This is a genomic window from Paenibacillus taichungensis, from assembly GCF_047302525.1.
Classification (GTDB): Bacteria; Bacillota; Bacilli; order Paenibacillales; family Paenibacillaceae; genus Paenibacillus; species Paenibacillus taichungensis_B.
Map to the genome: position 1 here is coordinate 4,089,591 of NZ_CP168020.1, position 57,671 is coordinate 4,147,261.

Annotated in this window: 45 protein-coding genes (2 of these 45 cut by a window edge); 9 read left to right on the forward strand and 36 right to left on the reverse strand. The window is 46.9% G+C overall.

Features of this window, described 5'->3' with window-relative positions:
• The 22 genes from ACDJ58_RS18210 to ACDJ58_RS18315 form a co-directional block, all read right to left on the reverse strand.
• On the reverse strand, nucleotides 1-271 hold the 5' portion of the coding sequence (locus ACDJ58_RS18210) for a MarR family winged helix-turn-helix transcriptional regulator (RefSeq protein ID WP_413372270.1). It extends 167 nt beyond the left edge of the window; the window shows 271 of its 438 coding nt (coding positions 1-271); its start codon is at nucleotides 269-271; its stop codon lies off the left edge, out of view.
• A gap of 229 nt (nucleotides 272-500) precedes the next feature.
• Entirely contained in the window at nucleotides 501-2,963 is a 2,463-nt protein-coding gene (gene gyrA / locus ACDJ58_RS18215) for a DNA gyrase subunit A (RefSeq protein WP_413372271.1), read from the reverse strand.
• 12 nt (nucleotides 2,964-2,975) lie between these two features.
• Nucleotides 2,976-4,955 carry a DNA topoisomerase IV subunit B gene (parE, locus tag ACDJ58_RS18220; protein WP_413372272.1) on the reverse strand — a complete coding sequence of 660 codons (1,980 nt, stop codon included), beginning with the start codon at nucleotides 4,953-4,955 and terminating at the stop codon, nucleotides 2,976-2,978.
• Between the two features lie 76 nt (nucleotides 4,956-5,031).
• Nucleotides 5,032-6,021: an ABC transporter permease gene (locus tag ACDJ58_RS18225; RefSeq protein WP_413372273.1), complete on the reverse strand. Its 990-nt coding sequence runs from the start codon at nucleotides 6,019-6,021 to the stop codon at nucleotides 5,032-5,034.
• Complete coding sequence (locus ACDJ58_RS18230) at nucleotides 6,014-6,979, reverse strand: ABC transporter ATP-binding protein (protein ID WP_413372274.1); 966 nt, start codon at nucleotides 6,977-6,979, stop codon at nucleotides 6,014-6,016. The genes ACDJ58_RS18225 and ACDJ58_RS18230 overlap by 8 nt, the downstream gene beginning before the upstream one ends.
• Nucleotides 6,980-7,846, reverse strand: coding sequence for a GDSL-type esterase/lipase family protein (locus tag ACDJ58_RS18235; RefSeq protein ID WP_413372275.1), 867 nt, complete (start codon nucleotides 7,844-7,846; stop codon nucleotides 6,980-6,982).
• A gap of 247 nt (nucleotides 7,847-8,093) precedes the next feature.
• The gene (locus ACDJ58_RS18240) at nucleotides 8,094-8,894 is read right to left on the reverse strand and encodes a CAP domain-containing protein (RefSeq protein ID WP_413372276.1); all 801 of its coding nucleotides are present in this window, start codon (nucleotides 8,892-8,894) and stop codon (nucleotides 8,094-8,096) included.
• Between the two features lie 347 nt (nucleotides 8,895-9,241).
• Entirely contained in the window at nucleotides 9,242-9,700 is a 459-nt protein-coding gene (locus ACDJ58_RS18245) for a GNAT family N-acetyltransferase (protein ID WP_413372277.1), read from the reverse strand.
• Nucleotides 9,690-10,877, reverse strand: coding sequence for a formate-dependent phosphoribosylglycinamide formyltransferase (gene purT / locus ACDJ58_RS18250; protein WP_413372278.1), 1,188 nt, complete (start codon nucleotides 10,875-10,877; stop codon nucleotides 9,690-9,692). The genes ACDJ58_RS18245 and purT overlap by 11 nt, the downstream gene beginning before the upstream one ends.
• Nucleotides 10,878-11,013: 136 nt before the next feature.
• A complete protein-coding gene (locus tag ACDJ58_RS18255) occupies nucleotides 11,014-12,864 on the reverse strand; it encodes an ABC transporter ATP-binding protein (protein ID WP_413372280.1) in 1,851 nt (616 codons plus the stop codon).
• Nucleotides 12,861-14,633, reverse strand: a complete 1,773-nt coding sequence (locus tag ACDJ58_RS18260) for an ABC transporter ATP-binding protein (RefSeq protein ID WP_413372281.1) — start codon at nucleotides 14,631-14,633, stop codon at nucleotides 12,861-12,863. Before ACDJ58_RS18260 ends, ACDJ58_RS18255 begins: the two co-directional genes overlap by 4 nt.
• 321 nt (nucleotides 14,634-14,954) lie before the next feature.
• Nucleotides 14,955-18,626 (reverse strand): dynamin family protein, encoded by a 3,672-nt coding sequence (locus ACDJ58_RS18265; RefSeq protein WP_413372282.1) that lies wholly within the window; start codon nucleotides 18,624-18,626, stop codon nucleotides 14,955-14,957.
• A 295-nt stretch (nucleotides 18,627-18,921) separates the two neighbouring features.
• Nucleotides 18,922-19,194: a hypothetical protein gene (locus ACDJ58_RS18270; protein ID WP_024630585.1), complete on the reverse strand. Its 273-nt coding sequence runs from the start codon at nucleotides 19,192-19,194 to the stop codon at nucleotides 18,922-18,924.
• A 23-nt stretch (nucleotides 19,195-19,217) separates the two neighbouring features.
• The gene (gene nth / locus ACDJ58_RS18275; protein WP_413372283.1) at nucleotides 19,218-19,913 is read right to left on the reverse strand and encodes an endonuclease III; all 696 of its coding nucleotides are present in this window, start codon (nucleotides 19,911-19,913) and stop codon (nucleotides 19,218-19,220) included.
• 163 nt (nucleotides 19,914-20,076) lie between these two features.
• Nucleotides 20,077-22,815 carry an S-layer homology domain-containing protein gene (locus tag ACDJ58_RS18280; protein ID WP_413372284.1) on the reverse strand — a complete coding sequence of 913 codons (2,739 nt, stop codon included), beginning with the start codon at nucleotides 22,813-22,815 and terminating at the stop codon, nucleotides 20,077-20,079.
• A gap of 72 nt (nucleotides 22,816-22,887) precedes the next feature.
• Nucleotides 22,888-23,571, reverse strand: coding sequence for a GerMN domain-containing protein (locus ACDJ58_RS18285; protein ID WP_413372285.1), 684 nt, complete (start codon nucleotides 23,569-23,571; stop codon nucleotides 22,888-22,890).
• A gap of 34 nt (nucleotides 23,572-23,605) precedes the next feature.
• Nucleotides 23,606-25,018, reverse strand: a complete 1,413-nt coding sequence (locus ACDJ58_RS18290; protein WP_053780743.1) for an N-acetylmuramoyl-L-alanine amidase family protein — start codon at nucleotides 25,016-25,018, stop codon at nucleotides 23,606-23,608.
• Between the two features lie 258 nt (nucleotides 25,019-25,276).
• Nucleotides 25,277-26,683: an N-acetylmuramoyl-L-alanine amidase gene (locus ACDJ58_RS18295; protein ID WP_413372286.1), complete on the reverse strand. Its 1,407-nt coding sequence runs from the start codon at nucleotides 26,681-26,683 to the stop codon at nucleotides 25,277-25,279.
• Between the two features lie 274 nt (nucleotides 26,684-26,957).
• Entirely contained in the window at nucleotides 26,958-27,575 is a 618-nt protein-coding gene (leuD, locus tag ACDJ58_RS18300) for a 3-isopropylmalate dehydratase small subunit (RefSeq protein WP_413372287.1), read from the reverse strand.
• A 31-nt stretch (nucleotides 27,576-27,606) separates the two neighbouring features.
• Entirely contained in the window at nucleotides 27,607-29,028 is a 1,422-nt protein-coding gene (gene leuC / locus ACDJ58_RS18305; protein WP_413379731.1) for a 3-isopropylmalate dehydratase large subunit, read from the reverse strand.
• A 485-nt stretch (nucleotides 29,029-29,513) separates the two neighbouring features.
• On the reverse strand, nucleotides 29,514-32,102 hold the full coding sequence (locus tag ACDJ58_RS18310) for a metallophosphoesterase (RefSeq protein ID WP_413372288.1): 2,589 nt from the start codon (nucleotides 32,100-32,102) through the stop codon (nucleotides 29,514-29,516).
• A gap of 19 nt (nucleotides 32,103-32,121) precedes the next feature.
• Nucleotides 32,122-32,994, reverse strand: coding sequence for a chitosanase (locus ACDJ58_RS18315; protein ID WP_413379733.1), 873 nt, complete (start codon nucleotides 32,992-32,994; stop codon nucleotides 32,122-32,124).
• A 275-nt stretch (nucleotides 32,995-33,269) separates the two neighbouring features.
• Here ACDJ58_RS18315 and ACDJ58_RS18320 point away from each other — a divergent pair, with 275 nt between their 5' ends.
• Both ACDJ58_RS18320 and ACDJ58_RS18325 read left to right on the forward strand, forming a co-directional pair.
• The gene (locus ACDJ58_RS18320; protein WP_413372289.1) at nucleotides 33,270-34,109 is read left to right on the forward strand and encodes an AraC family transcriptional regulator; all 840 of its coding nucleotides are present in this window, start codon (nucleotides 33,270-33,272) and stop codon (nucleotides 34,107-34,109) included.
• A 219-nt stretch (nucleotides 34,110-34,328) separates the two neighbouring features.
• Nucleotides 34,329-35,249 carry a LysR family transcriptional regulator gene (locus ACDJ58_RS18325; protein WP_064636917.1) on the forward strand — a complete coding sequence of 307 codons (921 nt, stop codon included), beginning with the start codon at nucleotides 34,329-34,331 and terminating at the stop codon, nucleotides 35,247-35,249.
• A gap of 490 nt (nucleotides 35,250-35,739) precedes the next feature.
• Here the strand turns inward: ACDJ58_RS18325 and ACDJ58_RS18330 are convergent, their stop codons facing one another.
• The 3 genes from ACDJ58_RS18330 to ACDJ58_RS18340 form a co-directional block, all read right to left on the reverse strand.
• Complete coding sequence (locus tag ACDJ58_RS18330) at nucleotides 35,740-36,561, reverse strand: carbon-nitrogen family hydrolase (RefSeq protein ID WP_413372290.1); 822 nt, start codon at nucleotides 36,559-36,561, stop codon at nucleotides 35,740-35,742.
• A 48-nt stretch (nucleotides 36,562-36,609) separates the two neighbouring features.
• Nucleotides 36,610-38,256, reverse strand: a complete 1,647-nt coding sequence (locus tag ACDJ58_RS18335; RefSeq protein WP_413372291.1) for an ABC transporter substrate-binding protein — start codon at nucleotides 38,254-38,256, stop codon at nucleotides 36,610-36,612.
• A gap of 200 nt (nucleotides 38,257-38,456) precedes the next feature.
• Nucleotides 38,457-39,473, reverse strand: coding sequence for an ABC transporter substrate-binding protein (locus tag ACDJ58_RS18340; RefSeq protein WP_413372292.1), 1,017 nt, complete (start codon nucleotides 39,471-39,473; stop codon nucleotides 38,457-38,459).
• 260 nt (nucleotides 39,474-39,733) lie between these two features.
• On the opposite strand from ACDJ58_RS18340, the gene ACDJ58_RS18345 reads away from it, so the two are divergent.
• From ACDJ58_RS18345 to ACDJ58_RS18375, 7 genes are all read left to right on the forward strand, one after another.
• Nucleotides 39,734-40,942: a pyridoxal phosphate-dependent aminotransferase gene (locus ACDJ58_RS18345; RefSeq protein ID WP_413372293.1), complete on the forward strand. Its 1,209-nt coding sequence runs from the start codon at nucleotides 39,734-39,736 to the stop codon at nucleotides 40,940-40,942.
• 361 nt (nucleotides 40,943-41,303) lie between these two features.
• Entirely contained in the window at nucleotides 41,304-42,407 is a 1,104-nt protein-coding gene (gene proB / locus ACDJ58_RS18350) for a glutamate 5-kinase (RefSeq protein WP_076288974.1), read from the forward strand.
• 96 nt (nucleotides 42,408-42,503) lie between these two features.
• Complete coding sequence (locus ACDJ58_RS18355; RefSeq protein WP_413379735.1) at nucleotides 42,504-43,751, forward strand: glutamate-5-semialdehyde dehydrogenase; 1,248 nt, start codon at nucleotides 42,504-42,506, stop codon at nucleotides 43,749-43,751.
• A 36-nt stretch (nucleotides 43,752-43,787) separates the two neighbouring features.
• Nucleotides 43,788-44,648, forward strand: coding sequence for a pyrroline-5-carboxylate reductase (proC, locus tag ACDJ58_RS18360; RefSeq protein WP_413372294.1), 861 nt, complete (start codon nucleotides 43,788-43,790; stop codon nucleotides 44,646-44,648).
• Nucleotides 44,645-45,868, forward strand: coding sequence for a 2,3-diketo-5-methylthiopentyl-1-phosphate enolase (locus ACDJ58_RS18365; RefSeq protein ID WP_413372295.1), 1,224 nt, complete (start codon nucleotides 44,645-44,647; stop codon nucleotides 45,866-45,868). The genes proC and ACDJ58_RS18365 overlap by 4 nt, the downstream gene beginning before the upstream one ends.
• Nucleotides 45,865-46,542: a 2-hydroxy-3-keto-5-methylthiopentenyl-1-phosphate phosphatase gene (locus ACDJ58_RS18370; protein ID WP_413372296.1), complete on the forward strand. Its 678-nt coding sequence runs from the start codon at nucleotides 45,865-45,867 to the stop codon at nucleotides 46,540-46,542. The genes ACDJ58_RS18365 and ACDJ58_RS18370 overlap by 4 nt, the downstream gene beginning before the upstream one ends.
• Before the next feature lie 2 nt (nucleotides 46,543-46,544).
• Entirely contained in the window at nucleotides 46,545-47,198 is a 654-nt protein-coding gene (locus tag ACDJ58_RS18375; RefSeq protein WP_413372297.1) for a methylthioribulose 1-phosphate dehydratase, read from the forward strand.
• A gap of 213 nt (nucleotides 47,199-47,411) precedes the next feature.
• Here the strand turns inward: ACDJ58_RS18375 and ACDJ58_RS18380 are convergent, their stop codons facing one another.
• The 11 genes from ACDJ58_RS18380 to ACDJ58_RS18430 all read right to left on the reverse strand — a co-directional run.
• The gene (locus ACDJ58_RS18380) at nucleotides 47,412-48,692 is read right to left on the reverse strand and encodes a multi-tm2 domain protein (RefSeq protein ID WP_413372298.1); all 1,281 of its coding nucleotides are present in this window, start codon (nucleotides 48,690-48,692) and stop codon (nucleotides 47,412-47,414) included.
• A gap of 37 nt (nucleotides 48,693-48,729) precedes the next feature.
• Nucleotides 48,730-49,182 carry a hypothetical protein gene (locus tag ACDJ58_RS18385; RefSeq protein ID WP_413372299.1) on the reverse strand — a complete coding sequence of 151 codons (453 nt, stop codon included), beginning with the start codon at nucleotides 49,180-49,182 and terminating at the stop codon, nucleotides 48,730-48,732.
• Nucleotides 49,172-49,675, reverse strand: a complete 504-nt coding sequence (locus tag ACDJ58_RS18390; RefSeq protein ID WP_413372300.1) for an RNA polymerase sigma factor — start codon at nucleotides 49,673-49,675, stop codon at nucleotides 49,172-49,174. The genes ACDJ58_RS18385 and ACDJ58_RS18390 overlap by 11 nt, the downstream gene beginning before the upstream one ends.
• Nucleotides 49,676-49,955: 280 nt before the next feature.
• Nucleotides 49,956-50,660, reverse strand: a complete 705-nt coding sequence (locus ACDJ58_RS18395) for a DnaD domain-containing protein (protein WP_064636889.1) — start codon at nucleotides 50,658-50,660, stop codon at nucleotides 49,956-49,958.
• Between the two features lie 17 nt (nucleotides 50,661-50,677).
• Nucleotides 50,678-51,973, reverse strand: a complete 1,296-nt coding sequence (gene asnS / locus ACDJ58_RS18400) for an asparagine--tRNA ligase (protein ID WP_413372301.1) — start codon at nucleotides 51,971-51,973, stop codon at nucleotides 50,678-50,680.
• Between the two features lie 102 nt (nucleotides 51,974-52,075).
• Complete coding sequence (locus ACDJ58_RS18405) at nucleotides 52,076-53,281, reverse strand: acetate/propionate family kinase (RefSeq protein ID WP_413372302.1); 1,206 nt, start codon at nucleotides 53,279-53,281, stop codon at nucleotides 52,076-52,078.
• Nucleotides 53,278-54,150 carry a 3-hydroxyacyl-CoA dehydrogenase family protein gene (locus ACDJ58_RS18410; RefSeq protein WP_413372303.1) on the reverse strand — a complete coding sequence of 291 codons (873 nt, stop codon included), beginning with the start codon at nucleotides 54,148-54,150 and terminating at the stop codon, nucleotides 53,278-53,280. The genes ACDJ58_RS18405 and ACDJ58_RS18410 overlap by 4 nt, the downstream gene beginning before the upstream one ends.
• Nucleotides 54,151-54,282: 132 nt before the next feature.
• Nucleotides 54,283-55,785, reverse strand: a complete 1,503-nt coding sequence (locus ACDJ58_RS18415; protein ID WP_413372304.1) for an AAA family ATPase — start codon at nucleotides 55,783-55,785, stop codon at nucleotides 54,283-54,285.
• Nucleotides 55,778-56,305: a hypothetical protein gene (locus tag ACDJ58_RS18420; protein ID WP_063566800.1), complete on the reverse strand. Its 528-nt coding sequence runs from the start codon at nucleotides 56,303-56,305 to the stop codon at nucleotides 55,778-55,780. Before ACDJ58_RS18420 ends, ACDJ58_RS18415 begins: the two co-directional genes overlap by 8 nt.
• Nucleotides 56,306-56,597: 292 nt before the next feature.
• Nucleotides 56,598-57,128 (reverse strand): DUF5590 domain-containing protein, encoded by a 531-nt coding sequence (locus ACDJ58_RS18425; protein WP_413372306.1) that lies wholly within the window; start codon nucleotides 57,126-57,128, stop codon nucleotides 56,598-56,600.
• 41 nt (nucleotides 57,129-57,169) lie between these two features.
• A protein-coding gene (locus tag ACDJ58_RS18430; protein WP_413372307.1) for an amidohydrolase crosses the window boundary here: on the reverse strand, nucleotides 57,170-57,671 show its end. Its footprint extends 803 nt past the window's final position; the window shows 502 of its 1,305 coding nt (coding positions 804-1,305); the start codon falls outside the window, past its right edge; its stop codon occupies nucleotides 57,170-57,172.

Below are 57,671 nucleotides of genomic sequence, written 5' to 3' on the forward strand. Positions count from 1 at the left end.
GGGATACCCATACAATTCGTCGATCCTGATCATCCCGATCCCGGCGAATCAGACCGTTTTTCTCCATACGATCCAACAACATCGTTACTGCTGCGGGTGTTGTGGCCAGAAAAGGAATCAGATCGGATGGTTTCATCTTCTCGTGATCCTCAAGAACCTCCAGTACGGCCAGCTGCGCCTCTGTTAACGAGGGTGCCAGCTCATGATCCATATGCAGCTTGTAGTCCTTGGTCAGCCTCGACCAGCACTTGGCAAAATCGGAATTATACATCTTGAATCGCTCCTCTCTGCAACCGGTTATCACTTCACCTGCTTAAGTTTTCGCCCTTCAAAGCCGCATTCCTGCTGCCTTTTTTCAATTTCCTAGCGATCGACCGTAATCGACGAAGGTTGTTAAACTTCGCATGGAGGTCCTCTTTTAATCCGCGTTTGAACAACAAAATAAGACTCCTCACATGACAGGTTTCCCTGCTCTGCAAAGAGTCTTTATTGAATCCTTATTAGGAGGAAGAAGCTGCCTGATTCTCTGCGAGATCCATAATAAGCTCCACAATTTCATCCTGTTTATCCACATGCACAAGCAATTTACCAATATGTTTCCGTTCAGTAATAGGTACAGCTTCGGAAGAAATGTGATGTGATTGACCTTCCTTGGTCATCACCGTTACCTTTCGTTGTTCCCGACAATAGAACGCTCCGGCAATTCGGCTACCGTTCGGTTTCACCCGTTTGCCTTCCTTGAATTCAAATGTTGCCAGTCCCTTGCCGCCACGGCTCTGCAGAGCATAATCCAGCAGTAACGAGCGTTTGCCATAACCCAAGTCAGACAATATAGCAACCTCGCCTTCATCGCCTTCCACCCACAGAACAGATACGACTTCATCCGTTTCTTTTAACTGAATACCACGTACGCCTCCAGACACACGACCCATCGGATTTACTTCATCCTCACGGAAACGGATGGCCATGGCTTCTTTGGTGATCAGCATGATGTCCTTGCCACCTGTACTTAGATGAACGGATAACACCTCATCATCCTTGCCGACTTTGCAAGCGGCTACTGCGCCGGAACGCTTGGTGACGTATTCCTTCAGTTCGGTACGTTTAACCTGTCCTTTGCGAGTGACAAAGACCAGACTGTGATCCGGCTCTTCGAAGGATTTAACGGCAAGCACACTTGAGATCCGATCGTCTTTTGCCAGAGGAATGACGTTGACGATCGCCGTCCCCGGATCTTTCCACTTGAATTCTGGTACCTGATGCACAGGCAACAGGAAATACTGGCCTTTCTTCGTAAATACCAGCAGATTCTCAAGCGTGTTCACTTCAAGGACCTGAGCGATATAATCGCCTTCCTTCACACCACTTGCGTTACGTTCCCCGCCGGATCGTGTGAATGATTGCATGCCTGTACGCTTGATGTATCCCTCTTTGGACAATGTGACAAATACATCTTCGGCGTTCACCAGCACTTCCAGATTAACCTTCAGTTCTTCCACTTCGCCCTGGATGGCAGAGCGACGGTCAATTCCGTATTTCTCACGAATCTCCATCAATTCTTTGCGAATGACACCGATCAGCTTGCGATCACTATCAAGAATAGAGCGTAACTGCGCAATCTTTTTCATCAGTTCGCCGAGTTCCTTTTCCAGAGAAGAAATCTCCAGATTAGTCAAACGGTACAATTGTAAAGTCAGAATGGAATCCGCTTGCCGTTCCGAGAAACCAAACATCCACATCAGGTTATTTTGAGCATCCTGACGGTTCTTCGAGGCTTTAATAGCCGCAATGACCTCATCTAGGATGTTAAGAGCTTTTACCAGACCTTCCAAGACATGTGCACGGTCTTCCGCCTTCTCCAGCTCAAAGCGGGTACGGAACGTCACAACTTCACGCTGATGGGCAATATAAGCCTCGAGGATTGATTTCAATCCCAATTGTTGAGGGGCTTTGTTTACAATCGCAACCATGTTGAAGTTATAAGTGACCTGCAAGTCGGTTTTCTTCAGCAAATAAGCCAAAATACCTTGTGCATCCGCTTCTTTTTTCAGCTCAACCACGATTCGCAGGCCTTCACGCCCACTCTCATCCCGTACTTCGGCGATTCCTTCAACCTTTTTCTCCAGCCGAATGTTCTCCATCGCAGTAACCAGACGGGATTTTACGACCTGATAAGGAATCTCAGTAATGACGATTTGCTGTTTGCCACCGCGCATATTCTCGATATCCGTTTTGGACCGGATATAAATCCGCCCTTTACCAGTTCGGTAAGCATCCAGAATACCGTCCCCGCCCATAATCAATCCGCCAGTCGGAAAATCGGGACCCTTCATGAACATCATGATCTCGTCCAGTTCAATCGATGGCTTCTCCATAATGGCAATGCAGGCATCAATAGTTTCACGCAAGTTGTGCGGAGGAATCTCCGTTGCAAACCCGGAGGAAATACCACTTACACCGTTGACCAGCAAATTCGGATAACGAGACGGCAATACAACCGGTTCTTTGGCCGTATTGTCAAAATTATCCTTAAACAGAACAGTCCGTTTCTCGATGTCGCGAAGCATCTCCATAGCGATGGACGACAAACGGGCCTCTGTATAACGCATCGCTGCAGCCGGATCATCATCCTGTGATCCCCAGTTACCATGACCGTCCACGAGCATATGGCCCATTTTCCATGGCTGTGCCATCCGCACCATACCTTCATAGATGGAGGAGTCCCCGTGAGGATGGTAGTTACCCATGACGTCCCCAACGGTTTTGGCTGACTTCCGATATGGTTTCTCCGGCGTATTTCCTGAATCGTACATGGCGTACAGAATACGCCGCTGCACAGGCTTCAAACCATCCCGTACATCGGGAATGGCCCGATCCTGAATAATGTATTTGGAGTAGCGACCGAAACGGTCACCTACGACCTCTTCGAGAAAGGCCGGCATAAATTGTTCTGATAGGCTCATTCCAAGCACCTTCTATTCTTCGTACTCTGTAAAGTCGACGTTCTCTACAATCCAGCGTTTACGCGGATCAACTTTATCACCCATAAGCGTAGATACTCGTCGCTCCGCTTTCGCTGCATCAACGATCTGTACCTTGAGCAATGCACGTGTTTCCGGGTTCATTGTAGTCTCCCACAGTTGATCCGGATTCATCTCGCCAAGTCCTTTATAACGTTGGAGCTCCACATTGGTTCCAAATTCTTTCATGTAATTCGCCAGCTCTTCATCGGTCCAGGCATAACGTACACTTGCCATTTTGCCGGATTTGCGCGTGAGTTTGTAAAGCGGCGGCTGAGCGATATATATTTTCCCTGCATCAATTAACGGTTTCATGTAGCGGTAAAAGAAAGTCAGCAATAGTACCTGAATATGTGCACCATCCGTATCAGCATCCGTCATAATTATGATTTTGGAATAATTGCTGTCTTCAACTGCGAATTCGGTTCCAATACCCGCCCCGATCGCCGATGTAATGGCGCGGTATTCTTCGTTTTTGAGGATATCAGCCAACTTTGCTTTTTCCGGATTGAGCGGTTTCCCCTTAAGCGGGAGTATCGCCTGGATCTTGGAGTCACGCCCCTGTTTGGCTGAACCGCCTGCGGAATCCCCTTCGACGATAAACAGTTCATTCCGGGTAAAATCCTTTGATTGTGCCGGAGTCAACTTGCCATTGAGGTTGGAGCTTTCGCTGCGTTTTTTGCCCGTCCGCATCTCATCACGTGCTTTGCGTGCAGCTTCTCTGGCTCTGGAGGCCTGAACCGCTTTGCGAATCAACGTTTGCGCAACCTGCGGGTTTTCTTCCAAAAACCGCTGGATATTCTCGGACACGACAGAATCCACTGCGCTTCGCGCGGAAGCGCTACCGAGTTGATCCTTCGTTTGTCCTACGAATTCAACCTCCGACATTTTGACACTGATAACAGCCATCATGCCTTCACGCAAATCATTACCTTCAAGGTTTTTATCTTTTTCCTTAATCATGCTGGTACGCCGTGCGTAATCATTCATCACACGTGTATAAGCTGCTCTGAATCCGGTCTCATGTGTACCGCCGCCCCTAGTAGAAATCGAGTTGACGAACGACGCCAGAGTTTCCGTATAACCCGCGTTATACTGGATCGCCACTTCGACCTCAATGTCATCCTTCTCCGCATAGAAGTGAATGACATCATGCAGCACATCTTTATTTTCGTTAAGAAAAGCAACAAACTGGCTTGCTCCGCCTTCGTACATGTACTCATCCTGATTGCCTGAACGTTCGTCCTTGAGCATAATTCTCAGACCCGAGTTCAGGAAAGCAATCTCCTGAAGACGTTCTGCCAGTGTATCATAATTAAATTGAATGCCGCTCTGGAACACGCGAATATCCGGTTTAAACGTAACTTTTGTTCCCGTTCGATTGGTATTGCCCAACACTTCGAGACCAGACACCGGTTCTCCGACATGCTCAACGCCTTTTTTGTCCTGCCAATACTCGAATCGTTGACGATGAATCTTGCCATCACGGAAAATCTCGACTTCAAGCCATTCGGACAATGCGTTCGTAACTGACGCACCTACACCGTGCAAACCGCCTGATTTTTTGTATCCTGATCCACCGAACTTTCCGCCTGCGTGCAAAATCGTAAACACGACCTGGGGAGTAGGAATCCCTGTTTTATGTATACCTGTCGGAATTCCCCTTCCGTTATCCTGAACCGTAATAGAACCGTCCTTATGCAGCGTGATATCGATTTTGGAGCAGAATTTGGCGAGATGTTCGTCGACAGCGTTATCCACGATTTCCCATACCAAATGATGTAGACCCGAAGTACTGGTGCTGCCGATGTACATCCCCGGCCGTTTCCGTACCGCTACCAGTCCTTCAAGTACTTGAATGTCGTCCGCGTCGTAGCCTGAAGACCCTTGTCCTCCGCCTGTCGAACCTGCCGACATATCGATTTGCTCGACCATTCATGCTCCCCCTTCTTAACTTGCAACTAAAAAAATGCCTAAAATGCAAACAGATGTTTTCTTATCCTTGTCCATTTTAATTCAAGATATCCCGTTTCGTAAAGACAATGAATGACACAAAGAGTGAAGCAATGCCCCAAACACTAAGCACAATAAGGGAAAAACCTAAATTCATCCCTTCGATTGGTGGCAATCCGCCAGACAAATAATTCGGAAGTTCGAGGTTAACCATGAACAAATATTTGGCTGACTGCCAGGATGCGGCCATACTGGTGAGAATAGTTCCTGCTATGAGTGCTGCCATCATGATGACAATACTTGCTGCTGTACTTCGCACTAGCACAGAGACCATGAAGGCAAGCATCGCCACAATTATACTGACGAACCAGATGAGCCCTGCCTGCATTAGCATATACAGCCACTGGTCCACAGCATGGACTGCAGACATATCGACATCTGTACCCACAACCTTGAATCCGGTAAAGATCGGCATACCGAAACCTTTATATCCGAATACCGCTCCCGAAATGACATAACAGATAACGTACGCCGACACCACAATAATCGACACGAACATAATCAACGTGATGAGCTTACTCAGCAACACTTTCCAACGTTTGACCGGACGGGTCAGCAGCATTTTAATCGTACCTGTGGTGCGCTCACCGGATACCAGATCCGAAGCAATCGCCATAATGAGCAGTGGTATAAACAATCCAACGGCGTTATTCATGAATTCCCGCGTAAAAGTTACACCGCCAGGTTCCTTTGGATTGATGTCATTCTCCAGATAGTATTGCATTTGCTGAATGTACACAGTCCTGTACTTTTTGTATTCTTCAGGTACCCGGTCACTGCCAAGCGAGTTCTGATTATCCGTAATGGCTTGTTGCAGTTCAAGCCGCCAGTCGCCGCCAAACTTGTCACGATTATTTTCAGCAGATTTCATCTGGGCATACGTAAACATCGGAACCAGGACCACGAGTACGATAAAAATAATATAAAGACGTTTTTTCTTTACCATCTTAATCGTTTCGTTTCGGATCAGCGGCATGATGTTACTCAATGGATTCACCTTCTGTCATTTTTAAGAATAGCTGTTCCAGCGTAGGCTGAATCCGCTGCACACCTTCAACCTGAATTCCGGCTTGCACCATTTGCTGCACGAGGGCTGGAATCCGATCTTCATGCATTTCAGCAACGACAGCATTTGGACCAAGCCCTGCAACAATGGTATCATCCATAACATCAGCAGGCCGATCCACCAGGGAAACACCTGCATCCAGCAGCATTTTTTTACCTTCTTCCAGCGGAGTAACATGCCATATCGCCAATTTGGAATGGTCTTCAATCAGTTCACTGACGCTGCCAACTGCCAACACGCGCCCAGCACTGATAATCGCCACCCTGTCACAGAGAAGCTGGATCTCGCTGAGCAAATGACTGCTAACGAATACAGCCATGCCTTCACTTGCAAGCTGTTTGATAAAGACGCGAAGTTCCTTAATCCCTTTGGGATCAAGTCCGTTCGTTGGCTCATCCAGAATCAGCAGCCGCGGGCGTCCAAGCAATGCCTGTGCAATACCAAGCCGTTGACGCATCCCCAGAGAGTAGGTTCTTACTTTATCATGAATCCGCTGATCGAGGCGTACAATATCCACAACTTCCTGAATACGGTCATTATCCACGCCAGGCTGCATACGGGCAAAATGCTCAAGATTTTCCCATCCGGTCAAATACGTGTACACTTCCGGGTTTTCAACAATGGAACCGACGTATTTCAGGGCCCGTTCAGGATCACGATTGACATCATACCCACAGACTTGAATTTTACCTTCCGTCGGTTTAATCAGATCTACTAACATCCGGATGGTTGTTGTCTTCCCGGCACCATTGGGACCCAGAAAACCGAAAATTTCGCCTGGTTTAACGTCAAAAGTAACATCCTTAATGATCCACTTGCGTCCAATCTTTTTCTTCAGATGCTGTACGGACAATACGGAATCAGTCTGTTCTTGTGCCATTTATTTCCCGCTCCCTTCTGCTGGGGTCTCTGCCTGATATTCCTGTACAATCCGAACCGCAATTTGCTCGTAGCCTTCTCCATTTGGATGAAAATGATCTGACGACAGATACTGTCCCAGATGATTTTCAAACAGATCAAATGTAGGCACGAGTGTCATCTTGTCCTCGTTGTTCAGAACCTTCATTGCAGCATCGTTCCATGCAGCTACAACCGCATTTCCTGGCTCTTTGAGTTCTTTCACATCCCCAAACGGATTGTATAGCCCTATGTAGGCAATCTGTGCATCAGGGTTAATTTCTTTCACTTTCTTCAAGATCTCCTGCAAACGATTCGACGTCTCCGGTAATGCCGCAGCAAGTGTCTCTGCCGTTGGCGCGTCTTCTCCCTGTAGAACCTGTCCACCCTGGAATAGATCATTGGCTCCGATCGACAACAGAATAAAGTTGGATTGTTGTAAAACATAACGTACACCCTGTTCATCTAGTTTGTTCAACAATGCATCTGTTCTCAAACCGTTCACACCCATATTGTTCAGCACTTGCACATCATATCCTTGATCCTTGAGCAAATTACCTGCCCGTCTTACAAAACCAAGCCCTTCGTCATCCCCCGTACCTCTTGCCAGGGAATCACCAACCACAGCCATTCGAATTTTGCCATCATTCACCGCAGGTGTTGATTGCCCGCTATCCTTGGCAGGTGTCGTTGTCTGCTGTCCTGTACCTAATTGGACATCTCCCTCAGGAAAAATAACGTCTTTAATGGCGTATCCAAATCCAAATAACAGCAGCAATGTTGTCAATATGGATACTGTGCTAATGGTTCTCCAGATCCATGGCGCTGAATCAAGATTTCTTTTTTTCATCCATCACATCTCCGCTCATGTACACCTGGCCGGGTGCTTAAAATTTAAAATGATTTTACATTAAGATGACGCTTTTTCTAAATAACATAAATGTTCTGTCGTTAATTTGCAAATTTTGCCGCTGTATTAAACAGAATTCAGTTTCAAATATGCTTTTACAAAAAAAAGCTATGTCGCGCACAGCTTCGAGCTGTGATGACATAACCTTTTTTTGAACTAAAATCAGAATATTCTTCAATAAAATTAATTAATTGCCGATAAATTCTTGAGCCCAGTATCCGTTGTAGTATCCAACACCGATTTTCGTAAAGTTTTTGCTCAGGATATTCGCACGGTGGCCTTCGCTATTCATCCAGGCTGTAACAACCTCTTGAGGTGTTTTTTGCCCTTTCGCGATATTCTCGCCAGCATAGCTGTAAGTTACTCCGAATTGTTTCATCATGTCAAACGGAGAACCATAGGTCGGTGATTGGTGATCAAAATAATTGTTGTTGCTCATATCTTTAACTTTGGCTACAGCCACTTTGTCCAAAAGAGCATCAGAAGCCAATGCGCTCAGGCCAGCTTTGGCACGTTCAGCGTTCACAAGTTTTACTACTTGAGCTGCAAAATCCGATTGTGTGCTCTCGCTGCCACTGTTGCTTGTATTTCCTGTATTGCCTGTAGACGTTCCAGTTCCAGTTCCACTATTTGAAGGATCTTTGGCTGGTGTAGTTGCTGGTTTCTCTTCTTGAGTTGGTTTTGCAGGTGTTACCGGTTTTGCAGGTGTTGTCGGTTGAGCTGGCTTAGTAGTTTGATCAGGCTGTGTTGCAGGCTTCTCTACTGTTGCTTGCCCCTCGCCAGTGGATACAGTGTAACCATTATCTTTCAACCATTGTTCAATGTACGCTTTTAAGCTTTCCGTACTCGTAATTTTATACGTTGTAGTTTTAGTAGTCGTTTTATATGATGCATCTGCAGCAGAAGCGGAAGCAGGGAGCATAACCCCTACGGCGAGTACGGCTGTCAGACTGCTGGTTACCACGGTTTTCATCCATTTCTTCTTCAAATTCATTCATCTCCTTAGAAATATTAGTTATGACAACTTTGTAATTAATACTCTAGGAGTATATCAATTGAATAGTAGAATGTGAACCCATAAAATATGGAAAAGTAACTTTTTTGTCATTTTTGCAACCTGTTTCAAATGGGTGTGAACAGTTTATAGTACATTGCACCATATCGTGCAACCTGTTCTTAAAACACTGACATATCAACTAAAATCCAATAGATAAACTTAAAATACGGCATAAAAAAATGGCATCCGGACAAAAATGCTCGCCGAATGCCACTTATCTTCTATTTATCATTCACCACACCAAAAACGTGAAGATCGCGATATAATAAACTCTTTTTCTATAGAAGGACTTTACTGAAACGATAGCCTCTCTTCTGGAAACCAATATGCTCGTAGAAAGAATAGGTTGTTGAAGTCACTTCACGGTTCGCTCCGGTGACAAACAATTGTTTCCCACCTTGCTGTCTGCCCCAATCCTCGGCACGAGCCATCAGACGACGGCCAATTCCGCCCCCACGATGGTCTTGCCCTACAATCAAGGACGTAATTTGTGCGGCAGGTTCAGGATAGGCATGACTTTGCACACATTGCAAGCCAATCACACCAATAATTTGTTCATCCACTTCGGCAACAAGCATGCATGCGTTTGGATTACTTTCCAAACATTCAATGCGCTCTTTCATGACATTGGCTGTTGTGGGATAGCTGACCTCTCGCATCAGTCCCGTTACCGCTTCAGCATCTCGCAGTTCACACTCTCGGATCATCAGTACAGGGGCCTCAACATTATTGGACATGATTTACCTCCACTTTCAGCATATTAGCGGCTTGTACCGCTGTTTTACGAGCTTCTTCCACATCTTGGCCGGCACTTAATGCTACGGCCATTCGGCGTCCCACTTTGGTCTCAGGTTTGCCAAATACACGAACCTGAGTACGAGGAAGCGCCAGTGCTTCTTCAATCCCGCCTACAGTAAAGTCAGATGATTCATCATTAGCCTTCAGCGTTGCTGAAGCTCCCGGTGTCAGTAAATGTACACCTGTGACCGGAAAACCAAGAATTGCACGCACATGCAGCGCAAACTCGGAACTATCTTGCGTTACCATAGTAACCATGCCTGTATCATGCGGACGAGGCGATACCTCGCTGAACACAACTCCATCTGATGTCAGGAATAATTCGACCCCGAACAGTCCATAACCACCGAGTTCATCCGTAACAGACTTGGCAATATGACAAGCTTGTTCCCATTGCTCCGGTGTCATCGCATGAGGCTGCCACGATTCGACATAATCCCCATCTTTCTGAATATGACCGATCGGAGGACAAAATACAGTCCCTGAGACAGATCTAACAGTGAGCAGCGTAATTTCGCTGTCAAACTTCACAAAGCTTTCCACAATGACACGTACGGATTTGCCACGTGCTCCCGAAAGAGCAATGTTCCAGCAATCCTCTACGTCATCCGATGTACGGCATACACTCTGCCCTTTACCGGAAGAACTCATTAGTGGTTTGATGACGCATGGTGTACCCAATTCACGAACAGCTTCCTGAAGTTGTTCCAGATTGTCCGCAAAAAGATAGGCCGCTGTCGGAAGGTTCAATTGTTCGGCTGCCAGACGGCGGATGCCTTCGCGATCCATCGTTAAACGGGCAGCACGGGCCGTAGGAACGACACAAAATCCTTCTTCCTCAAGCTCGAGTAAAGCTTCTGTTGCGATTGCTTCAATCTCAGGTACGATGTAATGAGGTTGTTCCTTTCGGATCAATTGTTTCAGAGCTTCGGCATTTAACATGTCGATGCAGTAAGACCGATGCGCAACCTGCATGGCAGGTGCGTTTTCGTAACGATCAACAGCGATCGTCTCTACTCCCAGTCGTTGGGCCTCAATAACGACCTCTTTTCCCAATTCTCCGCTGCCCAATAGCAGCATTTTTTTGGCTTGAGCCGAAAATGGAGCACCCCACATGTTCTTTCCAATCCTCCCAAAGAGAAATCTTCTATATCTATCTCTCTATTTTCGGGGTTTTGGTTAAAGAATGCAAGAGTGCTCCCTATTTTTCTTGTGAATTTTACAAGATTTTTTGTGTTTTTTCGATCAATTTTTACAAAAATCTGTATTGAGCTTCTATTAATCCATTATAAACTCCTTGTTTCTGGATAAGTTGCTCATGGTTTCCTTCTTCCTTGATTTCACCATGATCCAGCACGATAATGTTATCCGCATTACGGATCGTCGAGAGACGGTGGGCCACCATAAAGGAAGTTCTTCCTTGCAGCAGCACTTTCAAAGCCTCCTGAATTTTGAGCTCCGTTTCGGTGTCGATGCTGGCAGTCGCTTCATCCAAAATCAAGATTCGAGGGTCAGCCAGCAAGGCACGTGCAAAGGATAACAATTGCCGTTGTCCCATGGATAATACGTTCCCGCGTTCTTCGACTTCCGTATCGTATCCACCCGGCAGCTTCATAATAAATTCATGGGCATTAACTGCCTTCGCAGCTTCTTCCACTTCTTCATTGGTTGCATCAAGCCGTCCAAAACGAATATTATCGCGAATGGTGCCAGAGAAGATAAACGTATCCTGCAACACAATACTGATCTGGCTGCGTAGACTTTCAACCGTTACATCCCTTACATCCTGACCATCAATGGTGAGACGTCCGCCTGATATGTCATAGAATCGGCTGATGAGATTGATAATGGTACTTTTACCTGAACCCGTATGACCTACAAGGGCAATCGATTGTCCGGCATCTGCAGAGAAACTGATTCCCTTCAGCGCCTGTCTGCCCTTCTCATATTCAAACACCACATTGTCGAATACAATATCTCCTTTAATAGAAGCAAGCGGCTTGGCTCCAGGTTTATCTGCAATACTCGGCTCCTCATCCATAAACTCGAAGATCCGTTCGGAGGAAGCCATGGCAACGAGCAACTGATTGTACATCTGTCCCAGACGGTTAATCGGATCCCAGAAGTTGCCGACATAGTTGGCAAAAGCTACGAGTAATCCGATTGTCAGCTGCCCCTCTTGAATCAAATAAGCACCAAACCAGAACAGGATTAACGTTCCGAAGCCGCCTGTAATTTCAATCAGAGGACCAAATCCTTGGTTCATGGCCGATGCTCTATCCCATGATTTTTTGCTCGACAGATTCATGTTGTCAAAATACTTCATGTTTTCTTTTTCCTGCGTATAGGCCTGAGTCACACGAATCCCCTGAATGGATTCATTCAAATGGGAGTTGATACGTGAGTTCTTCATACGTACATCCTGCCAGGCACGGCGGATCAACACGCGCAGTTTGGTCGAAATGATAAACATGAGTGGAACCGTAATAATGACCGCAAGACCGAGTTTCCAATTGATCAGCAGCAATATGACGATAATTCCCAACAGCTGCACACAGTCAATCATGACGTTGACCGCACCGTTAGTGAACAGATCCTGCAGGGAGTTGATATCATTGGTGACACGCACCAGTACCGAACCCGCAGGTCTTTTGTCAAAAAAGTTAAAGGACAGCTTCTGGATATGTTTGAACAGATCCGCGCGAAGATCATAAATGACCCGTTGTCCGATAATGTTCGTCAATTTGATTCGGTACGTATTAGCCGCCCATTGAATCAGATACAACACAAGCACAGAACCAGCAATAATATAAAGCATCGTCAAGCTTGGCAAACCCGTTGCAGGTGCAATTGCTTTATCAATCGCCAAACTGATCAAAAATGGAACGGACAATTTCGTAATGGTACCCAAAATCATCATTAGAATAATGAGTGGCAAGAGTTGTCTTGCATAAGGTTTCATGTAAGAGAACAAACGTCCGAACTCACGCCAGTTAAACGGTTTTTCAATTATTTCGTCGTCCTGATATACAAAACGTTCATTCATTTTCTTGTCAGAGGTCTCTTTGACCTCGCGCCTATCGGCTACCGTTTCGGCACTCATGAATTCACCTGCTCCCCAGCCTCCCGCTTACCGCGGGCAATATAATCTGCGTATTGAATCTCATATACGTCCCGGTAAGGCCCAGGCTCTTCAATGAGACGTTTGTGTGTGCCACGTTGAACGACACGTCCTTCATCCAGTACCAAAATCTCATCTGCGTGACGCAAGGAAGAGATCCGATGCGCAATGATAAACGTCGTTCTTCCACGCATGACTTCCTGGAATCCGGATTGAATTTCATGTTCGGTCTCCATGTCGACTGCACTGGTTGCATCATCCAAAACGAGAATTTTCGGGTTTTTCAGCAGAGCTCTAGCAATTGCAATCCGCTGTTTTTGTCCTCCCGACAACCCCATTCCCCGCTCCCCTACGACCGTATCGTATCCTTCAGGGAATTCCATGATGAACTCATGGGCTTTGGCCAGTTTGGCTGCGCGGATAATTTCATCCATCGTGACATTCTTAAGTCCATAAGAAATGTTGTTGCGAATGCTGGAAGAGAACAGGAACGTTTCCTGGAACACAGAAGCTATCTGGCTCCGAAGGCTGCGAATCCCAATATCCTTAATATTTTTTCCATCCAGCTTAATGGTACCCGAGTTCACATTGTACGCCCGCATCAGAAGCTGAATAATGGTTGATTTACCCGAACCTGTTCCTCCCAGGAAGCCAATCACGGAACCAGGTGGCGCATCAAAATTAATATCGGTTACTGCCGGCATTTTATTGCCGTAGGCAAAGGTAACCGATTCAAAGGTCACATGCCCATTAACTTGATCAGCCTCCACAATGACTGGATCTTCTGTCTCTTGCACATCTACCGGCGTATTCAACAGTTCTAACACCCGTTCACCCGATGCTTTGGATTGCGTATAGTTGTTGATATGGAAACCAAGGTTCCACATTGGACCAATTATGTACCAGATCAAACTGAAAAAGGCAACGAGTTGACCGAGTGTTAACGATTTTTGAATAACCATGTTTCCACCAACCAGGAGCAGCAGGACTACGCTGACAGAAGCGAGAATCTCCATGATCGGAAAATAGTGGCTCCACAATGTTGCTGCATGAATCTGATTTGTTTTGTAACGCTCGTTGCGAACGGAAAACTTCTCCACTTCGTGAGGCTCACGTGCAAATGACTTTACAGTACGCACACCTGTAATATTCTCCTGTACTGCTGTAGTCAAAGAGCTGAGTGCCAGCCGCATTTCTTGGAACGCAGGGTGAATTCGGGATTCGAATCTCAGCGCCACGAAGGCAAGCAGAGGAATACATATGAGCGTTAGCAAGGTAAGCTTCCAACTCATGGTCATCATCATGATTGCGCCGAATATGACCATCAGAACCATGTTGAGAATTTGAGCGAAGCCAAATCCGATAAAGTTGCGGATCGCTTCGAGATCTCCCGTGAGGCGGGACATCAAGTCTCCCGTTTTGGCCGTATCGTAATACCGGAAGGATAAAAATTGAAGCTTTTCGTAACAAGCGTTACGAAGTCGGTACGCCAAGAAGTTTCCGAGACGCCCTCCAAAAAGACCGTGTAAAAATTGCATTCCCGCTTTCAAAATAACGACACCTAATACCGTTAAAGCAAGTTTGGGAACGTCTTCAAAATTGCGCGGAGTGATGACGTCATCAATCAGTATCCTTAGCAGGTTCGGATACACCAGTCCAAGCGCGGTCGCTATGGCGAGGCATAAGATCGATAAAAATAAATACGTGCGCTTCTCCCAGAAAAAGATCTGCAATTGCCTGAGAACATCCATGTCTCTCCTCCTCTTATATCGTTCAAAAACAGTATGAACATTTATGAAGTTTATCACCGTCCCCCCTTCGCGGCAAAGCGAATAAGCGACCATATTCAGGCTACTTTCACCTTAATGCGGCATTAAGGGAGGTAGATACCCTCCTATCAATCAAATGTTTGAATATTCTCTTCCTTTCAGGTTGTTCGTACCAAAAAAGGCTCCCTGTATACCTTTAGAGGCAGGGGCCTTTTTTGGTACAACGACAACATTTCAACATATCGCTGTATAACTCATTTTGTTTTAAAACCGTTTCCATACAGACATGGATTTGAATACCTTTTATTCACGTTCAATCTGCCCCAGTTGTACAGACAGACTCTCCCATTCTTCGGCAGGAATTCCACTGGTCAGTGTCTCATGAAGGGCACCAACGGCCTCCTCAAGTCTCTCTTCCAATTGACGGGATTGATGCTGCAAAGACTGCTCAAGCTGGTTGTCATAGAATTGAACCAGCTTATTCTCCGCAGCAGGCAGAACATCAATCACCATTTGTTTAATAACAGGATCAAGTGCCTCCTGCAGCCGTTGTCGTCCATCTCCTTCGAAGAACTGTTTCGGATTACGGAAATAACTCAGATATGCTTTCCAACCCGAAGGTTCTTCCAAACGCACCTCTTCCAGAACAGGCGTGCTCCAGCGTTCGTTCAGTGGCAACGACAGATCCATGCCCCCGGACAATCGTTTCAGTTCATCTACACATTCGGTCACTTGCTTGTGCAGCCAAGTCTGACCCGCCTGTTCGAGTCTGAGTGTGGTTGCGAGCAGTTCCTGTTCCAGTTCGATGGCAATCATGCGCAGCAGTTCGCGACCGCAGGCTGCGAAGGCTGCTTTCAGATTCCCGCGATCCTCGCGAAGGACTGAAGGATGGAACGCTTCTGCCATGAACAGACCAAAACGGTAACCCAGGCGCTGCCGCACATGGAACAGAAGTTCAGCCGTTTCCTGAGCCAGTTCTGCCTTCATGGACCGTTCCGCGAGCAAATGTACACTCTGAAGTGACTGTTCCTGGATTGAGCCAAGCTCATCCCGACGTCGCTGTAGAACCTCTTCCCCCTGGGTCGCATCCTCGGCACGTGTCTTCAGTCGTTTTATAACCCGTGCGATCTCTTCAGAAGCCCCACCGACCGCAAGATCCGCAAGTTCTCTTCCTGCAAACCGGTTAAATTCTTCCTCGAACTGAATGAAGCCGGATTGCTCCAGTAACTTCGCATCGTTGGCTGTCTTGCCTTCCATTGCTAACATGCTGGATACAGGAAAGAGACGTGGTGCCCGAATGCCATTACTGCGCAGCTGTGTGCTCACATGGTCAAGAACCTGCTCCAACTCCTCTTCTGAGGAAGACAAATCACTCGCATTAACCACAAAGAACATTTGATCCATCGCCGAGCTGTCTTTGACTCGTCCCAATTGATTCAGGAACTGTCGGTCTCCTTGAGAGAAGGCATGATTGTAGTACGTTACGAAAATGAGTGCATCCGCATTCTTCATATAATTGAATGTGACGCCCGTATGACGGGCATTCACGGAGTCAGCCCCTGGCGTATCTACAAGGACAATCCCTTGTTCTGTCACATCACAACTGTAGTACAAGTCAATACTGTCGACAAAGCAAGACTTCTTCTCATTAGCGACAAAGTTACGATATCCGTTCAGATCCACCAGCACATCCTGGCCGAGTTGATCTGCGGTATCCTCCCAGCCTGCTGCGGCTGCCTGCAGAAAGCTGTAATGCGGACGTCCCGCCGGATGCACATCCTGTGGCGAAAGGGCTTTGACCCGTTTTTGCCAGTCTGCCCCAGGCTCGCCCAGTCCAAGCAAACGGAAGGAATACGCGAGATCCTCCTGGAAGGCGTCCGGGGTCTTCATCCGGACCCGGGCTGTTCCATGCTCCGCGCCACCGGACGGAGCCATGATCCGGTTAATTGCCGCTGTCGTTGGATGCGGCGAGACCGGTAACACGGCTTCGCCCAGCAACGCGTTGGCGAAGGAGGACTTGCCGGCGCTGAACGCTCCGAACAGCGCCAGCGTAAACGTGCCCCCCGCAAGCGAAGCCGCGCGTGCACGCAGATCCCGTACCGCCGACCCCATGGCGGGGTACGGCTCTACCAGCGCAGCGGCGGCTTCTAGCCGTGCCGCCGCTGCATCCAGGCGCCGGCGGCGCTGTGCGCCAGCCGCCGGTTGCCCATGCACCGCCGCTTTGCGCGGCGGCGGTGTCCCTGGAGTCTGTGGCTGCGCAGCCACAGACTCTGCCGTGCCCGTGTGCGGGCCGGGTGCTTCACCCGGCTCGTGCGCGGCCACGGGCGGGCACTGCACCTCCGGCAACAGCCCGGAGGTGAGGGGGCCCGCAGGAGGCAGCAGGCTGCGCAGCCCTGCTGCCTCGGCGTCGGCGGCGCGCTGTAGCGCCGTGTAGCGCGCCGCCGACGCGGATTGCGCCAGCAGCGCTGTGCGGCTGGCGTCCAACGCCTGGAGCGCGGTTTCGCCCTGCGCGCCCAGCGCTTCAAGCAAGCGGTCGGCCAGCATCATGGCCGACCTGCGGTAACGTGCCTCAATCTCGCCCCGTATATCTTTGCTGAATTGAAGCACATACTCGGGAGATACCTCTGCACTGGCGCTCCGTTTCATCTCCAGCAGTGCTTCATCTACCGCAGGCAGCTCCGCGTTCAGCGCCTGCTCCCACTCAGCGCCCCACAGCTGATGAACTTCACCCAACTGTCTAAGCATGGTACGGATATGCACCTCTACTTGCCCCGAGGCCTGATCTTGCAAAAGTCTTACAAGCTCAGCGGCACGACGCAGTTTCTCCTGCTCGGTCTTACCACCAGAGAACAATAAGCCTACCCGGAAACCGGGTTTACGGCTCTCCAAATAGGCCGCGGCAGAGGTACGAATATCGGCAGGGGTCAGGTTCGCATTTGCCAGAAGGGGTTCCAACTCCGCCCGAAACTTCTCCCGTTCACGTGATGGTTTGGAACGAAGTTCTGCTTCCTTTTGATCCAGGAGACCCAGTTCACGTTCCAGACGTTCAATACCTTCCTTGCCCCCAACTTCCTCCAAGAGCGCTGTCTCTTCCTCTTCGCGTTCTTCGGCACGTCTAGTCAGGTGCTGTTCAGTCACATGGCTCGCTGAGCTTGCAAGGCTGTGCTTGATTAACCCTTCCTTTACATTCATCATATGTTCAATCAGTTGAGGAAGCTGCTTCCACTGGCTGTAACGATGCTCCTTGTCCCGAAGCGAAGTAAACAGCAGACCATCATACCGGACTTCCCAAGCTGCAAAAATAGCTTCTACACCTTCAACATATTGGTCAAACGAAAGCTCCTGTTCCCGATGTTTATCAATCTGGTTTACGATGAGAAACAACGGTTTGCCCCAATCGGATAGACTTTTGGCAAAAGAAAGATTGCTTTCCGATTGCACATGGTTATAATCCATCACATAAAACACCACATCGGCAAGATGAAGTGCTGAATGTGTTGCTAGGCTGTGCCCCTGATCGGTCGAATCCACGCCTGGCGTATCAAGTAATACGGCATCATCTTTCAGTAGGGGAATGTCATCCCATACTTCAATGGAGGTGTATGCCCCACCATTCTTGCAATACTCTTCCAATTGTTCTGGAGAAACCTCAAGAACTCCCGCTGAATTGTCAGCGCTTACGTTCGACGACGTATAAATAAGTGCTCTCGGCTCACCGTTACGGATGGATACAACATTCGCACTTGTAGGTACAGGACTCGAAGGCAAAACCCGCTTGCCACATAAACTATTGATTAGACTCGATTTGCCTGCCGAGAAGTGTCCACAAAACGCAATCGTTAACTGTTTCATTTCCGCCTTACTGATCAAATCCGTTAAAGCCTGTACAGCTGTATGGTCCCCTGTCTGCTCCATCGCTTCTCGCAGTGGAAGCAGAGGTTTGGCCATCTCTACTGGGTAATCTGTTCTGGACATGACTGGCCTTCCCCCTGGCTCCTCTAATTTGACATCTGGTCCGATGTCTTTATCTTATAATTCATTTATTTTACCATTATCAAGTTTGAAATTGAACGGTTTGAATGCAAGATGGCTGACAAAGAAAATTTCACATAGCAATTCTCCACATAAAAAAATAAAACCGATCCTGTCGGTTTTATCTGTGAAACGATTGTATTCCATAAAAAGCATGCTGCGTCCATGCCCAATTGGATCACCTTTCAAAGGATAACCCTGCGACATAGAAGCAGCATATCTTATTATTCCAAATCTCTTAAGAAACAGCGTTCTCCATCGAAGGCAGCAAAATTTCAAATACTTGTCCATGCTGCAAAATCGTAATGTCACGACCTTTGTCTCTCATGACAACCACTTCTGGTTTCGTGGACATACGCTCCAGATAATGTTCAGGCACATCGCCAGAATGGCTTACAGTGATGCCTTCTACTTCTTTTTCTTCGTTTTCAGCCATTTCCTGTTCAACGATTTGTTCGAAAATATCGGAGAAGGCCTCAAAATTGTCAGTGTACACGGAAATGCATTTCATGATTACTCATCCTCTTCTGCTCATTAATTTATTTTTCGTTTTGGGGTTGTGACACGTTCCTTATCTTTCCTGATTTGGGACGTTTTCATACGCTTTTTACCTTCTCTGCATATGTCCAGCAATGGACAGACATGACATTGAGGGTTTTGTGCCTTGCAATGGTAGCGTCCAAAAAATATGAACCGATGATGAGTTAAAGTCCACTCATCCCGGGGTACGCGCTTCATCAGTTTTTTCTCGACTTCAAGTACCGAGTCATCCCAACCTGCCAGTGCCAACCTTTTGGATACACGTTCAACATGCGTATCCACCGCAATTGCCGGGACTCCAAATGCATTAGATACAACGACATTTGCAGTTTTCCGCCCGACACCAGGGAGCGTCACAAGCTGATCATGTTCCTGCGGTACATCACCGCCATACTGCTCTATTAAAATTCGGCACATGTTCTGAATATGCTTGGCCTTGTTTCGGTACAAACCGATACGCCGGATATCCTGTTCCAACTCTTCGAGCGGAACTGCCAGATAATCGGCAGGGCTGGTGTACTTTTTGAACAAGTCTGCGGTTACCTTGTTTACCGTTTCGTCGGTGCACTGGGCAGACAACAGGACGGCTACAGTCAATTCAAACGCATTGCTGTGATTTAATTCGCAATGTGCGTCAGGAAACATCGCTTCCATTGTATCGAGTATATGCCTAACAGTGGCTGCATTCATGAAGAGCTACCTCCCACAAAATGACTCCACGCCGTGGAGCCTTACTTCGAAGCTTCTTTCGAGTACTTTGCGGGGACCCCAAAAATCTTGCAAAAAAAACGTCCTGATACGGGAAAGATCCCGCATCAAGACGGTCATTCTTTTGATCCTCGAAAAGAAACGATTACTGTTTTTGGATCTCCAGTACAACGTTGTTCAGGAGATACAATACAATATTATCATTATCTTTGAGAGATTGCACGCTTAAAGTGTTGTCACCCTGGTGAACAAATGCGCCTGTACCCAGTGCAAAACGATAATTCGTGTCAGATGTGGACTCACGTTTAACCAAAATTTGGTTACCTACTCCATCATAAGACCAGAACTGTTTGCTCATGACCGTCAACACTCTGAAACGGGTGGAATTATCCGTATCCTTCGTCATTTCAACACGATCACCTACAGTAAGACTGCCAAGAGTGGTTAACGTAGATCCCGATTTGACCACTTTTACAGAACCACTAACAGGAACCGTCTCACTTTGACCATTGAACAGTTTCAGTGTAACTGACGAAGCGTCAACAGATGTAACCTCCGCAAGCGTACGTTTAACGACTTGAACCGCTTTAGGCGTAGTTCCCTCAAATGTAACATTAATCAGGTTGCCCGCTGTCAATTGTGACGCCGTAATAGTCTGACCACTTTCTCCTGTCAAAACCGCTTGATCGACATAAAACTGACTTGTCAGCGAATCCGATTTCACACGAACACGTCCATTGGTCTCTACAGAGACTACTTCAAATTGAGCCACGGTGTTCAAAGCCACTTTCTGCACGTTGTCCTGATTCGAACCCAGCGTAACTGTGACACTATCACCGATCTTCAGATCACTCAGGCTTGCCCCAGATTTGTTGTAGATCTCGATTGTTGGAACCGTAGAGTACGGCACCGTAATCGTTTGGTTTCCAGACAACAAACTGATTTTTCTGCCCGAAGTATCAATGCTGCTGATTGTGCCTTCGTATTTGTAGATCACTTTAACGGATAACGCACGAGTTCCCACATACGTCAGATCCAATTTGCGACCATCATTTAACAAAGACTCCAATCCAGCAAGTGTAGGCTTCGTTGTGTTGTAGTCCAGCTTCGTTTTGTCATCCAGCGTGAACACAAACGGTTTTTTATTGCTGTCCAGAACCGTCAATACTTTTGTTTTACTGTTGTAAGATACAACAGATACGCCGTTCATCGGCTCCATTTGACGTCCTACCACTTGAATGCGTGTCACGCGATCTTCAGAGTTTAGCGTAAGCTCAACCTGATCTCCATTGGTTGCGTCTGTAATCAGATCATTCAGCGTTGCATCCTGGATTCCGTTAATGACTACTTCCGGCTTTTCTACCAGCAGCTTCGCTTCCAGCGATCCACCTTCACGTTTAAACGTCAGTGTGGATTGGTTACCACCGATCTCCACCAGTGTACCGCGTAAAGACTGCTCTACACCTTGCGACAATTCGATCGTTTGCAGGATGCTCTCTTTCACCGTATACTTCACTGCACTTCCCGCTTTGAGCTCAGCCAGGGAAAGGATTCGGTCCTGGTAACGAATGATCAGATTATCGTTGTAGGTGTATTGCTCTGTAGTTCCGGCTGCATTGGTAAGCTTAATCGTTTTGGCAGAAGTCGTTACTTCAGCAACGACACCACTATCACTTTTGTTGACAATACCGGACTTCACACGAATAACGACTGTCTTTTTGTCAGCCGAGAACGTCTCACGCTGTACTTCAATGGTGCTGTCTGTTGTAATATCAGACAGTTTGATTGCATTTCCGTTTTGATCGATAAATGCTGTTGCCTCATCATAGCCGTACGTTTCATAATTCTCGCCTACAAACAAGCCAATTTTATTACCTGATAATGAACGAGCAAAAGTACCTTCAACGCTTTCTACCTGCGGTGTAGCATCAACCACTTCCACATAGGAAGCCGTACCGGTAGTACCTACAACCTGAACTTTTGTATACAGCTTCACATCCGCAGACGATGCACGGGATTCACTGTCTTTTGTAAAGTAAGGCGTACTGCTGTTCACTGCGAAGTTGACAGCTTTTCCGTCCACAACAAGCGTGATCTGCCCATCTTTTAATCCTGTTACATAACCTGTGGAAGTGTTCGCATACTTCGTATCCGTTAACGTTTCGCCACGGCTGAAGAATGTAGCGAGTTGAGCACGAGTTACAGAGCCAGTTGGATTAAATTTGTTGCCTTCTACACCTTTGGCCAGATCCAGGCTTACAGCCAGATTGATGTAACCTTTGCCACTTTCGGAAATGCTATCATTATCAGCAAATCCGGTAGATTGATTGTTTTGCGCCTTCGCTTCAGCATCTTTGTTCAACGAACGGATCAGCAATTTCGTAATCCATTCACGTGATGCCTGTTTCTGCCCCCAGGATGTTTTGGACACATCCACTGTAGATTCTTCGGTTTTATCAATCAGTCCCAGTTGAAGCGCCAAAGCGACATATGGCTTGAAATAGTTTCCCACTTCCATATTTGTCGGTAATGCCGTAGCCGTGCTGTCGTTCAACTGGTTCTCCTTGTTCATAAAACGGATCGCCATCGTCACAGCTTCCTGCTGCGTTACCGCGTCTCCTGGACGGAACAGGCCGTTGTTACCGAGAAGAATGCCTTGATAGGCCAGTTTGTACACATGTTTCTCGGCCCAGTATCCGACCTTGATATCACTGAACAAACCGGTTGGTGCAGCTGTATTGCTTACAGTTGCAGTCTGGCCTTGCCCCGTATCTGTTGATTCTGCTGCCATGGCAGCTCCGCCGGCGCTAAGGGCCATCATGCCTGCAAGCACGGCTGAAACTACTTTTTTAGAGTGTGATGGATTGTTATATTTAAAAGTCACCTGTGATTCCCCTCTCTCATGTAAAACGGCCGATATTCCGCAGATTCACGGTAAAACAACATGCTGTACAACCTATTCGGATCGTGTCATTGGATGCTCCAGATCCACATGGCCCATCAAACTCTCGGATTGCTGGCCATCTACCAGCAGATCAAGTGATTTGACTTCATCAAACTGGAAGAATGTTTGCTTCAAAGCATCAATGGCAAACACTTCGCCACCTGCACCAAGACGTGCTGTATCCGGCATGTGGATATCCAGGGTAAGCGCACCGTCTTTGAACTGAACAGATTTTAATTCAATTTCTTTCGCCCAAAGCGGAACGAGTTTGTCGTCCTTGCTTTGTTGCAGCGCTGCAAATGCTGCCTTGTATTTGGCATCATCTGTAGCGTAAGAAATATCTGCCGATGCTTTGTGCAATTCCAACTCTTCCAGATCTGTGTAGTACACATCAATGGTCTTCTTCTCATTGCTTTCGGAAGTTCCAGGCTTCTCCGAAGTAGTTCCACCCGATGGAGTCGTTGTACCCTCCGTACTGCCTTCTGTGGTACCCGGTGTCGTTGTCGTTGTATCCTCCGGATCCACGGTTACAGGTTCAGTAATATCCGTCTCATTCTGATCCTCAGACGCATTATTCTCCGTTCCCGCACCTTGAGTCTGATTTGGAGCTGGAGCAGCTGTTGGCTTGCTTCCACATCCAGCAGCAACTGTCATAACCGTTACCAGCAGCGCTGCAATCCATAATTTTTTGTTCATTCTAACTCCGCCTCCTGATCATAAGGGTTAACCCTTATTTAATTCCCAGATACTCTTTGATCCCCGCAACAATCCCTTTGGCTACACTGTTCTGGAAACTTTCAGTGAACAATGCGGCTTCATCGCTCTTGTTGCTCAGGAAACCGGCTTCCAGCAAAACAGCCGGCATCGTTGTTTCACGGGTTACGTGGAGACTTGCCGTTTTTACTCCGCGGTCCTTCAGGCCAGATGATTGCAAGAGATACTTGTGCATCACCGTAGCCAATGCCTTGCTATTCGAACGGGTGTAATACGTCTCCACACCGTTTGCCGCTGCAGACCCGCTGTTCGCATGAATGGAAATAAAGATATCCGCCTTCAATTTTTCTGCGATCTTTACTCGTTCACTCAAAGCCAAAAATGTATCATCGCTGCGCGTCAGCACAACGTCAATGTTAGATTCTTTTTTCAGCAATGCTTCCACTTTCAGAGCCATTGCTAGATTGAAGTCTTTTTCCTTCTTGCCGGTTACACCGATGGCTCCCGGGTCCTGATTACCATGTCCAGCGTCTACAACAACAACTTTTTTGCCGTTGTTTCCAACAGGAGGCTGCGGTGTTGTAGTGCCTTCTTTGTTCAGATCAATCATAACCAGACCGGAGTCACTTTGCACGTCATAACCTTTGGCATTGCTCAGATCAATGACAAAACGAAGAGTCGAAGGACTATTGCTGTACAAGGAATAACGAATCTTCGACACATCCGGATATCCACTCACTACAAGCTGTCCATTCTGGTTGCTGTCCAGAGCCTGTCCTTCACTAAAAGAGTCAGCGAATGCAGTATTTGGCAAGTCTATAACGATTCGATCCGGTCCTGTCATCGTGAAGACGTTCGGCTTCGTATTTCCGCTTGTTGCAATCAAAAAGCGGTTGTCACTGAAGCTGATGCCGTTCACCAGTACAAGACCATCCTGATCCGATCCTCCACCATCATTACCAGAGTTCGGAGGAGTGGTTGTCCCGTTTCCGGAACCTGAATTCTGGGTAACTAATGTTACCGTCTTCGTTGTATTGTTCCAACCCACCTTAAGACCCATTTGCTCACCAATGAACCTTAAAGGCACAAGTGTGGTTCCATTTTTCACGAGTGGCGGTGCATCCAGGTTCACGTTACTGCCGTTCACCGTTGCCGTCTTCTGTCCAACAATCATCTGCATGGCAGTGTTGTCTTTGCTAATAGTCACGGTGCTTGTTGCCTGTTTCCAGTCCACACCATATCCCAGGCTCTCCGAAATAACCCGAATCGGAACCATCACTTTGCTATTGATGATTTCCGCTTTGGCATCCGAAGGCTGCACAATTTCTTTCCCATCTAGGATAATGTGCGTATCTGCTGCTGCATGACTATAGCCCGGGAAAACGAGCCCAAAGACAAATAACAGTACCAAAAAACCGAACTTCTTCATCCTTCACCCCTACCATTCTCATATTTTTTTGCCGCATGTTGTGAACCTTCAGCTTCGACTGACCACTGAGGCATTACCAGACACCTATTAGACGCCTCGTACTCTCAAAAGTTGCGAATATATTCCAACATAACAGAAAAAAAACGTTGTCAAATCAAGCTTTTTCTACATTTTATTGTCTGTATTTTTCCTTAATTATCAATTATGCATCTCGAAACAACGCACTACCCTGACCTTCATATTTGCGCACAACCCACATTAAAGACCCAAATATTCTACAATTCCGTCTACGATGGCCTGTGCACATTTGTTCTGATAATCTTCAGTCAGCATCATTGCTTCATCAGCTGGATTACTTAGAAATCCGAGTTCAAGCAGAACTGCGGGCATCGTTGTTTCACGGGTTACATGCAGACTTGCCGTTTTGACTCCTCGATCCTTAAATCCCGTAATCTGCAACACATGCTTGTGCAAAATGTCGGCTAAATCCTTGCTATCTTTACGACTGTACAACGTTTCAATTCCATTAGGAACAGGAGTTGTAAACTTGTTTCCATGGATCGACACAAAAATATCCGCCTGATTCAGTTGTGCAATATCTACACGTTGCTGCAGGGATAATTCCGTATCATCCTGCCTTGTAATCACCGTCTGAATCTCCGTATGTTGTTGCAGAAGTGCCTGAACTTTGAGCCCCACAGCCAAATTAAAGTCCTTCTCATAGGCGCCTGTCACACTGACGGCCCCCGACTGTCGTCCACCATGTCCTGGATCAATAATGACAACCTTTTTGCCATCATTGGTTGGCACAGCAGGCTGACTTGTTGGTTCTCCATTACTCGCCGCAAGGTCAACAAGCAACACGTTGTTCTCGCCCAGTGACCATTTGGCAGTCGCCACCTGACTCAGATCAAGGACCACACGCACTGTTGAAGGCGTTTGGCTGAACATTGCATATCGCACCTTGGAAACCAGCGATGAATCCGTAACCAGAATAGTTCCGCTGCCATCCGGATTGGAGGCCTGTCCCTGGATGAACTCCTTGGCAAATGTGGTGCCGGGCAAATCTACGATGATACGATCAGGTCCGCTGAGACTGGAAACCTTCGGTGTGATTTTCCCGTTCGTCGCCAAGATCAGACGATCCCCACCGAAGCTGATACTTTGAAGCTCTGACAGACCTTCCGGTTCAGTAGCTTCCACCGGGTCATTTTCATTTTCGGTACCTGCTACAGGAGGAATGCTAAATAGGCTTACTGTCTTGGTCCCATTGTCCCATCCCACACGAAGACCCATGCCTTCACCGACAAAACGTAACGGAACCAGTGTAGTCCCCTGTTTAATTAGAGGCGGAGAATCGAGACTCACCCGATTTCCATTCACGGTCGCAGCATCTTCGCCTGCCGTCATCTGGATACTGCTGTTGCCTTTGAGAATACGAACGGTCTGGGTGACTTTCTCCCATTTCACCTGATAACCGAGGTTTTCAGAGACGATCCGAATGGGCACCATCACGGTTTTGCCAGTATTTTCGGCCGGAGCTCCCGACTGCTGATTAATGGTCACACCGTCCAACACAATCGAGGGAGACGAATCGGCATTTGCCATGACAGGAAATAAACACAGGAACAGAAAAACAAAGACTGCTGCCGACCATTTCTTCATACATTAACCACCATTCTGTTTGTCTTTTGAACCTTCGACCTGATTCGCTGTGATGCAACACTCGACTCTATCTACTCTTCCATAATCTACTAATCAGTTTATCAGATATTGTCACTTCATCCGGTTACAACGTTGTCATATTTAGTCGGAATACCCTGCAATTCGAAGACATAATTGCATCATTGCCAAATGCAAAAAAACCTCCAATTCGAACAAGGAACGGTGAAGTTCCCTGCACGATTGGAGGTTTGATATACGAACTACAGATGAAAGATTAGACTGAGGCCGTTTGTCCAAACAATTTAGCCGAGTGGCGCTCTTCATAAGCTGTAATTTCATCATCATGCTGGAGTGTCAGGCCGATATCATCCAGTCCCTGCAACAAGAACTGACGACGGTGTTCATCCAGATCAAAATCGATATGCAGTCCGTATGCATCTGTAATCGTTTTGTTTTCCAGATTCACATTCATCTCATAACCTTCATGTGTCGCTGTACGCTGAAACAGATCTTCAACCTGCTCTTCCGACAGTTTGATCGGCAAGATCCCGTTCTTGAAACAGTTATTATAGAAGATGTCTGCATACGATGGTGCAATTACACAACGGAATCCGTAGTCCATTATCGCCCATGGTGCGTGCTCACGAGAAGATCCACAACCAAAGTTTGCGCGTGAGATCAGAATGGATGCCCCTTCGTAGCGAGGTTTATTCATTTCAAAAGAAGGATTGTTGTTACCCTCTTCGTCAAAACGCCACTCGTAGAACAAAAATTGTCCAAATCCGGTCCGTTCAATCCGTTTCAAAAATTGTTTTGGAATGATTGCATCTGTATCTACATTGACCCGGTCTACCGGTGCAACGATGCCTTGCAGTGTTTTGAATTCTTCCATATCATTCGTTCTCCCTTCAATCCGTTCGTTGTTAGATAGTTGCTTCCGTTTTGAAATTCCAGTCACGTACGTCAACGAAGTGTCCCTTAACCGCTGCTGCAGCCGCCATTGCAGGAGATACGAGGTGAGTACGTCCTCCGCGTCCCTGACGTCCTTCGAAGTTACGGTTGGATGTCGAAGCACAACGTTGTCCTGGCTTCAATACATCCGGGTTCATTGCCAGACACATACTGCATCCTGCATCACGCCATTCAAATCCAGCCTCAGTAAAGACTTTATCCAGACCTTCTTTTTCCGCCTGAATTTTAACACGTCCCGAGCCTGGAACAACGATCGCTGTAACATTACTGGATACGGTGTGACCTTTGGCTACCTGTGCAGCAGCACGCAAATCTTCAATCCGACCATTGGTGCATGAACCGATAAATACATAATCAACCGGAATTTCGGAGATCGGTGTTCCAGGTTCCAAGCCCATATATTCAAGCGCTTTTTCAGCTGCTTTACGTTCGTTTTCAGTTGGCAGTTCAGCCGGAACAGGAACTTTCGAAGAAATGTCGGTTCCCATACCTGGGCTAGTACCCCAAGTCACTTGCGGAATCAATGTTTCCACATCGATTTCAACCATATGGTCGAATTCAGCACCTTCGTCGGTTACAAGCTCTTTCCAGGCAGCAACCGCTTCATCGAATTTGCCATCGGCAGGTACGTATTCACGTCCACGCAGATATTCAAATGTCGTTTCATCCGGAGCAATCATGCCCGCTCTTGCTCCACCCTCGATGGACATGTTGCATACGGTCATACGCTCTTCCATGCTCAGTTCACGGATCGATTCACCTGTATATTCAATAACATATCCAGTAGCAAAGTCTGTACCGTATTTGGCGATAACTGCGAGAATCATATCCTTCGCCGTTACACCCGGGTTACGTTTGCCGACAAAACGAACTTCCATTGTTTTGGCTTTGGCTTGCTGCAAACATTGGGTTGCCATAACATGCTCTACTTCACTCGTTCCGATCCCGAATGCCAGTGCGCCAAATGCACCGTGTGTGGACGTGTGGCTGTCGCCACATACAATCGTTTTACCTGGATGAGTCAAACCGAGCTCAGGGCCCATAACGTGTACGACACCTTGATCGATTGTATCCAGGTCATACAGTTTTACGCCGAATTCACGGCAGTTTTGTGAAAGTGTGTCGATTTGTTGTTTGGAGATTGGATCCGTAATGTTGAAACGATCCTTCGTTGGAACGTTGTGATCCATTGTTGCGAACGTCAGCTCAGGGCGACGGACTTTACGGCCGCTCAGACGCAGACCTTCAAACGCCTGTGGGGATGTTACTTCATGCACCAGATGCAGATCGATATACAAAATGCTTGGTTTGCCTTCTTCCTGATGAATCACGTGGTTTTCCCAAATTTTCTCAAACATCGTTTTTTTACTCATCATTTTCACCTCATCATAAGTTCGGTCCTTGGAAGAGCCTCATACGTTCCTCTAAAAGTGAAGCTCTTGAATGACATAAATATATCACCCTGTCCTTCATTGTTCCAAGATATAATATCTATAGATGTAATAGGTTTAACCTATAATGAGAGAAAAGCAAAATAAACCACTGCTATATGCAGAGGTTTCAATTGATAACAATTATCATTATCATATAAGTCTTATACTACGTTCCAGCTTCTTCGCTGTCAATGCTTTTTATATAAAACAGAAAAAAGCAGTCCTGAATTCAGAACTGCTATGACTAAATCTCATCTGCTCAAAACAATCCCCGTCCACACTCAGTACAAACGACATATAAATAACTTAATGAAACAAATGAGACAACGAAATCAGCGGATTGATCCCTGCCCTAACATCCCATTAATGAAAGGTATGTGTGAATCAATAACTAGCTACCTCCGGTATTCCCCACATCTATCCATTCATTGCATTCCTGCCTCTGCTGGAAGTGAATTACTTCTTATCCCCACTGCTTTAATAACGAAATTGTAGACTTTTGAAGAATCTATGCCGTTTAATGTATAGCTGTAACTCGTCTGACCGCTTACCGCCGGCACATACACGCTCCAATTCGTGCTGACTTTATCATTCTTCTCGTAAATCCGGTAACCTCGCACCGGCTCAGAGCTAGTTGCTGGCGCTTTCCACGAAAGAACTGCACGGTTCGCTGACTGTCTGACTGCGCTTGGATTTTCCACTGTGCCGGGTTTGACGTCAGTCCGTTTAATACTGTAAGCATCATAGACGGCAAGGGGTTTATCTTTAACTGCTGTGTAGGATGTAACTTTTAGCACATCGCTTGTAATGGAAACATCCAAGAACATTTTCTTGTTGGGCTGATCGTTTTTTGCTGCAAAAAACGTGTCTGCGTCTGGATTAAGAGCATAGAATTTCGAAGCAGCCGAGTTGCCCATTAGATATACGGTCCCTTTGGGATTCAGTACATTTCCTTGCTCATCGGTAATGACATTCTTAATCGGAACGTTATTCAGCATTTGAAAAGATCTCATATACATATGGTCATGTCCCTCAAACACCATATCCACACCCAGCTCATCAAATACAGGAATCAGATATTTCCGGTAAAATTCTACCCGTTCGCTTTCTGCCGAAGCATTATCCCCTGAAGAATAAGCTCCCTTATGCATAGAGACGAATTTCCACTTTTTGTCGGTCTTTGCCACCTGATTCCGCATCCATTCCAATTGCTTCGTGAACTGAATATCTGCTTTGTACGGCTTGACCTCTCCTTCGTACTGGGAATTGATTTGCATAAACAGGGCATCGCCGTATTCGAAAGCATACACCGACCCGTCATGAGCACCAGTCCCCACATCTTTTGGAAGATTAAAATGGTTATAAAAATTATTATTCGGATAATCCTCGATCTCATGGTTGCCGATTATCGGAGCAAATGGCACATTGGCAAATTCTTTTTTCGGCACACCCAAGAACCACTGCCACAGCTGCTCCAGATCACCGTCATCCGTTAGATCCCCTGTAAGAAGAACAAACTTGGGATCTACCGTTTTCTCAATAGCTCTCTTAAAAGTATCCTGCCACAGATCGAAATTGGATTTACTTGAGCCTTGGGTGTCGGTTACATAGAGGAAATGGAAATCCTGATTATCCGCCTTGTCTGTGGTAAAAGAACCCGTCTCGCTCCAGCCGTCCGCATCACCGTTACCGGCGCGATACATATACTTGGTTCCAGGCATAAGACCGGTTGCAATAACCTTGTGGCTGGCGAACTTCTTATACTTCTTGGAACTTCTGTCTCCTGACGTCATTAAGGTTTCAATAACTGTTGAACTACCCTCATAAGAAGTTGCCAGTTGTTCCGGGAACTCGCTTCCTCCAGCATTCGAGGCCTCCACCACTTGCACTACTGTACTTCTTACGGTTTCGGCCGTATACCAGTTAAAGGCGATACTTGTCTTTGGGTCCCCATTAAAAGTCATGTTCAGCAGCGTTGGTGTTTTGTTGCCGGTATCTGGAGACTTCGTCTTAAAGCTCCAGGTAATATCGTTGTCCGGTGTCCGGCCGTCCCCAGTCCCCTTAACAAGTTCTTTAGGGATGGTCACCTTGTAAGTTTTGCCGGCAGTAAAATTAGGATGGCTGACTTTAACCGTGTCTTGACCGAGGAGCGAGGCAGAGATGTTAGTAAGAGGGGCATTGTTTTCCGTGATTACAACTTGATGACCACTAACGAGACTAATGGCTTTATTAAACTTCACTGTGATCTCTGCGTTAACGGAAACATCTGCCGCCCCTGAAGCGGGAGTTTTGCTCACCTCAAGTGTGGGAGTGTTCCCGGGTTCGCCGCTGATGCGTGTTCCTTTAATTACCACATCTTTGATTCTGCTTGAGCCTGAGCTGGACACCGTTCCCCCGCTTACGCTTTTCGCAGAGTTTACCACCCAGCGGATATAGAGTACATCTTGATTTTTTGTTTCCGCAGGCAATGCGAGGTTCGTTAATTTGCAGGAATTATTGGAACAATTAAAATTGTTCTGGGCAAGAACAATTTTGCCGCCCGAAATATCTGTCCATTCCTGCTGATTTGTACTGTATTGCACCTTAAAATCCCTAGGTCCTGTGCTTGAAGAAGTTTGCTGTGAAGAGAGGACGATACCTTCGAAGCCTTTGGTCGAAAGCGTGGCAAACCAGTATTTAATGCCCGTTCCTTCATGCCAGCCCTGGTTGCGTACGCTGTTCTCACCTGACTCATAGGTGTATGCATCCGTATTTGTTCCTACATCACGAATGGATGAAGCCGTTTGATATACCCCGCCGGTAGCCGGAAATACTCCGTTCTCACCTTTGTCTTTAAAAATCCACTGGGCAATCGTTTCCTGAACTGCAGTTGCTTCGCTTGCAAGATCTTCCTCATTTCCTTCCCTTCCTGCTGAGACAAAACCGGTCAATTCCATGGCAAGCAGCAAACCTATAGCCATTAGACTGATTACCTTGGAAAATCTGCTCTTGAGATAAGATTGGTTGTTGTCCATTCGGCCCATCTCCCTCCTGTTATTTAAGTTCCCAGTTGGTGACTTGAAGTACTGCCGAATCTGCGCTTTTCAGGTCTGTCTCTCCCATGTTCAGCAAATTGCTCCACTGCTTCACACGATTCTTCCCGTTAGGCGGAGAGTTGTAGTCATTAGTATCCACAATCTTGGTCCGTTCTTTATAGAATTTGGTCATGAAAGTCTTCTCATCCGTGCTGCTTCCTGATTTACCCAAAAGCCCTTGAAGGGTCTCAGAGCCGCCGGTAGCTCCATGGTTCAGCGCTGCGTCCACGAAGGAACCAATCGTTAATGCCGAGTTAAAGCCGCGTTTGCGGGCCTGATCCACACTGTACTTAATATAGACATTGTAGAACGTTTTCCACATAGCCTCTCTCCACTCGGGATCATTTTGCAAATTGCCGATCTTTTTGCAGAAACTCTTTTCGCTTTCATTGATTTCGAGGATCTTCCCTTTCATCGAACCCTTGACACCGATCCGGGCCAATGCTCCCTTAACCGAAGGATTACTCGCGCCTTTGGCAGCGTCATATTCCTTGAACAGATCCGGACCGTCGGGACCAGTATCATTGGAGCCGCCTGTAGTCGCACCGAATATTCCAATCGTGTACCCGCGGTTATCATCAATATCTTCACAATATCCGTAAAACTTGGTCCAGTTCAGATCGTCCTGCTCCGGTTTGTTGACAAGCATCATAATATTGTTCCACTGCTCACCATCCAGACCTGTGTTGACACGCAAGAATTGAAGTGTTGCCGGTGAGAAATTAGAATTAGGGTTCCCTGCCGCATAACTTTTCTGTTGAGACGCATTGGACAGAGAGCCATAAGAAAAAATCATTGAAAAACTGAGCAGGATCATCAATGAAAATTTCATCTTCTTGAAAACCTTACTGTTCGTTGAATTAAGCACCGCAATCTCTCCCTTAGTTAAATAGTATAAGCGCTTTAACTTTTAGCAGCAGGAACTCTATACCCAAACCTATCCAAGCATGACACCCCTCCTTTTTTTTCAACGATTGGTAAATTCCATTCAAGCTTATCTCAAAAAATTTATCTATACAGCACGTATTTTCTTGTAATTATTAAATTTTAATACATATATTGCTATCAACCTTAGATCAAGTCTACAATCCTCTTAGGAGGTGCTGAATGAAGCCGGTATTTTATGAGTCTACTCTTTTTGACATTAGCCGCAAGAAACAGGTATACACCAGCATGTCTTCAAGACACTATCATGATGCATATGAGATTCTGTATTTAATATCCGGGGATTTTTATTATTATATAGGGGACAGAACCTACCAGGTTGCGGGCGGAACACTGCTATTTATGGATATTCACGAAAGGCACAAACTGGTTAATTCCGGCTGCAATATGTATGAACGAGTTACACTGCTATTTAAGAAAGAATTCCTGCAGCATTTCTGCACCCGCGGTCAATGTGAGGAACTGCTCGAATTGTTCAAAAGTGATTACCGTGCTTTGAAGATGACCGGAAAGGATCAGCATTTTATCGAACAGCTTTTTCAGAAGATGATCCAGGAAGGGAAAAAGCAAGCCCGCGGATATGAACAGTACCAACAAATATTATTGGTAGAGTTGCTCCTCTATCTTAATCGTAAACTATTTGACAGCCTTGTCGCTCCATTGGTGGAATCCAATCGTACACACAAGAAAGTCCTAGACATCGTTAATTATGTAAATCAACATTATATGGAACCGCTTAAGCTCTGTGAGATTTCACGGCAATTCGACATAAGCTCTTCCTACCTTTGCCGAACTTTTAAAGAATCCACCGGGTTCAGCTTCATTGAATATATCAATAATATCCGTATAAAAGAAGCTCGTGATTTGCTGGTTGGCTCTTCTTTTAATGTTACTGAAATTGCTGGAATGGTTGGGTTTGATAACACCTCCCATTTTGGAAGAACCTTCAAATTAATGATGGGCATCTCGCCACTCTGCTTCCGCAAACAATTTAAGTCTTAATAGCAAAATCACTGAAATACTCATCATTAGAGTCAGATAACGATAGAATATTAACATTCCGGTTAGTGAGATCACCTCATATACTCATTCATCAATCATTAAACGTTATCACAAACAGTGTATCAACTCTTTTAAGCAGTTTAAGCGTTTCAGTTAAACTAATCATTTCTTATTTGTAGTGATATAATGATGGCATAACGAAAGGAATGACGTGTGGATATGGAATTCAGACAACTTCAATATACGCTGCAAATCGCGGCAGAGCGGAACTTCTCCCGGGCAGCCGAGAAGCTGCACATTGCCCAGCCTTCTTTAAGTCAGCAGCTATCCAAACTTGAAAAGGAACTGGGTGTACTGTTATTCCAGCGTAATACCAGCACCGTGGAGTTGACTCATGCAGGGGTGACTTTTGTAGAGCAAGCTCAGAAAATTATTGATGCAGTCGAGCTGCTCAGACAGGAAATGTCGGACATTTCCCAGCTTCGTAAAGGTAAAGTCGTTGTAGGCAGCATGCCGATTACTGGCTCGCACCTGCTTCCGCATGTGCTTCCCGCATTTCAGCAGGCCTATCCCGAGATAGAAGTAACCTTGCTGGAAGACTCCGGGCTGACGCTTGAAAAGTTGACGGCCAGTGGCAAGGCTGACTTAAGCCTGCTCTCCCTCCCATTGCAGGAGCCAAGCCTATCTTATGTAACGATTGGTGAAGAGCGAATTGATCTGGCTGTTCCCCCAAATCACCCTCTGGCACGCAGAGGAGATCCGGAACATCCGGTTCCAGTACGGATGGAAGAGCTTCGCGATGAACCCTTTGTTGTACTGAAGAAAGGACAGGGCTTCCGCAAACTTACATTTGATCTGTGTGAGGAAGCCGGATTTGACCCCAATGTGGTGTTTGAGAGTACGAACATCGAGACGGTGCAGTCACTGGTAGCTACAGGTATGGGGATTACGCTGGTTCCGCGCTTTATTGCCCGCGCGCCCCGCAGTGAATTTGTTCCTGTTTATGTACCGCTGGCCGAGCCAACCCCCAGTCGTACCCTTGTAGTTGCATACCGCCAAGGACGGGTTCTTTCCAAAGCCGCGGAGGCATTCATCCATACGTTTCAACAAACCGTTGCAGAGCTCTCTCAAGGAGAATAATCGGACGATCAGCGTATTAGCCACGCCATACATGGCAATAAAATAAACAAAGGCTTGGCCCATAAGGGCCAAGCCTTTGTTCTATACTCGTCTCCCGCATCCGCAGGATAAAGTTCTTACATGGTATTAGCAGTACATCGTTACAGTACAATGTTGCTGATATCATCATTGAATTGTTAACGTAGAAACGTGCATATGAGAATTTCAAGTTTGGCGGTTTATTTTCGCAAATTACGTTCACTTGTCAGCCTGTTCTGCTGATTCACAAGGCGGCCTTCGTCCTGAACAGATTGTTCAGGGGGTGATAGCCCTCCTGCCCCATTCTCTAAGAATGGCCTCAAGTGATCTACCCTAGTGTTTTCCTGTTCCAGTCTCCTGAGCGTATCTTTCACATGGTTGTCCATTGATTGATCATCCTCCTTGGTGACGGGATAGTTATCATTACCCGCATCCCGGAAGAATAAACACTTTACTGGGGAATTACATATTTTTATTTGCTGCCAAAATAAATGCCAGGTCTGCGGTCTTCGAACACTGGAATACGGCCACGAACCTCATCCACAAGCGAAGGACGGATAACTCCGGTCACGATCTCTTCTGCTTCTCCGCCTTCAGCCACAATTTCACCCCAAGGATCAATAATGAGGGAATGTCCGAAAAATTCGGTATCTCCGCCTTTCCCTACGCGGTTGCAGGCAATAACGTACATCTGATTCTCGATGGCCCTTGCTGTAAGCAGTGTGCGCCAATGGTGCAAGCGCGGGTTCGGCCATTCAGCGGGGACGATTAATGCTTTGGCCCCGTTCAAAGCAAGCGTGCGAGCAAGCTCAGGAAAACGGATATCATAACAGATCGAAGCTCCAGCGGTAAGGCCGTTCTCCAGTTCGAATATTTCTGGTTCTGCACCAGGTTGCAAATACTTTTCTTCATCCATCAGGCGGAACAAATGTAATTTATCGTAACGTGTCACCTGAGTTCCTTCACTATTATAGGCGTACATAGTATTGTAGATTTGGCCGTCACGTTTCTCCGCAATGGAACCGCCAACGATGGAAATTCGATGTTTTTGGGCAAAAGCCGCGAGCCACTCTCTTGATTTCTGGCCCTCCGGGTCAGCAAGCTCATGAATTTGTTCCAAAGCATAGCCCGTATTCCACATCTCGGGCAGCACAGCCAATCCCAGATCGGGATACTGTTCTACCGCTTGTTCGAGCAAAGACTGCATATGTTTATGGTTGGCCTCAGGGTCTCCGAGCTGAATATTGCCCTGAATCAGGGCCACACGCATTTCCCCTTGTTGTTTTTCTGTCATGACAAGCACTCCTCTGAACCGTAATACCTGTAATCATAGCTTGATCATTCAAACATCTGCAACCTGTTTTCGTTCTGAACTCCTACATAATAACTCGGGCAGCAAAGTTAACAAACGGTTGCTAGTCAGTGCATCGCCCAAATTCCATGTTGTTTCCTCCACTCCGTACACCTGTCCCTTCTGCACGGCTGGAAGTGCTCGCCAGCTTGGACTCTGCATCAACTTCTCTGTGGCCTGTCTTGCAATAACCTCTTCAGTAAGCAAGACAAATATATGGTCACCCGCATACTGACGAATCGCTTCTGACGAAATTTCCTTATACGCTCTGCCCGCGACAAGCGCCTCCTTCACTTTCGTAACGGGTCTGAATCCCATCGGATGATACAAGAGCGCGGCCAGACCAATATTGCCCATGACAAATAATCGGGCACCCCGATGGTATGTGAATACGGATGCCGTTTCCCCCGGTTCAATTGAAGCATGAATCTTCATCCACATCTTTTCCATACGTTGCTGATAGGAGGATAGCCATTGTCCAGCCTCTGATTGCTTGCCAAACCAGCTTCCCACCCTGCAAATCCGATCTTCCAGCGTTGCATGAGAGTTATATGCCAGTGTGGGTGCTATTCGGGAAAATTGTTCATATTGTTGTTCGTTAGTGCTATCGAAAATGATCAGGTCTGGTCTCATCCGGACTGCCTCTTCCACATTAACCGGGGCAACCGCATCATATACCTGATCTCCTAATAAACCAATGCCTAACACTTGCAGATCTCCACCGGAATCACCATAATACATAATTCGCTCAGGCTGTGCCGGAATATTCACATCATGACCTAACCAATCCTGAACCAGTGTTTGTTGCTGAACAGATCGGTCATATTGACGAGGTGATAATCCGGTCATTTGACGAAACCGCCTGCTAAAATAATACTCATCCTTAAAGCCCACCCGGGTTGCTATATCCCGAAGTGGCTCATCGGACTTGCGCAGCCAATCCTTGGCATGTTTAATTCGTACATGGTTCACATAATCAAGCGGCCTGTGGCCTGTTAATTGTCTGAACAAGGTTGTATATTGCACGGGGCGGATATCTGCAAGACGTGCCAGTTTCTGTACTGTGATTTCTTCAGCGTAATGGTCTTCTACATACTGAATCGTACTGTGTAGTCTGGATTCTATGCTCTGCTCCGTTTTTGGTGAAGTGTACCGGGTGATGATCATCTCCATCCATCTCTGAAACTGTGCATTCAAATGGCTATATTCGGCATCTGTTTGATAATCCCGAATGGCATACAATTGCTCCAGCAGCCCACTTAATGGGGCATAAGGATAGCCGTTCAATTGATTTTTATGTTCAAATACAGGGCGCGTATACTGTTCCGGATCTCCCGTCAACACATGAATAACATCAAAAGATATCACCATATATTTCAATTCCAATCGGTTCCCATGTTCAATCTGGTACCCCTCACCCGGAGAAAGCGGGTACACACATCCGGTGGTAAAGGGAAACTGTTCATACCCTATATATAAGCGACCTTCCCCTTCTTCGCAGATCAAGAATGTATGTTTGTCGCATGTTACTTCCAGCATCACCTGTTCAGGTTGTTCAACTCGTTGTTCCAGATGATCCAGCCGAAACATGAATGCTGAAAAATATAACCCTCCCGCACCGGCATTCAAAGCCTGCATGATGGTTCACCTCGTTTTTTAAATGAGAATTATTATCAATTAATCCTATGAACTGATTATAAGCGAGCTTTTGTCATTAATCCAGATCTGGCTGTACTCAGCACAAAAAAAGAGCTTTCAACGAAATGTTGAAGGCTCTTTTTTAGTCGGCATTTTCGTTCTATTCCAGTAAAATATTATGACTTATAATCCATCAACGACTATTGAATCATCTGTTTCGGCAACTCTTTCAAAAGCCATTCTCTTGAAGTTGCATCACTTGAAGCCTTGACCAGATCAAAACGATATACTTTTCCTTCTTTTACAGCGGGCAAGTTCTTCCAAATCGGGCTATCCAGCAATTCTTTGGTAGACTGCTTCGCATCATCCGTTACTGGATCAAGTATAAATACGCGGTCACCTGCAATTTCAGGAAGCTTTTCAGTAGAAATCTCTGCAAAGCCCATTCCTTCATCTAATACTTTCTGAATTTCCGCGGTTGGCTTCATCCCATTGGCTCCATATAACAACTGTGGCAATCCTGCTCCGGCCATTACAAACAGTCGATTACCAGGATACATGGTGAATACCGAAGCCGTTTCCCCTTCTTTCAGTCCATTCTCATGAAGCTGCTTCCACATCTCTTCCGTTGCTTTTTGATGGGCTGTGATCCAAGCTTCCGCTTCTGGCTTTTTGTTCAACAGATCGCCAAGAGTACGCATGCGGTCTTCCAGTGAGGCAAACGAGTCAAAGGTAACCGTTGGCGCCATCTTTGAGATTTGATCATATTGTGCCTCATCGCTATTCGAGAAAATGATCAAATCAGGATTCAAGGTAAGCGCCTTTTCAACACTCATCGGGAAACCCACATCTTCCGCTTGGGCCACCTGATCATCATATACTGTTCCATCCTGGCGAAGAATACCTACAGGTACAACGCCCAGCGCTAGCAGATCTCCTGTAACTTCACCATGATAAATCACACGCTTTGGCGTAACCGGAACCTCAACTTCATGGCCTGTCCAGTCCTTGAACATCCGGGTTTCACCCTCACTGTTATCCGCGGATGCCGTCTGTTCCTGATTGGACTGATCCCCATCTGTCTGTGTTTCATTGACCGTTTTGGAATCATCCGTTCCGGCAGATGGAGTTGAAGCCTGATTTCCGCAAGCCAGCAGAAGAATGGACAACCATGTAACCGTCAATAATACTGCCGTATTTCGTATACCCTTTTTCATTTCTATTTCTCCCCCTAATAAGTGCTTCGTTCCTATTTATCAATGATATTGATTATCATTATCGGATATTATCATAAAACATGCTTTCCCCTAATCTCAATGGACAAAACGAAATACCTCATTTCAGTTTTGTACAAAAACTCAAATAATGGTTCCATTCAAGTATTCATGAAGTGTTTTCCCCCTATACAGCTCGGGATTGACGTGATAAATTAATGAGTACTATATTGCCATCTTTAATAACCGGAGTGATGTATAGCATGACTAATCAGCCTAAAGCATCGGGTCGTTCAGCCTTTACCATACCTACATCCGATGTAATGACACAGCTTCCAACGCAATTTTTTGCTACCCTTGTTCAAAATGTAAACCGCGAAATCGCAAGTGGTCACGACGTGATTAACCTAGGGCAGGGTAACCCGGATACACCTACACCGCCCCACATTGTTAAAACATTGCAAGAATCTGCAGAGAACCCGCTCTATCACAAATATTCGCCTTTTAGCGGGCATGCTTTCCTGAAGGAAGCCGTTGCAAAACGTTACAAGGAAGATTACAACGTGGACCTGGACCCCGAAACGGAAGTTGCGATTTTGTTTGGCGGAAAAACGGGCTTGGTCCAGTTACCTCAGGTATTGCTCAATCCCGGCGACGTATGTCTCGTCCCTGATCCAGGTTATCCCGATTATTGGTCCGGAGTGGCACTGGCGAAAGCGCGCATGTCTTTTATGCCACTGCTGGAGTCCAATGCATTCCTGCCTGACTATGAAGCAATCTCTACCGAGGATCGGGAAAAGGCCAAGCTGATGTTCCTGAACTATCCTAACAATCCAACATCGGCAACCGCCCCGCTTTCCTTCTATGAAGATACGGTAGAGTTCGCCATTCAAAATAAAATCGTCGTAGCCAGTGACTTCGCCTATGGTGCAATCGGATTCGATGGACATCGTCCAGTGAGCTTTTTGCAGGCACCAGGTGCCAAAGAAGTGGGCATTGAGTTCTACACATTATCCAAAACCTACAATATGGCGGGTTGGCGTGTCGGATTTGCCCTGGGCAATGCAGACATCATCTCCAAAATCAATCTGCTACAGGATCATATCTACGTGAGCCTCTTCGGAGGCATTCAGGCCGCTGCTGCGGCCGCACTGACATCTTCCCAAGAATGTGTCACTTCACTGGTTGCACGCTATGAATCACGTCGCGACGCTTTCTATGATGCACTTTCATCCATCGGCTGGCAGGCCTCTAAACCGGGAGGTTCCTTCTTTAGCTGGCTGCCTGTACCTGCAGGATTTACTTCTTCTTCCTTTGCTGACGTGTTACTGCGTGAAGCAAAGGTCGCGGTAGCACCAGGTATTGGTTTCGGTTCACATGGTGAGGGTTACGTGCGCGCAGGACTGCTAAGTGATGAAGAACGATTAAGCGAAGCTGCGGAGCGGATTGGCAAGTTGAATTTATTCAAGTAATTTACAGGTGCATATCCCCTTTGCATCTGCCAAGTTTCCATGGTATGTTATAAGGAAATATTGAACGAAACGTGATGACGGGACCAGTACGAGAGGATCAGCCGCGCCCAGAGAGTAAATTCCATCGGGCTGCAAGAATTTACCGCGGCTTCTCTCCGAAACCTACCCCTGAGCGGCCTGTGATGCACAGGACAGTGCCTTCTGTTACAGGGCATGAAGCCGGATGATCCAATCATCAATAAAGGTGGTACCGCGGAAGTAACGAACTTTCGTCCTTTTTAACCAAAAGGGCGGGAGTTTTTTTTGTACCCAACGGTCTGCTCCAGGGTCAATCATTAATATTGTTTAAGGAAGTGAAAACATGACCTCACGTATTGTAGTTAAGATCGGAAGCAGTTCGCTTACTACGGAAGAAGGCGGGCTTGATCGAAGTGCCATTACTTTTTTTGCTGGAGAAATTGCTGCCTTGGCCGAACAAGGCCATGAGGTTCTTCTGGTCACTTCGGGAGCAGTAGCTGCCGGATTCCGAGAGATCGGTTACCCCCAGCGTCCCAAGCAGTTGCATGAAAAACAAGCCGCAGCGGCTGTTGGGCAAGCTTTGCTGATGCAGGCATATCAACAGGCTTTTGCAGCGCACCGCGTTACTACAGCACAAATTCTGCTCACCCGTACCGACTTTCACAGCCGGAAACGTATGGGCAATGCGGGCATGACCGTGGAAGAACTGCTCAAACAGCGCGTCATTCCGATTTTTAACGAGAATGATACCGTATCTGTCGATGAATTGAAGTTCGGAGATAACGATCTCCTGTCTGCTCTGGTAGCGAATCTGGTCAAGGCACAGCATTTGGTCATTCTTACAGATACCAACGGTCTGTACACGGCCGATCCACGAAAAGATCCGTCTGCGTTTCGTTATGACCGCATCCCCGAAATTACAGCAGAAATTTACGCCTATGCTGGCGGTTCTGGATCATCCGTAGGTACCGGCGGCATGCGATCCAAGGTAGATGCAGCCAAAGTGGCAACGCGTGGAGGCGTGCCTGTTTTTGTGGGAAGTGTGAAGGAACCTGGGGATATGCAAAGAGCGGTTGATGGCACCGGAAAAGGAACGTATTTCGAGACTCGCCTTGCCGCTCTCTCTCGTAAAAAGCAATGGCTTGGCTTCATGTCTACCCCGCTCGGTACCGTCGTTGTGGATAATGGTGCCGAAGAAGCACTGGTCCATGGTGGTCATAGTCTCTTGCCTGTAGGCGTCAAACGCGTGTTGGGTACTTTCCATGCCGGAGATGTTGTAGAGGTACTGGGTATGGATGATACCTTGCTCGGTCGTGGTATTGTCAATTATGATGATGACCAGCTACGGCTCATCGCAGGACTGCCAAGTGGCGAAGTGATGAAGCAGTTGAACAGCATCCATCGACTTGAGGTTATTCATCGGGACGAGTGGATTACTTTAAAATAGAAAACCTATAATCCTACCGAGTGTACTGCTCAGGATCATATGATATAGCCATTAAATAATCTTTCGTTTCCACTTTATATATGGGAGGAATTTATGATGAGTGAAGTCAGGGAAAAAGCGAGTAAGGCCCAAGCCGTGGTTCCACAACTGAATCGACTGAGTACAGAACAAAAAAATAACGCATTGCTGGTCATGGCGGACGCATTGATTGCCCAAGCGGATTCCATTATAGCAGCAAACGCTGAGGATCTGGAACGTGGCAGACAGCAAGGCACTCCGGAATCGATGCTGGATCGCCTCGCTTTGAATAAGGAGCGTATCGCCGGCATCGCTGAAGGACTGCGTCAGATCGTGGAGTTACAGGACCCTGTGGGCGAAGTGCTGGAGACATTCACTCGTCCGAACGGATTGCATGTTGAAAAATTGAGAGTGCCCATCGGTCTGATCGGCATTATCTATGAGGCCCGTCCTAATGTTACAGTAGACGCAGCCGGACTATGCCTCAAAACAGGCAACGCTGTACTACTGCGAGGCGGCTCCTCTGCCCTCTCCTCCAATCGCAAAATTGTGGAGGTACTCCATCAGGCACTGGCAACAACAGTCATGCCAGCTGATGCCTTGCAGCTTGTTGAGGATGCAGACCGTTCCTCCGTGGACGAAATGCTCAAGTTAAATGGACTGCTCGATGTCATCATCCCACGCGGCGGAGCCTCACTGATTCGCAATGTGGTTGCCAATGCAACAGTGCCTGTGATCGAAACTGGCGCAGGTATCTGTCATACCTATGTGGATGCATCTGCCGATCCGGTCATGGCAGCGGAGATTGCTGTTAATGCCAAGGCACAACGTCCATCCGTTTGCAACTCCATGGAAACCTTGTTGCTGCACGCCGTTTACGCGGAGGAGAATCTGCAGACTCTGGCCGAACAACTCCGTGAGGCGAATGTCCTGTTGAAGGGGTGTGACACGGTTCGCCGTCTGGTTCCCTCTGCCCTTCCTGTGACGGAAGAAGATTATGCGACAGAGTACAATGATTATATTTTAAACATCCGTGTAGTTCAGAACCTGGATGAAGCGATGGAGCATATCGCATGTTATGGCACGAAGCATTCAGAGTGTATCGTCACCAAGGATACCAGCAATGCAGAACGTTTTTTACATGATGTAGATGCAGCCGCTGTATACCATAATGCTTCTACTCGTTTCACAGACGGGTTTGAATTCGGTTATGGAGCCGAAATTGGGATCAGTACCCAGAAGCTGCATGCTCGTGGACCTATGGGTCTGCCTGCATTGACGTCAACCAAATACCGTATCACTGGAAATGGACAAATCCGGCAATAATATCGCAGCTACAGTTATATAGGAGGAACGATAAATATGAGTCAAGAACAACAGACGTTATTACAACAGAAGATTACTTTTCACGGAGCAGGTGCGATGGCTGAAGCCATCGTGCGCGGATTAATTTCCCGCCTTGTCGTTCGTCCTCAGGATATTACGATGCTGAACCGCAGCAACCAGAAACGTCAGGAGGAGCTCAGTACCCGTTATGCCGTACATACCGGAACTGCTGCACAATCGCTGGATCATCTCGCCGCTTCTCCGGTTATTGTACTCTGCATGAAACCGAAGGATGCTGCCGCAGCGCTGCGTGAACTTGGGCCGCTCCTGTCCCCCGATCAATTAATCGTCTCCGTTATCGCCGGATTATCGATCCGTACGATGCAATCCCTACTGGGACGCAAGCAACCGATCGCCCGCACCATGCCGAATACGTCCAGTACAATCGGGCTCGGCGCAACCGGACTTGCCTTCTCTGAAGAGATTACGGATGAACAGCGCAGTACAGTCATGACGATGTTCGAAGCTGTTGGAATCGTGACCATCGTACCAGAAGATAAACTCGAAGTGCTCACAGGTATTTCCGGAAGTGGTCCGGCTTATGTATACTATTTGATGGAAGCCATGATTGCCGCAGGTATTCGTGGCGGCTTGTCCAGCCAACAATCCCGCGATCTGACTGTTCAGACCGTGCTGGGTGCTTCACGCATGGTACAACAGACTGGCTTAGAGCCAATGAAACTCCGTAGTGATGTGACCTCCCCGGGAGGCGCAACTCAGGCAGCATTAAAAACGCTGGACGAGGGAGATTTCTTTGAAAATGTAATCGCAGCCGTCAACCGCTGTGCAGAGCGCTCACGGGAGATGGGAGCTTCTTTGGAAGGAGATTTAAAATGAATAATATGTGCACAGCCACATATCGTCTGCATGATGATCGTGCAGACTTCCGCAAGAAGGCTGAGTCCATTGCTGTCGGCATGACTGTTGGCAGTTGGACTGAATTACCTCAGGCCAAGCGTGAGGCGATGCAGAAACATCTGGGTGAGGTCATCAGCGTTGAGGTGCATGAACCTGAGGGCATGGCCCCAGGTGAGCGTTACGCCGATATTACCATCGGTTATCCGGATGTAAATTTCAGCCGTGATATTCCTGCACTGCTCGTGACGGTCTTTGGCAAGATCTCAATGGATGGACGCATCAAACTAACACGGCTTGGATTCTCGGACGGCTTCCTCAGCGCATTCCCCGGTCCCAAGTTTGGACTGAACGGTGTTCGTGATCTGCTAGGTGTACATGATCGTCCATTGTTAATGAGTATCTTTAAATCAGTCATTGGACTGGATGCAGACGAATTGAGGGAACAGTTTATTCGCCAGGCTCTTGGTGGAGTGGACTTAATTAAGGACGATGAAATTCTGTTTGAGAACAAACTGACTCCGATTGAGAAAAGAGTCGAGGTCTGCATGAAAGCTGCAGAACAGGCACGCAAGGAGACGGGTAAGAAACTTCTTTATGCCGCGAATTTGACTGGACCTACTTCACGCCTGAAACAACAGGCTGAACGAGCGATAGATGCAGGAGCAAATGCGCTGTTGTTCAATGTCTTGTCCTACGGATATGACGTGCTGCACGAACTTAGCAGTGATCCGGACATCAACGTGCCAATCATGGCTCACCCTGCGCTTGCAGGTGCAGTGTATCCTTCACCACATTATGGTATCTCGGCATCCGTTCTGCTGGGTCAGCTGATGCGACTTGCCGGAGCGGATCTGGTGCTCTTCCCTTCCCCTTACGGATCGGTAACGATGCCGAAGGAGGAAAATATGGCCATTACAGAACAATTGCTGTCACCTGAACTTCCGGTCAGAACCAGTATGCCTGTGCCTTCAGCAGGTATACACCCTGGGCTTGTACCACTTATTCTGCGTGACTTCGGCACCGATGTCATCGTTAATGCCGGCGGAGGTATCCATGGACATCCCATGGGCACTGAGGCAGGCGGACGGGCATTCTTGCAGGCAATTGAGGCAGCCCAGCGTTCCATTCCACTGGCAGAATATGCAGTTGAACATCCTGAGCTGAAAAGTGCACTGGATCTATGGGGTGGCGAACGATGAGAAGTGATAAAAAAACGGTCATTTTCTGTGATTTTGATGGCACGATCACCCTTTCGGACAATATTGTAGCGATTATGAAACATTTTAAACCCGAAGGTATTAAAGTGATTATGAAAGACACGATTGAACAGCGAATCTCGCTCCGAGAAGGTGTTGGAGCGATGTTCGCTCTGTTGCCTTCTTCGCAGAAAGATGAAATTGTGGAATTTGTACTTGGACAGGCTGGCATCCGAGAAGGGTTCAGCGAATTTCTTGCATACGTTCGGGACGAGGGCATTGAATTCAATGTCACCAGTGGCGGAATGGACTTTTTTATCGAGCCTTTGCTCGCTCCATTCGATATTCCACAGGATCACGTTTATTGCAATGGGGCGGATTTTACAGATGAATTCATACGTATTGAGTGGCCTAATCCATGTCAGCCTCCTTGTGAGAACGGCTGCGGCATGTGTAAAACGACGGTTATTCGTACATTCCCGGAAGAACAATATAATCGTATCCTCATTGGAGACAGTCTAACGGATTTTGAAGGTGCCAAAATCGCTGATCTTGTCTACTCCCGTTCCATCCTGACGGATAAGTGTATAGAGCTGGGTGTGGATCATGTCCCATTCACAACCTTCTACGATATTATGGAAGATATGAAACAGAAGCAAACACAAGGAGTGCTGTAAAGATGGGTTTTGAAAAGATTACATTAGAACATAAACGCCAGGTGCTTGAAGAACTGGCTGATATCAAAGCGCTGTTTGCCAGCCGTAACTGGTTCCCTGGTACAAGTGGCAACCTGTCGATGCGTGTGGGCGACTTCGATCCGGAGCAATTCTACTTTGCAGTTACTGCATCAGGCAAAGACAAATCTCTCCGTACACCGGAAGACTTTCTGTTTGTGGACAAGCATGGTACGGCCATTGAGACTACGACCTTGAAACCGAGCGCTGAAACGTTGATTCACTGCGAGATCTATCGTTTAACCGGCTGTGGCGCCGTGTTCCATGTGCATACCGTATTTAACAACCTGATCAGCGAGTTTTTTGGAGCAGATGGACACGTACCGATTCAAGGCATCGAGTTGATCAAGGCTTTCAACATCTGGGAAGAAAATGCGGAGATTCGTGTACCGGTTCTGCCTAACTTCGCGGATATTCCATCCATTGCTGAATTGGTACCAGGTGTACTTGACGCCAAAGTACCGGGAATTTTGCTGCGTAATCACGGTATTTATGCATGGGGCAAGGATGCTTTTGAAGCGAAACGTCACCTGGAAGCGTTCGAGTTCCTGTTCGAAGTGATGTACCGTCAACTTCTGCTGAAGGGTGCTACGAAATAGCAATCATTTATTCGAAATCAAAGCTCCAAAACCAAAAACACGCCAAGGCTGATATACATAGCCCTTGGCGTGTTTTTATGTTTGGGGAATTCCTTGCTTTCTATGATTTTTTTGTTCCCCTATGGAAAAGGAATCGATAACATCTAGGGGATAACAGCGATCGGAAGGTTGTTCTGTCATCGTAGTGTCAGTGTAACTATTCTTTAGTTCACTCTACAATCGATCATCCCGATCCTTGAATAAAAAGAGACTGTCTGCTCCCTCATCATTTCGATGAACCGCACTATGGACCCCCGTCCCCCTCTGCTTGCCAAACAGCAGCTTTAGACCGCCAAAAATGAGCAGCAAGGACACAATGACGGTGTTCACATACGAACGAATCTCGTACGTCATAAATGCATCCGGGAACATCTCATTCAGCTGCGGAATGACCAAGCGGATAAACAGATAGTACAATCCCAATGCAGCAATTCCGAATCCAATCAGGCGCTGGTGACGAGCCCAATCCTTGAAAATGGGTTGATCTGTTAACGGTTCTCGGCCATACCGGCTTGAACACTGAAGTCCGTCAAAGAAGCTGTAGAACCAGATCAACGGAATCATGAACAGGAACACCGATAAATGAAGCAGGTCCAGAATGTAGATGCTGCCTAGGAACAGGAACATGAGTTGCATGCCTCTTTTTTGCAGTCCCAGATACAGATGACCCGCCCCCGGAAAGGCTGATAACAAGGTTGCCAGCACTTTGCTTCGCCGTCCTGAAGCCCTGCCCATCTCCAGTTCCTCGAACAAGGTCCGATCCTGCAATACCTCACCGGCCTGCTTGCGATGCACGTGCTGGACGGCATCAAACATGCAGTATACCCAAATGACAGGCAGAATGAGCAAGAACATCAGAAATACGGATTCATTCGTAATGGAAGCTACAAAAACCATCATGGCAAATGAACCGAAGAACGCGATCAGGAATGATAAACCGCGATGTAACAGTCCGAGATGAAGATGTCCCAGACCTGGAACAAAGGAAAGCAAAATTGTAAAAAATCGTTCGCTTTCACTACCTTTCCGATAGATCGGTTGACCGTAAGCCCCTTCGGGGTTACCATACTCACCACCCTGATGCTGATGTATTCCCTCCTGGTCCATCTCCATCTGTCCCAGATGACCTTCCTGACCAGCGTATGCTCCCTGATGCTGTCCACTGTAATGTGCGCCATATCCATGGTATCGGGCATCATTAGGAGATGGGGCACGCAGCAGAACGATAATCATATCCAGCATGCTGACACACCAGAAGAATATGGCCCCCAAGGCTCCAAGAATCATTAATTCCCTCTCACTCACCAGAATTGCCAGCATAAACGAACCAACAACTGTCCCAAAAAAGAGTAATGGATAGATTACAGCTCTGGCAGGCCGACCCCAATAGAGAAAACCCAGACCCGGAATCAGGTTTAATAAAAATGCAAGTAATTTGTTACGGTCTGATTGCACAGTCTTCATCCTTTCTTTTCAGGCAATGCGAATAAATTTATGGTCCAGGCTTAAAGTGATCCAGCCATGAAGTGGCTGCCTCCGTCCATTTTTCCGTAAAAGACCCCCTGTGATCACCTTCCTGGAACTTATGATAAGGCGCTACCTTGTCAAACAGTCCCGAGGAGAGGAAGATTAACGTCAGACAAGCCGCTACAGCATAGTGAAACACTTTGTGATCCAGCCAGAGACGTCTTCGTCCGGAACGCGATTTGCGCTTTGGCTTGGAGGATTGCATTTCCGTAATTTGGTTCATGACCGAATCGGCGAAGCCTACCGGGTCCTTCAGTTGTGGCAACTCCCGATGAATGCCGAGTGCTTCGAGATAGTTGTCCATCGCTTCCGGAACGTCCATAAGCACCTGTTCCATCATACTTGCCTGGTTTGCAGTCATTCGGCCTTCAATATAATCAGTCCATTCCTGGACGGTATACATCCTTTTAATCCTCACGCCACTCATCCTCCTTCCAATGATTTCGAATCCACTGCCGGGCACGATACAGACGGGACTCCACGGTTTTCACTGCCACCTGTGCATCACGGGCAATCTGCTCATAATTTTTTTCACTTAAGTAATACGCAGTAATAATGTCCCTATGCTGGGCAGGCAGCTGATTGATTCGCTCGCGCAACTTCTCGTGACGCTCTTCACGCACGAGGCGGGCAAGAACATCTTCTTCACGACCGGGCATGTTCATTATTTTTTCTTCTCCGCCCAGATCCTCAGCGCTTCGTCTGCCCAGCTTGCGTTTGGCATCAATTGCTTTGTGAAAGGCAATTCGGGTTAACCACGTTTTGAAACCTTCGGATCGGTAATCGGGGAGAGATTTAACCATCTGAATGAACGCCTCCTGCGCTGCATCCTGTGCATCCTGATCGTTCCGCAATACGGAGTAGGCCACATGATATACATGCTGGCTGTACTTTTCGATCAACAAGCGCATCTGGGATGTATCGCCTTGACGGATTTGTTCGATTAAGCGCGCTTCATCAATGACTCTCCCCTCCTCTCCACTACAATAGACGACAACTTGTTTGTTGACCCCTGCGTATTCGTTCGTTTTTTTATAAAAAGGTTACACATTGCCTGAAAAGTCAGTTCCACCGGGAACTTAACGTGTCTAACTTAACAGTCTTTATAATCTAAAAAAACAGGCTCAGAATATCTTCTGGCCTGTTTTTGGTTTATTCTGAATGAAGTTGTTGCCTAATCTAACATTGGTGTTAACGTCCTCCGTTACGAAACCGCTGCGTATATGCCTTGGCGTCCTGCACATTCTTCACGCGGTTACGGCTCCATTCAAGCAGAATCCGGTCGATATACCGGAAGTGCACTTTACCAGCAAACACCGCTTCCTTCAATGCCATGAGAATCAGTTCCTCCTGATAGCGATCCTGATCCAACCAGCTGGATATAGTCTCGCATTCCATCGGGGAAAGCGGGCGGCCAAATTCTTTTTCAAAAATTGAGAACATATTTCGTTCTTCCTCTTCTTTTTGAACACTGTTCGAATCCGGGCGCAATGCATTACTGTCCTGCTGCTGCTTACGAGCAACGGCCAATTCCTCTGCTGTACATCCTGCCAGCTTCGCATATAATCCATGCAAATCATAACGTTCATACTGAATGTCACGCTCTTCATCCCGATGCTCGTCAATATGAATGTACCCGTCTCTCATAAGACGTTGCAGCATTCTGGCGATGCCTTCAGGAGCAAGACCCATACGGGTAGCAAGCTCTTCAAGCGTTGGGAACTCATTGAATTCGACTTGCCGGAAACCAAACAATTGAATCAGCAGAAGCACCTCTGCGTCACTTAACCCCAACTGATGATAATAGCGCAATAAAGCATATGGGAGCTGCGCTGTCCCTGATGCCATACCGTAAGCTGCTCCATTCAACCAGGCTTTGGAGCCGGTTTCTTCCATGGACTCGCGGTTAAGCATTAAGGGTACAGACGATAGAGCATACGTGGGAATGCAATCGTCTCACGTACGTGATCCAATCCACAGATCCATGCTACCGTCCGCTCCAATCCCAGACCGAAGCCGGAGTGAGGAACCGATCCGTATTTACGCAAGTCCAGATACCACTGATATGCCTCTTCCGACAACTGATGCTCATCAAAGCGCTGCTGCATCAGTTCCGGATCATCAATACGCTGGGAACCGCCAATGATCTCTCCGTATCCTTCTGGTGCGATCATATCTGCACAGAGGACAACTTCAGGACGATTTGGATCAGGTTTCATGTAGAATGCCTTGATTCCAGCCGGATAATGGGTAATAAACACCGGTGTTTCGTATTTCTCGGCAATCGCCGTTTCGTGTGGAGCACCAAAGTCTTCTCCCCAAGGAATATCGAAGCCTTGTCCATTCAAGAACTCAATCGCTTCATCATACGTAATACGCGGGAATGGAGCTACAATGTTTTCAAGCTTGGATACATCACGTCCGATGGACTCCAGTTCAGCACGGCAGTTTTTCAGAACCGTTTGAACCACGTGAGCAATAAACTTCTCTTGCACTCGAAGGCTTTCCTCGTGATCCACAAACGCCATTTCCGGCTCAATCATCCAGAACTCGATCAGGTGACGACGTGTTTTGGATTTCTCGGCACGGAACGTAGGACCGAAGGAGTACACTTTGCCCAGCGCCATTGCTGCAGCTTCCATATACAACTGTCCACTTTGTGTCAGATAGGCATCTTCATCAAAGTATTTGATGTGGAACAAGTTCGTCGTTCCTTCAGCAGATGAAGGTGTAAGAATCGGAGGATCAACTTGTGTGAATCCGTTACCATCAAAGAACTGCTGAACAGCGCGGATGATCTCAGCACGAATGACCATAATCGCACGTTGTTTTGTCGAACGAAGCCACAGATGGCGATGATCCATCAGGAAGTCTACCCCATGCTCTTTCGGAGTGATTGGATAGTTTTCAGTAAGATGGATAATTTCCACGCCAGTAACCGTCATCTCATAACCGGACGCACTACGTGGTTCTTCGCGGATAATACCTGTTACATACAATGAACTTTCTTGAGTCAAGCTCTTGGCAGCATTCCAGATATCTTCGCTGACTTCACTCTTAACCACTACCCCTTGAATATATCCGGTTCCATCACGTAGTTGCAAAAATTGAATTTTGCCGCTGGAACGTTTGTTGTTAATCCAGGCACCGATCTTAACAGTCTCGCCCAAATGCTCACTCACATTACGAATTACACAATCCGTACTCATGCACATATCTCTCCTTGGAATCCTGAATTTGAAAATGCAGCGGGCAGGCATATGCCTGTCCCCTGCACTTACTTGTCATACTATATTCACTTTACAATTAGATTACAGAGAATTCAATACGATTCGGTGTGTATCTCTTGCAATCACCAATTCTTCGTTCGTAGGAACTACGAGAACGTCCACTTTGGAATTCGCTGTTGTGATGCGGCGTGGTTCTCCAGAGCGAATTGCATTCAACGCTTCATCCAGTTCAACACCCAGGTACGTGAGTTGCTCACATACTTTTTGGCGAAGAACAACGGAGTTCTCACCTACACCAGCCGTAAATACGATCACATCTACACCATTCATTGCTGCTGCATAAGAACCGATGTATTTACGTAGACGGTATTCGTACATTTCAAATGCAAGCGTGGAGTTAGCATCGCCAGCCTCCATACCTTCCGTGATTTCACGCATGTCGCTGCTGATGCCGGAGATTGCTAGAAGTCCACTATGTTTGTTCAACATGGAGTTCACTTCGCTAACGCTCAGTTCTTCCTTGTTCATAACATAAGGTACAATTGCCGGATCCAGGTCACCACTACGTGTTCCCATCATCAATCCTTCGAGTGGAGTCATGCCCATGGACGTGTCCACGGATACGCCGCCTTGTACAGCCGTTACGCTACCACCATTACCAACATGACATGTGATGACCTTCAGATCTTCCAATGGACGATCCAGATATTCAGCTGCTGCCTTGCTTACGTAATCATGGGAAGTACCATGTGCTCCATAACGACGCACTTTATACTTTTTGTAAAGCACACGTGGAATGGCATACAGATATGCTTTTTCCGGCATCGTTTGATGGAAAGCCGTATCAAAGACCATTACCTGTGGTACCCCTGGCATATTAGATTCAGCCGCACGAATACCCATCATTGCTGCAGGGTTATGCAGTGGAGCCAGATCGAACAGACGGCGGATTTCTGCTTTGGCAGCATCATCAACCAATGTCGATTCCTTAAATGCTTCACCACCGTGAACTACACGATGTCCAACAGCCTGAATTTCATCAACGGAACCAAGCACACCGTTTTCTTTGTCTGTCAGGATGTCAATAACTTTACGAATCGCTGTAGTATGTTCGAGAATTTCGCTAACTTCCGTAACATCCTCGCGGCCCGTTGGTTTATGAGTCAGAATGGAAGAGTCCATGCCGATCCGCTCTACCAGACCTTTTGCCAATACGGATTCATCCGTCATGTTATACAATTGATATTTGAGCGAGGAACTCCCCGCATTAATTACGAGTACTTTCACAGCCGGTCACCATCCTTGTCGTACTTGAAGAATCCTTCGCCTGTTTTAACACCCAGGTGTCCTGCACGCACCATTTTCTTCAGGACTGTGGAAGGACGATATTTCAATTCACCGAATTCACGGAACATTCTTTCGAGTGCAGCTTCTACTGAATCCAATCCGAAACGGTCTGCCATCTCAAGCGGTCCGTGCTGGAAATTGTATCCGATACGCATAGCGTCATCAATATCTTCAGCGGAAGCGACACCTTCCTGCAGTACATGTAGCGCTTCGTTGATCAGAAGACAGATCAGTCTGGACGTAACAAATCCAGGCGATTCATAGATCATAACGCCTTTTTTGTCCGCTACTTCTTCCACAAAACGTCTAGTTTCTGCAAAAGTGCTATCGGATGTTTTAAGACCACGAATAATCTCTACAAGATCAACCCGGGAAACCGGGTGAATAAAGTGCATACCAATAACACGCTCTGGGTATTTGGTTGAGCTTGCAAGCTCAGTCAAACTCAGCGTGGATGTATTACTTGCAAGAATTACGTTGCTTGGGCAAACTTGGTCAAGTTGACTAAATACCGCTTTTTTCGCGTCCAGATCTTCAGAAATAGTCTCAATAACCATATCGCAAGTTCCGAGTTCAGCCAAATGAGCAACTTTGGTAATACGGGAGAGAATCAATTTCTTCTCAGCCTTCGTTATAGCCCATTTCTCCAGTTGTTTATCGAGGTTAGTCTCAATCATGTTATATGCATGATCAAGCTTCTCCGTTGTGTGTTCCACCAGAAGCACATCAAGTCCTTTGGCTGCAAGCATCTGGGAAATACCTTGCCCCATCGTGCCGCCGCCGACAACTCCTATCTTTTTGAAAAACATGGTTCTGCTCCATCCTTTCGGTTCTCTATTCTCTATTGTACCCTGTTCGCCGAAAATTACAAATTTCGACCCAACATATAATAATATCTTAGCACGAGTGAAATGTAAAAAAAAATAACCGACATAAATAAATTATGCCGGTAGAAGGGCGCTGTCACGAAATTGACAACGAAATTGATCGCCAGACAATACTTCTTCCCTGAGCAACGTGTCGAGGGAATTGTCGAAAATTGTCCGCTGTTCTTCAAGCAATCGTTTGGTCTGTTCCATCAGGTCTTGCAGGATCAATTTGTTCTCCCGCATTAATTCTTCCGTAGTTACCATATCCATGTTAACAATACCCAACGTCGTGAGCCCGGAAGCCATCATCGTTTGTACCACATTCGTTGCTTGTTCAAAGTCATTGCGTGATCCTGTACTGCGTCCACCGTAATACATTTCCTCCGCTGCTGCACCTCCGAGAGCAATCATGATTTGCTCTTCAAGGAAACGCTTCGTGTACAGAAATTGCTCTTGTTGCGGGTTATGACGTACATAACCCAAGGCCTGTCCACGAGGGCTGAGTGCAACCTGACTCACACTGCCAGGACGAACCAGTTCAGCCATGATGGCATGTCCCAATTCATGAATAGCCACTCTTTTCTTCTCTTCCACGCTGGATTCGCGGTCTGTCTTCTCACCCATCATTACTTTATCAATCGCAAGGGACAGATGGCGCTGTTCAATGTTGGGCAGCGCGTCTCTCATCGCGTAAATTGCAGCTTCGTTCATCACGCTTTCCAGCTGTGCTCCAGAGAAACCATAGGATTCTTCTGCTGTCTTCTCAAGGCTCACCCCTTCCAAAAGAGGTTTATTGACTGCATGCAGCTCCAGTATGTGTTTTCTGCCTTTCTTATCCGGCAAATCCACCTGAATATGACGGTCAAAACGACCTGGACGCGTCAGCGCGCTATCCAGCATTTCTTTTCGGTTCGTAGCGGCGATCACGAGTATACGTGGTGTTTCGGAAGAGTAAATGCCATCCATTTCCGTCAACAGCTGATTCAGCGTCTGATCATATTCACGCTGTTGTCCACCTTCGCGTTTTCCACCTATCACATCAATTTCATCGATAAATATAATAGCATTTTCCTTATTTTCTTTAGCGGCACGTGTTCTTGCATCACGGAACAAATCCCGTATTCTGCCTGCGCCTACACCAACATACATCTCAACAAACTCACTGCCTGAAGCAGCTACAAAAACAGAGTCGGTATAATGAGCAGCAGCTTTGGCCATCAAGGTTTTACCTGTTCCTGGAGGGCCAGTAAGCAGGATACCTTTCAAAGGACGAATACCAAACTTCTGAATTTCTTCATGTCGAATGAGAAAATCAAGTGCTTCCCGCAGTTCCTGCTTGGCACTCTCCTGACCACCGATTTCTTCAAAAGTCAGCTTGGAAGGTCCTTTTTTCTTGCGTTTACGTTCCTGACCTGCCCCCACCGTAATCCCACCACGCATTTGCATCATGAGCAGCAGAGCACCCACAAGCATTGCAGCGATCAGAATGGGAATCATGTTTACACCGATAAAAGCGAGAAAGATAATCAATACGGGTACAAATCCAATGGCAATTTCTTTCGTCCATTTAGGCATTAGGCCACACTCCTATCTGACCGGGCACACGCGGCAGAATAATAAACTTGCTGGCATCTCCATCTCTGAGACTGACATATACATTATTGTCATCCATGGCTGTGTTTACCTTGATCCCATTCGTAGCCATTTTAGACAAAGTCGGTGTAATCTCGGTGTATTGCTTGTTCTCCATCGCTTGAGCTACGGTAAACATCGCGCTTCCCCACCAGCTCTCTAGCGCTTCGTTGGAATGATCCACGACATCCAGCTTCAACGAACGAGTGCCAATCAAGGTCTGTCCTTCTTTGTGAATATATTGTACCAACCTGCCCAGATCAACATCCGGCTGCAGATCAAGTTTCAACTGTACATCATTGCGGTTAATAGTTAATTGAACATCATTGACTCCATCGTACTGGGTAACCATCTTTTCAATTGGGCTTTGCACAGCCACATGACGATACACAAACCAACCTCCAAACAACACAACGGCTGAAATGACGGCAGTCAGAGCAATAGGCAATACTTTTATCTTCAAGTGAGTTACCCCTCCTAAATTTTGGCCCATCCTATAGCTTGTAGGCAAGAATATGAATATGTGTACGTAATATCCCGTGATGTGCCTAACAGGATTTATTTGTGTATGATGTATCCTTGAATACATATCTGAGTATATCACATCGTATATACAATATCTAAGGCGAAAATATGAATTTTAACTATTCAAATCCAAAATGATCAGGAAAGTACGTCAAAGAACCGGTCCAGTCGGGTTTCCGTCTGCCGGTTCTTTAATGTATTCTTTTCAAACGATAGTACCTCTGCTAATTCTAGCTGTTTGGAATCGTATAGACCAAGTCCACCTGTTCCCCGTTACTGAAGCGGTAAAACCGATAATAGTTATGAGTATCATCGTTATAATACACTTGCCATACATAGATTCCATTCACAACGCCTGGCATGATTCGCTTGATCTCTCCACCGGGAACTTCAGAGCTGAACCGATTTCGTATCTGAGCTTCAGACATGCCGTTCTTCAACAGTTCACCGTGAACCGCATTGGTTCCCGTCACAGGTTTGTTATTCTCATCAAACTTGATCCACACCATGACATCCTGGTTATCCTTATTTTTGCCGATCAGGGTCCAGTATATGTTGTCTCCGCCGTCTTTCTGCCCCCAGACATACTTACGCAGCTCTTCGTGGGACGTAATCCCCAGCTGTTCCTGGGCCGCCTGTATGGCCAACGCCTCTTCCTTGCGCTGATCCTGGGTAACATAGACATAATAACGCTGAAGTCCAAACAGAATCAGAACCAGGAGCAGCAGCGATATCCATATCCACTTCTTTTTTTTCTTCAAAAGCCGAACTTCCTTTCCCTATGACGCTCCTGTCCTTGTAATTAACGGGCCAGAAGACTGTCAAATGCCAGTTGAGACTCACGCAGAATGCGCTCTTCATCCATCGAAAGACATTCGCCATGTTTAACCACTTGTTTACCATCCACCCACACATGCTCCACATCTTTGGCCGATGCCGAGTAGACCGTATGGGAAATCAGATCGGTATGAGGATAGAAATGGGCTTGTTCGATGTTCAACGCGATGAAGTCGGCCTTCATGCCAACTTGCAGAGCGCCTGTATTGTTCAGGAATATGGATTTGGCACCATACGAAGTTCCAAGCAGAAGCGCTTCCCCTGCCGGCACTGCAGTAGGATCACCGGATACCCCTTTGTGAATCAACGCAGCCAGTCTCATTTCTTCAAACATATCCAGATTATTGTTACTTGCTGGTCCGTCTGTTCCCAAGGATACGGTCACGCCTGCTTTCAGCAGATCAGGTACACGTGCAACACCCGAAGCCAATTTCAGGTTACTGCCTGGATTGTGGGAAACCGCTACA

What these genes read in the sequence shown, in the direction of transcription:
- gyrA (WP_413372271.1), bottom strand. Translation starts at nt 2,963, where the DNA reads ATGAGCCTATCAGAACAATTTATGCCGGCCTTTCTCGAAGAGGTCGTA.
- parE (WP_413372272.1), bottom strand. Translation starts at nt 4,955, where the DNA reads ATGGTCGAGCAAATCGATATGTCGGCAGGTTCGACAGGCGGAGGACAA.
- ACDJ58_RS18230 (WP_413372274.1), bottom strand. Translation starts at nt 6,979, where the DNA reads ATGGCACAAGAACAGACTGATTCCGTATTGTCCGTACAGCATCTGAAG.
- ACDJ58_RS18235 (WP_413372275.1), bottom strand. Translation starts at nt 7,846, where the DNA reads ATGAAAAAAAGAAATCTTGATTCAGCGCCATGGATCTGGAGAACCATT.
- ACDJ58_RS18245 (WP_413372277.1), bottom strand. Translation starts at nt 9,700, where the DNA reads ATGTCCAATAATGTTGAGGCCCCTGTACTGATGATCCGAGAGTGTGAA.
- purT (WP_413372278.1), bottom strand. Translation starts at nt 10,877, where the DNA reads ATGTGGGGTGCTCCATTTTCGGCTCAAGCCAAAAAAATGCTGCTATTG.
- ACDJ58_RS18255 (WP_413372280.1), bottom strand. Translation starts at nt 12,864, where the DNA reads ATGAGTGCCGAAACGGTAGCCGATAGGCGCGAGGTCAAAGAGACCTCT.
- ACDJ58_RS18260 (WP_413372281.1), bottom strand. Translation starts at nt 14,633, where the DNA reads ATGGATGTTCTCAGGCAATTGCAGATCTTTTTCTGGGAGAAGCGCACG.
- ACDJ58_RS18265 (WP_413372282.1), bottom strand. Translation starts at nt 18,626, where the DNA reads ATGTCCAGAACAGATTACCCAGTAGAGATGGCCAAACCTCTGCTTCCA.
- ACDJ58_RS18270 (WP_024630585.1), bottom strand. Translation starts at nt 19,194, where the DNA reads ATGAAATGCATTTCCGTGTACACTGACAATTTTGAGGCCTTCTCCGAT.
- nth (WP_413372283.1), bottom strand. Translation starts at nt 19,913, where the DNA reads ATGAATGCAGCCACTGTTAGGCATATACTCGATACAATGGAAGCGATG.
- ACDJ58_RS18285 (WP_413372285.1), bottom strand. Translation starts at nt 23,571, where the DNA reads ATGAACAAAAAATTATGGATTGCAGCGCTGCTGGTAACGGTTATGACA.
- ACDJ58_RS18290 (WP_053780743.1), bottom strand. Translation starts at nt 25,018, where the DNA reads ATGAAGAAGTTCGGTTTTTTGGTACTGTTATTTGTCTTTGGGCTCGTT.
- ACDJ58_RS18295 (WP_413372286.1), bottom strand. Translation starts at nt 26,683, where the DNA reads ATGAAGAAATGGTCGGCAGCAGTCTTTGTTTTTCTGTTCCTGTGTTTA.
- leuD (WP_413372287.1), bottom strand. Translation starts at nt 27,575, where the DNA reads ATGGAAGAATTCAAAACACTGCAAGGCATCGTTGCACCGGTAGACCGG.
- leuC (WP_413379731.1), bottom strand. Translation starts at nt 29,028, where the DNA reads ATGAGTAAAAAAACGATGTTTGAGAAAATTTGGGAAAACCACGTGATT.
- ACDJ58_RS18310 (WP_413372288.1), bottom strand. Translation starts at nt 32,102, where the DNA reads ATGGACAACAACCAATCTTATCTCAAGAGCAGATTTTCCAAGGTAATC.
- ACDJ58_RS18315 (WP_413379733.1), bottom strand. Translation starts at nt 32,994, where the DNA reads ATGAAATTTTCATTGATGATCCTGCTCAGTTTTTCAATGATTTTTTCT.
- ACDJ58_RS18320 (WP_413372289.1), top strand. Translation starts at nt 33,270, where the DNA reads ATGAAGCCGGTATTTTATGAGTCTACTCTTTTTGACATTAGCCGCAAG.
- ACDJ58_RS18325 (WP_064636917.1), top strand. Translation starts at nt 34,329, where the DNA reads ATGGAATTCAGACAACTTCAATATACGCTGCAAATCGCGGCAGAGCGG.
- ACDJ58_RS18330 (WP_413372290.1), bottom strand. Translation starts at nt 36,561, where the DNA reads ATGACAGAAAAACAACAAGGGGAAATGCGTGTGGCCCTGATTCAGGGC.
- ACDJ58_RS18335 (WP_413372291.1), bottom strand. Translation starts at nt 38,256, where the DNA reads ATGCAGGCTTTGAATGCCGGTGCGGGAGGGTTATATTTTTCAGCATTC.
- ACDJ58_RS18340 (WP_413372292.1), bottom strand. Translation starts at nt 39,473, where the DNA reads ATGAAAAAGGGTATACGAAATACGGCAGTATTATTGACGGTTACATGG.
- ACDJ58_RS18345 (WP_413372293.1), top strand. Translation starts at nt 39,734, where the DNA reads ATGACTAATCAGCCTAAAGCATCGGGTCGTTCAGCCTTTACCATACCT.
- proB (WP_076288974.1), top strand. Translation starts at nt 41,304, where the DNA reads ATGACCTCACGTATTGTAGTTAAGATCGGAAGCAGTTCGCTTACTACG.
- ACDJ58_RS18355 (WP_413379735.1), top strand. Translation starts at nt 42,504, where the DNA reads ATGAGTGAAGTCAGGGAAAAAGCGAGTAAGGCCCAAGCCGTGGTTCCA.
- proC (WP_413372294.1), top strand. Translation starts at nt 43,788, where the DNA reads ATGAGTCAAGAACAACAGACGTTATTACAACAGAAGATTACTTTTCAC.
- ACDJ58_RS18365 (WP_413372295.1), top strand. Translation starts at nt 44,645, where the DNA reads ATGAATAATATGTGCACAGCCACATATCGTCTGCATGATGATCGTGCA.
- ACDJ58_RS18370 (WP_413372296.1), top strand. Translation starts at nt 45,865, where the DNA reads ATGAGAAGTGATAAAAAAACGGTCATTTTCTGTGATTTTGATGGCACG.
- ACDJ58_RS18375 (WP_413372297.1), top strand. Translation starts at nt 46,545, where the DNA reads ATGGGTTTTGAAAAGATTACATTAGAACATAAACGCCAGGTGCTTGAA.
- ACDJ58_RS18390 (WP_413372300.1), bottom strand. Translation starts at nt 49,675, where the DNA reads ATGCGCTTGTTGATCGAAAAGTACAGCCAGCATGTATATCATGTGGCC.
- ACDJ58_RS18395 (WP_064636889.1), bottom strand. Translation starts at nt 50,660, where the DNA reads ATGGAAGAAACCGGCTCCAAAGCCTGGTTGAATGGAGCAGCTTACGGT.
- asnS (WP_413372301.1), bottom strand. Translation starts at nt 51,973, where the DNA reads ATGAGTACGGATTGTGTAATTCGTAATGTGAGTGAGCATTTGGGCGAG.
- ACDJ58_RS18410 (WP_413372303.1), bottom strand. Translation starts at nt 54,150, where the DNA reads ATGTTTTTCAAAAAGATAGGAGTTGTCGGCGGCGGCACGATGGGGCAA.
- ACDJ58_RS18415 (WP_413372304.1), bottom strand. Translation starts at nt 55,785, where the DNA reads ATGCCTAAATGGACGAAAGAAATTGCCATTGGATTTGTACCCGTATTG.